The organism is Cytophaga aurantiaca DSM 3654, assembly GCF_000379725.1.
Classification (GTDB): Bacteria; Bacteroidota; Bacteroidia; order Cytophagales; family Cytophagaceae; genus Cytophaga; species Cytophaga aurantiaca.
The window spans coordinates 1-57,671 of record NZ_KB903664.1 but is presented as its reverse complement, the minus strand read 5'-3'; the positions used below and the strand labels follow the sequence as shown (position 1 = coordinate 57,671).

Genomic DNA, 57,671 nt, shown 5'->3' with positions numbered 1-57,671 from the left:
AAGTGCTTGATCCAAATTCTCTGTTAAATTTTTTAAAGCGTAATTGAACACGCTTTAAAGATTGGTACATTTCAATGTGTGAAAAAATATTATTTGATTCACAACAACTAATTAAAGAATGATTTTTTTTTTGTAAAGCCCCCATACATGTTAATCATAAAAGTTAAAATATGCTGATTGAAAGTTTAATAATTAGTCCTATTCTGACTATCGACGTTTTGGTTAATAAATCATTTTAGATTTTGATTCGCACTAAAAATATTTCTGAATCTTTGGACTAAAATTATCTTAACCACATGCATTACTCTTGAATTATTAAATCAAAATTACAGCAAACATACATGGCAATAAATAGCAGGTGCTGTGTAATACATGTAGCTAAATAAAATTATCATGTAGTATAAACTATTACATATTTTATAAAGTAATAAAGGGGTTTCTTAAGGAATAACAATTATTGAAATACACATGTTTGAATAAAAATATGTGCATCTAAATTCTATTTGCCATTAACTGCTTAATGATCTCTTGAAGATTTTCTAATTCAGTAAATTTATTTAAAAAATAATCTGCACCAAGATCCATGCATGCATTATGCTTTTCAATCGAATGGTCTCCAGTCATCATTATTATTTTGACTGTTGGGTCTATAAATTTCTGATAACGTAACAAATCAAGACCGTTTCTATCCCGGAGATTGATGTCAAAAATAGCAATTGAAAATTTGGCAGAAAGAATCAATTGTTTTGCTTCATCAAATGTAAATCCTACGATTACTTTTTCAACAAATTCCATCTCTTCAATTTCAGGCACTAATCGTTCAATAATGATTGGAGAATCATCTATGATCAATACCGAAATTTTTTGATTTTTCATTTGGATTGGTTAATAAATAAAAAATTATTGATGTATCTATGCTCCAAAAGTGATTAATCAAACTTATCTAAAAAAAAATACAAATAATATAACAGAATCAATTAGATGCATGTCATTAAAAAATACCTACATGTCACAAAATCTGTTACAAATATCAGATCAAATTATTATGAATAGCATATGCGACAATCTCAGAATTACTTGACATGTGCAACTTCTCTAAAATTCTTCTTCTAAAGGTGCCTATTGTATTTACACTTAACGATAGTTGATTTGCAATTATACTCGTTGATTTTCCTTGAGCAATTAATTTAAATACTTCAAACTCTCTATCTGATAATGCTTCATGAAGTTTTTTTCCGTAATCATGAGAAACTTCATTTGCAAGCATTTCTGCAATGGAAGGCGTTATGTATTTCCTTCCCTGAATGATCAGATTTATAGCCTTTATGAGCTCTTCATCAATCGCATCATCTTTACTTAAATACCCTGCTCCACCTGATTTAATAACCCTTAATGCATATTCATTTTCTGAATGCATCGTTAGAATTAACACTGGAATTTCGGGATATTCTTTTTTTAGTATTGAAATAATTTCCAGGCCGCTTCTTCCAGGCATGTTTATGTCTGAGATTACAACATCCCACTTTCCAATCGAAACTTCCTTCATCAATGCTTCAGCTGAAGAAACAGTAATTATTTCCGAAGTCGGATATGACTCTAAAAGGATTTCCTTAATACCTCTTCTTGTAACCGCATGATCATCCGCAACTAAAAATCGCAACATATTATTTAAATTTAATTGGTACAGTTAATGATATAACAGTTCCGTTTCCGGGAGAGCTTTGAATCTGATATTTACCATCCATCATGAGCATTCGCTCACGGATGCTAACCAAGCCTAATGATTTTTTTTGTACTACTTCATTCAGATTAAACCCTTGTCCATTATCCAAAATTCTAAATTCTAAATTTTGCTCATTCAATTGCAAGCAAACATTCACTTCATTCGCTTCTGCATGTTTAGCAACATTATTTAGAGATTCCTGAAAAATCCGATATAACCCAATGCATATATTGGAAGATATTTGCAAATCGTCGATGTCTTGTAGTTCAACGTCAAATGTGGTTTTAATACCAGATCTACTTTCGAAATCTTTGCCATACACTTTAAGCGCAGTTATTAAGCCCAGATCATTTAACACTGCCGGATGCAAATCCATTGCAATTCTTCGTATTGCTTGTTTAATATCATTCAACAATTCAAGCGACCTTTCAAAACGTAATAATACGACCTCGTCGGTTGTATGAATTTTCTTTTTCAGCCATATCATATCCATTCTAAGACCAGTAATCATTTGCCCTAGTTCATCATGCATTTCCCTCGCAATATACTTTCGTTCTTCTTCCCTTGCTGTTTGTAAATGCGCTGACAACTGCCTTAACTGTTCTGTTGTTTGTTCGATTTCTTTTGTTTTCTCATGAACCTGTTCACTCAATGCTTCATTAAAATTAGCTAAAGCATCCTGCATTTTTTTCTTATCCGTATAGTCTCTCGTTACTTTTGCATAACCAGTAATGTTACCATTTTGATCATGCAATGCAGTCAAAATAACATCTGCCCAAAAAATAGAACCGTCCTTTCTAACACGCCATCCTTCTTGTTCACATTTACCTTTCTCTTTAGCTTCTGCAAGCATTTGTTGAGGAACGTTTTTATCTTCTTCAACATAAAAGAGTGAGATATGCTTACCTTCGACTTCTTCTTTCTTATATCCTTTTATTATTTCAGCCCCTTTATTCCAGGTAACAATATTGCCATCAATGTCCAACATGAATATTGCATAATCAACTACATTGGTAACCAAGGTTCTAAATATTTCCTGATTGTTCCAACTGATTTCTTCCAGTTTTTTACGCTGCGTTATATCTCTGATTGAAATTGAGGTAAGAATTTCATCTTCAGTTTCTAAAGGACTAATGCGTATTTCAATGGGGAATTGTATCCCTGCATTTTTAACTCCAGTTAATTCCTTTGTAAATGGGAAGTCCTCACCAATTTCATTGAAAAACTCTAATTGAGTGATTTGGGGAATCAACAAATCTATCGATGTACCCAAAACAGCGTTTCTATTCAATTCAAACATTGTTTCTGTTTGAATATTTATTAATTGAATAATTTTCCTGCCATCAATGATAACTATTGCATCCGGAGCAGATTCAATCAATGATTGAAATTTAGCTTCAGTTTTTTGTCTGAATAAATCTTTTTTATTGAGAAGAATTACAGAAGATAAAACAATGCCGCAAAATATAATAATAACTGCCAGCACAAGTAAAGCTATACTTAGTTCAGTTGAGAACATATTAGATTTACTCAAATAGATCCGAACAAATCCTAAAAGGAATGGTATTACCAAAGCACTAAAAAGCAATTCCGTCCCAATGCTGCTTCCGGCTAATGATCCTGAAAATTCTTTTACAATCCCTATATCAAGCCTTGATAATAGAATGGATAAAGAAATTAATATAAAACAAATTGCAGAAAGAAGAGACATTGGAAAATATTTGAGCAAATCATAGAACTCTGGTACATTATATGAATAACACAGCAAAGAAAAAATGCCAAAATAAAAAACAAGTATTGTTAAAATCTGATATAGAACCCAACGTCTTTCAGTCTTATAATGAAAGAACTGTAGTATTAGAACTAAAAAAATTAATCCTACTGCAGTGTTAACGGACATGCTATTGCTTAATCTTGTATGTGAATCAGCATCAATTTTTTCGTTAAATAATATGGCATCAATTTTAAAATCTAAGTTATAATATAAACATATAAGCTTAGTACAACAGATCATAAAAACAACTGAACTTAATGCCTTACTAATAAAATATTTTTGTTCTAATTTGCTTTCTGTTATAATGAGTTGAAAAGATATTACGATCAATAAAAAGCACCAAGCAGTTAATGGATTCATTGAAACCAAAATAGGAAATACACTCTTCAATGAATTTATATCAAATTGCCATCCGAGTAAAACAAGCAAACAAATCAATACAATGATTATAAGAAAAATCTTTGGGACAGTTCTTATATTGAAACTATTACGTGTAAAAAATTTATTCATTTGCAGCGAAATATAATTTTGAATGCAAGAATAACAAACAATGAAAATTCTTATCTCTCTCTACTAATATATCTGAAATTTTACGACGACCCAAAACTATCCAGTTCAGCTAACCCTTTAAAAATATAGTCCCGATGAATTCTAAATTAAAACGCAAAAAAAATATTTTTAAAAGTCCTTTTTTGAGTCTAAAAGCAACATATTTAAAAAAAATATCAAATCCATCATTTGTCTATTAACATATGTTAACAGACAAAACCTTTCAACAATTTTATAAATAAGTAGAAAACATTCAATCTGCTCTTTATTTATTGACTACTTTATTTGAAATAGGATATTCGTTCTATCTTCATAATCATTTCAACAACAAACAATGTGACAATTTTTACAATCAATTTTACTGTTAAATATTATTGATCAAGCAGTATGAGATTTTCGGACAATGTATTTCTCATAGCTCTTCTTCTGTTGATACATCAGCATCATCCTGATCCAGCGCAAGCACATACAAACAAACCATGCTTATGTAAGGAAGAATGGTGAAAAACAAATAAGAGTAACTATACATGTTCTCAATGATTGAAGATTCTAACGTAGTACCGTGCAGCATTCCAATTAAATAAACCGCCACAAACGGGCCAATAATCTGAAGAAGAAAACCTACTCCCAACAACTGTATTGCTATTCTAATTTTCTTTTTGAAATACTTATTTAAAAGCAATTGAATAGCAATGCCTATGATTGAAATGGGCCTTAAGATTGATATTGCCACCAAAATTGGATAGGTCTGTTCGTAACTGCCAAAACCAGTATCGACGGGCTCAGTCCCTTGAATTGATTTATAAACTATTAATGCTAAATAATATATATTAATAAGAACCTCAACACTTATAAATGCAAAAAACAATTTCAGTTTGGAATCATATCGAATGTACTTATATAAGTGAAGAAATATCAATGCATTTGATATATTGAAAAATATCTTCTGCAGATCCGATGATTCAGAATATGGAGTATCTACTATATTTATCAGTATAGTAGATAAAACCTTTAAACAAAGCAAACCAATAATAATTCGCAATTGGCTTTTCTTACTGATCTCACTATCTAAAACCGATACGTTCATATGATTAAATTTAATTAAACAAAAATAGAGAATTGAGTAGGGCTTAACAAATGTAGTCAAAGACTACGTAATGATGCGCTCTTCGCTAAAGGGTACCACTCAATCTAAAAAGCTTTTTTTCATATAACGCATCATCCATTTGCATTATGGCCTGCATATAAGGTTGAAACATAATTAACAGACGGTATTCAAATATTGCCAGTTTATTAATCCAAGTCATGCAAGGCAAGTCATTACAATTACATTCGGGATACATCTGAAGATAATATTCAGTTGGTGTAGCATATTCATATATAAAAAATGTATGATTGTAATTCTTATCGGCAACAGGAAGTCCCCATTTACTATTAGGATCTATTTTATCACCTGTATAACCTTGTTGCACAAAAAAAATTGAATCCAAACCTAAGGAATCTATTAAGTAAAATACCTTCTTCACCATTTTTTTATCAAGAATCAAAGCTTTACCCACCATCCTATCCTTAAAGGGTGTGCCAGCTAGTGAAGAATCCATATTCATATACGCTAAAGGAATTTTTCCTTTCTTTTTGCCTAAGGATGTGACTTTAAAATCCAATACAAAGCCTAGCGACTTTGACCAGACTCTATAAGACTTAGCCGCATTAGAGCATTCCAAATTATCATAATGATTATCTTCTGTCCTTCTCCGTTGATGTTTCAATATGAACCAGTCTAAATCAGGAGCAAAATAGGATTTTTTATTACAATGTGAATTAAAACTTGGATCTCTTGGAACTGTAATTGTATCACATTTTTTTATAGTCACACTTTGAGCATTACCATAAAAAATAAAACCTGTGCTATTTAATACAATCAAAAAAAAACATCTAATTCTTATACAATGATTCATAATCTTAAATACTTTAAAAATATAGCCCACAGTTAAACCATGGGCTATCATTCATAACTTATAATTTATAATTCTAAAAACTATTCCTCTCTCTTGAACTCATGGATCAAGGTAGCCACAAGGCCCGTCCAGCCTGTCTGATGCGATGCACCGCAACCACGTCCATTATCGCCATGGAAGAATTCATAGAACGAGATCAGATCTTTAAAGTGTGGATCGGTGCTGAATTTATCAACGTCGCCATTCACCGGACGTTTACCTTTTTTATCCAATCTGAAAATGTTGATCAAACGGTTTGACAATTCGCCGGCGATATCTTTTAAGGTTAACATCTTACCGCTGCCTGTCGGATATTCAATCACAAATTCATCCCCATAATACGAATGGAATTTCATTAAGCTCTCAACAATCATGTAGTTGATCGGGAACCAGATCGGGCCTCTCCAGTTTGAGTTACCACCGAACATTGCTGAATCGGATTCAGCAGGTTTATATACTACCGAGAATACTTTACCGTGGTAATTGAATTCGTATGGTTTTGCTTCATGCTCTTTTGATAAGGCACGAATACCAAAATCTGATAAGAACTCTGTTTCATTCAACATACGTTTTAACACCATGGTCATACGGTGACCGCGTAACAACGATAGCAATTTCGTATTGTGATCACCAACGTCTGTCCAGCGTGATACCTGACTTGCAAGATCCGGACGATTCAATAAAATCCATTCCAGTCTGCGTTTAAAATCTGGTAATTGATCTACACTTGATTTGGTTAATACCTCAACCGCAAACAACGGAATAATACCTACAATGGATTTTACTTTTAAGTGCTGGCTCTTACCATTTGGTAAGTGAATGATATCAAAATAGAATTGATCCTCTTCATCCCACAAACCAACACCCGAATCACCAATGTTATTCATCGCACCGGCAATGTATAAGAAGTGTTCAAAATATTTTGAAGCCAGATCCTGATAGACTGGATTTTTAAGTGCAAGCTCTGTAGAGATACGCAGCATGTTCAATGAATACATTGCCATCCAGCTTGTACCATCCGACTGCTCTGTTCTACCACCGATTGGTAATGGCTGACTGCGATCGAATACCCCGATGTTATCAAGGCCTAAGAAACCACCTTCAAATATATTTTTTCCGTCTTTATCTTTTTGATTTACCCACCACGTAAAGTTCATGGTAAGTTTGTGCAGGATACGTTCTAAGAATGCCGTGTCGCCTACTCCGTTGTTACGTTCTTTATCCAGCTCATATACACGCCATGTAGCCCATGCATGCACAGGTGGATTCACATCTCCGAAGTTCCATTCGTATGCAGGAATCTGACCATTCGGGTGCATATAATATTCGCGAAGCAAAATCGTCAATTGTCTTTTTGCAAAATCCGGATCGATCTGCGCAATCGGAATACAGTGGAATGCTAAGTCCCATGCAGCATACCAAGGATACTCCCATTTATCAGGCATCGAAATCACATTCGAGTTATTCAAATGTTCCCAATGACTGTTACGTCCTTTCTTTCTTGATTCAGGCAAGGTGTCTTTACGGATCGGATCGCCATCCAGCCACTGCTGTACGTTGAAATAAAAGAACTGCTTGCACCACATCATACCGGCATAGCCCTGACGTTGGATCAAACGCAACTCTTCGTCTTTTACTCCATGCTGTACTTCGTCGTAAAATTCATTTGCTTCACGCAAACGATCTGAAAAAATCTGATCAAAATCTTCGAACGGTTTTTTAAGTGTTTTATCTGTAAGTCTGGTACGAACAACTTTTGTTTCGCCCGGCTTTACTTTTACCTTATACATGGAGGAAGCCTTGGTGCCTTCGCGCTGCAACATGTTTACCGCACTGGTATTATCGTTTACAACATAATCGTTGATACCATCTTTGCAGTAGCTGTATTTATTTGCTTTGTTGTATAAGCGTTTGTTATTCGATTCGTTTTCACAAAACAACAAACGGTCTGCCTGATCTGAATAAAAATGACGCTTACCGATAAAATCATGTTCAATTAAAATAGACCCATCTTTCTGTGCAGCCATTTTAGGTTTTGCAAAATCATAGCCCCATGTCCATATATTTCTGAACCACAATGTAGGAAGCACTGTAATTTCAGCCTCTTCAGGACCACGGTTCACAACACTTATTTTAATTAAGATGTCTTCCATGTCGCCCTTTGCATATTCAACAAAGACATCAAAATATTTATCTTCATCAAACACACCGGTATCAATCAATTCATATTCCGGTTCATGTCTTGAGCGCTGATTGCCATCGATCAATTTTTGATACGGGAACTCCGCCTGTGGATACTTGTACAACATTTTCATGTACGAGTGTGTAGGCGTGCTATCCAGATAATAATAGAGTTCTTTAACATCTTCTCCATGATTGCCTTGATTCCCTGTCATACCAAACAGACGTTCCTTTAAGACAGGATCCTTACCATTCCATAACGCAACTGAAAAACACAACAACGATTTGTTATCTGAAATACCGGCAATACCTTCTTCACCCCAGCGATATGTGTAGCTACGTGCCATATCGTGCGTCGTATGCTCCCATGCAGAACCATCTGCACTATAATCTTCGCGTACAGTTCCCCATTGACGTTCAGTTAAAAAAGGCCCCCAGTTTTTCCAGGGATTATTTTCTTTACTTGTCTTTAATCGATTGTGTTCTGCTGTGTTATACTTAGACATGGTAACAATGCGCTTTGCGCTCTATATGTACTATTTGTTTTATTCTACTACAATTGAAAATTGTTCGTAACCGATCATGTACGTTCGGGGTATATAGGTCTGAATGATTTTTTTCATAACCCGTTTGCCGTGCATTTCTAATTCTACATGATAATAATTTTCCATCAATCGTACATCTACTATCAACTCACAAACACCTTCACCGATTGGTGTAACGTAATAGATGTTTCGTTCTTCTTTAGACTTTTCAATTACTGCTTCTTTACTGGAAAGAATTTGATTGTACAGAACATGTTCCATTCCACCGGATACTTTTACAAAAACAACAGTTGTTTCAGCATGTTTCAGATGTGTTAGCGGAAGAAGCGAATCTCCTTTCACCATAAAGAATGTAACTTTCGGAACGCCGCCTTCATTAAAATTTAATGTTTTATTGTCTTGCGCAAAGCAGACAATCTGTAAACAAAAACAATAAATCAAGAATGAAAATTTAATTGAACGAAGCATGCGCAGTGTTTGATGTAGCTAAGATAAAAAAATATTTGTTCAGACTCATATTAATCAACTATCTTGCTTTATGTAATTGCTATAAAATTTGCACAATGAAAATGATGTGAAGTACCAATTACTGGAATAATTATCCGGATTATTGAAAACATATCATTATCCAGCATACAATACGAAAAAAAATGATTGGGGTTATACAACGTGTACAAAATGCTTCAGTAGAAATTGACGGTGTTCTGGAATCCTCCATACAAAAAGGTCTGCTTATTTTACTAGGCATTACGCACAGCGACGAGCAGGCCGATGTGGACTGGTTAGCAGCAAAAATATGTGGCTTGCGCATTTTTTCAGATGAAGAAGGAAAAATGAACAAATCCCTACTGGATATCGATGGCGAAATACTGATTGTCAGCCAGTTTACCTTATTGGCCAGTACTCAAAAAGGCAATCGTCCCTCATTTATTGAAGCAGCTCGCCCCGAACAGGCAATCCCGCTTTACGAGCAGTTTATTAAAAGCTGTAAAACGATTCTGAAAAAAGACGTTTCTACCGGAGTATTTGGGGCCGACATGCAGGTGAAATTGCTGAACGACGGCCCGGTTACCATTTTGATCGATACAAAAAACAAACACTGATATGGGGATTAAAGAATTACAATCCAATGTAGACCAATGGATTAAAGAACACGGTGTACGCTATTTCAATGAGCTGACCAACACCGCATTGCTTGTCGAAGAGGTTGGAGAAGTAGCACGCATCATGGCCCGCACCTACGGCGAACAGTCGTTTAAAGAGTCTGACAAGGACAAAAATCTGGCGGATGAATTGGCCGATGTGCTGTTTGTACTGACGTGTATTGCCAATCAAACAGGAATTGATCTGGAAAAAGCGATGCAAGAAAACATGGAAAAAAAGACCAAACGGGATAAAGACCGACATAAGAATAATGATAAGCTTATTTAGATTCAAAATTAAAAACGAGCAAAATACTCCTTGTGTTGGAATAAAACCGTTAAATGGTTAATTTTATAGACTTAACTAAAAATTAAAACCGATGAGTGCTTCTAAAGCCGTAAACTTTCCGATCGAACGTACGCAACATTCTAGATTATCTGAAACAGATTTTTCGAACTTGGAATTTGGAACGGTCAACTCGGATCACATGTTTGTGGTTGATTATAAAAAAGGCGAATGGGTAAATCCTAAAATTCTTCCTTTTCAAAATATCTCTGTAAGTCCGGCTTGTAGTTCTTTACACTACGGACAAACTGTATTTGAAGGCATGAAAGCATTCCGTGCAGCGAATGGAGATCTGCTTGTTTTTAGAATTGAAAAACATTTGGAACGGATGAACAACTCAAACCGTCGTTTGTGTATTCCTGAAATTCCTGCTGAATATTTCTACAATGCAATTGAAGAACTTGTACGTTTAGATCAGGATTGGATCCCGAACAAAGAAGGTTGCTCATTGTATTTAAGACCATTTATTTTTGCGAACGATCCGTTCATTGGTGTGAAGCCATCATCTGAATATAAATTCATGATCTTCACATGTCCGGTTGCAGGCTATTACAAAGGTACAGTGAAAGTAATCATTGAATCCGAATTCGTGCGTGCTTCTCCGGGTGGCATTGGTGCTGCTAAAACTGGCGGTAACTATGCGGCATCTTTATTACCTGCTAAACTAGCGGCAGATAAAGGCTATCAGCAGATCTTATGGACAGACAGCAAAGAGCATAAATACTTTGAAGAATCCGGCACGATGAATTTAATGTTTGTGATCAACGATGTATTGATCACACCTTCCTTAGATGGTTCTATCCTACCTGGTATAACACGCGATACAATCTTAACGATTGCAAAAGACTGGGGTGTAAAAGTTGAAGAAAGAAGAGTGAGTGTTGAAGAAGTAATTACGGCATACAACAACGGAACATTACAAGATGCATTTGGCACAGGTACTGCAGCTACGATCACACAGATTGCAGAGATTCACCACAACGGTAAAGATATGATCTTACCGCCGGTTGCAACCAGAACACTTTCAAATAAATTAAATCAAACAATTGTTGATCTGAAAAACGGTATCGGTGAAGACAAATACAATTGGGTGCATAGAATTAAAAAATAAATTTGATTTAAATACATAAAATAAAAACGTCATCCCGATCCGGGATGACGTTTTTATTTTATTGCAATCCATACTTTTAGTCGATAGTAATCAGTGTTAGTCATTCATTGAAAAAAATTACAGAAGGATATTTAATTAATTACTCTTTATGAATCCAAAGATTTATAAAGAGTAATCTTATATAGAAAAAATATTTATGGCAAAGATGAATAGTCCCGTTAGGGAAATAATATCTGTAGAAAACATCGATCATAAATATATTGTGCGCAAATCCCGTAGGGATGTTCTCTCCCGTCGCTCCTCTGCGGAGCTCCGTGCGTGTTAGATTGCGGGGTAATTTCCTACAGATATTTCATCCCTAACGGGATTAATATATTCAGATGGCTAAACGCCAATATTCACGCTTCCTTCATCACAGTCCTGTTATACGAATCTTTATAATACTGAACATTATTATTCAGATCACATACCTTCATATACCAGTTCCCGTCGGCGTAGCGAAAGGTATAAACAAAGCCTATTACTTCGTCGATTTGATTTCTGATCTGCTCAGATTTTAATGTGCATTCGCTAAAAGGCAGATCCTTATTAACAGGATCCAGGTTTGGAAAAAACATCATAGGCATTCGATTATATATAAATAAGAATATACAAGGCCTGAAAATGTAAAAGAAAAAATCTCTCGCTGTCGACTAATGGCTCCTGCCCTGATTAACGCAGACATATAAAACGGAGTTGCCTATTTCATTGAGTTTCAAAAAAGATAATATACAGTCCTCTGTATTATCAATTCTATATAATGCAACTGCCTGTAAATTATTATCTCTTCAATTTCACACTCACAAAAAAATCATATTAAAAATAGCTGCGAATGCGTCTATTGTTTTGAATATAAATAATCCGTTCGGTTGTATTTCTTTTTTACTATTCATTTATCTTTCGCAGCAACATCATCTTCGAAGAAAGAAAAAGGATTTCGTATTGATTCGTTTTTTCATCATAAATAATTGTCAAGGTATTTTTTGATTTATTCAATTGATATTTACCATGTCCCAATATAGTTTTAGCTTCCCCCCTAAAATTTGAATGGGCAGGCTCTATCTTTTCGTATGTGGAGTCCCTGCCTATCGTATCTCCAATAGCATAATATTTAAAAGTTATTTTCCATTTCCTTTCTGGAACCTCATCGCCACGTAAACCATTTCCCGAACCTTCAACTACTCCTACCCCGTTGTTCTTTTCAAATGTATATTCCAGTTCTTCTATGTATGCACGTTTTTCGATATATCTTTCCGTTTTACACGTTTCCGATTCAATTCTGAACGTTAACGTATCCGTAGCAACTGTATCGTTATCCGGCAGGCATTTACACCATGTCTGTTTAAAGTATGAATAATCGATCTGTGCATTTGCAAAGCTGCTAATTAAGAAAAAACAAAGTATGCTATATATATATTTCATATCACTGTATCTTCCGCATTACCAACATTTTTGAAGAAAGAAAAAGAATTTCATATTCATCTTTGCCTTTGACTTTAAATACGATCAATCTATTTTTTGATTTATCTAATTCATACATAGAATATGAAAGTGTGCATCCTGAAAGTGCAGGACCACGTTGAATCTTGTAATACATTGAATCTACTCCTACTGTATCTCCGACTGAGTTTATTTTGTAAAATACTTTAATTGTTTTTTCTCCAACATAATCCTCTCGTGGCGCACTCCCACTGGATGTATATACATCTACACTATTTTTCTTTTCAAACGTATATATCAGTTCTTCTGTATATACATGTGTTTCAGTGTATTTTTTCGTTTTACACGCTTCAGATTTGATTCTGAATATCAACGTATCTGTAGCAATAGCACCGCTATCCGGCATGCATTTGCTCCAGGTTTGTTTAAAGTACGAATAATCGATCTGTGCATGTGCAATACTACTGATCAGGAGAAAACAAAAAATGCTGTAAATTATTTTCATGTTAAAATATTTTAAAAAGAATTATTCAAGCTACTGTATTTTATTAAATTCACAATTTGTAATTTATTGGTATCAAGGAATCTGTATATGAACGATACTTTTATTTTATATTACGAACTCTGAAAACCATTAAAAGAACACAAGCAAGTTAATAACATCCATTCAAAAGTATTATTTTTTACGTACTTTTGTAGTCCACAAAACTCCAACCCCATGCTTACCCCTTCAGAATACTCGGCTCTATATGCCTTATTAGATACTTATCTGGCATCAGAAGCATGCAAATCGGCTTTCGCAAAAAGTGATGGCTCAGGTATTGACTATAGCTTAATTACCTTGTGTGTAGACGAAGCAATTTGTGAAGGATTTGATTATTCAAACCCAAACAAAATAAAAGACAAAGTGAATGCATTAAACGGCAAAAACGATTTTAACAAAGCGCTGGTTGCTCTAAAAAATAAATCAAATGCAATCGTGCATTCCATAAAATATTTTGATCTTCCCAAATAACGAATCAAGGCCGGTTACATCTAACTGGCCTTTCTTTTTATTTTTTTCTTTTTTCAATTTTTTGAATCTCCTTAAAGTTGTAATCCATCCCAATACATTGTAAATTATATTAAGGCAAAAGTTTCATTATTTTACACAATCGTATCAAAATACCCATCTTTTGAATCTGTTGAACCTGCTTTAACCGTATATACTTTTTGAATTAACCAGGGAACCATGTTTAGAAAAGCATTCATACCACTTTATGTAATTGTATTTGCTGTATTGATCTATGTGATCTTTATCAGGGATGCAAGCAAACACCCGGATTGGGAGTCCTTCAATGAAAATGTTTTCAAAAAAGCGAAGAGAGAAAATAAACTGGTTGTATTGCATCTGGGCGCAAACTGGTGCCACTGGTGTCACGTGATGGAAGAAAATACCTATGCGAATCCATTGATTATCGAATATCTGGATAAAAATTACATTACTTGTAAAGAAGACCACGATGCACGTCAGGATCTAACAAGTTTATATGCAGAATATGGCTGGCCTGCTACGATTATCTTTGATGCCGATGGTCATGTACTTGCAAAAGAAGCAGGCTTCATCGATACCGATCGTTTTATGACCATGCTTACGCAATTACACAACAATCCTACACCTCTGCCTGATAATAGCTTTCAGGTAGACATCCGTACAACTACAGATACATCCAAGCAACAATCACTGGACCTGCTTAAGAAAAAATTCCTCAACTCCATTGATGTTGAAGAAGGCGGCTTCAACTTTGGACAAAAATACATTGATTTTGAATCTTTTGAATATGCACTGAATCACAGCAGTTCAGATACAACCCTGCGTGAATGGGTTGAGAACAGCGTTGTAAATTCAACCGGCATCTATGATAATACCTGGGGTGGTATATTTCAATACTCCACAAACAACGACTGGAAACACGTGCATTACGAAAAGTTGTTATCTGTACAGGCACGGTACATCAAAACGTATTGCTGGTATTATAAACGTTACAATAATGTTGATGCGCTTAAAAGAGCTGAAGGTACTGCTGCTTATGTAGATCGTTTTTTAGCTGCAGACAATGGCGGTTATTATAATGCCCAGGATGCCGATCTTATTCCAGGGAAAAGTGCTGCAGATTATTTTGCATTAACGGATGCAGACCGTATAAAACAAGGAATACCGGCAGTAGACGAAAATATTTACACAAGTGACAATGCTGAACTTGCAGAAGCTTACATTATTTTATGGGCAACTGATGGAAATAAAATGTATTTAGACAAGGCTATTAAATGTGTGTCGCAGCTCATGCATACGCATAAATATAACAATGCCTATATTCATGGTGAAGATCACACCATCACTTCTTTAAAAGATAATCTTGCCATGTTAAAGACCTTGATGCTATTGTATCGTGCAACAGAAAATACTGTGTACAAATCTGAAGCTGCAAAACTCGCACGGGAAATATCAACCACCTTCAATTCCGGTAAGGGATACTTATATAGTTATATTGGCAGTAGTCCGATCAAAGCGACGTACAACGTATCTGAAAATATTGAAGCATGCAGATTATTAAATTACGCATCGTACTTTTTTAAAGAACCCAAGTATAAAAATTTGTCTGCGGAACTATTGAATTTTTTAACCAATCCAATTCTCGTAAAATCCTTATCAACGGAAGCTGGTATACTAAGTGCCGCTGAAGAATTAAGCAAGGAGCCAACAGCAGCTGCTTTGATGCTAAAAAACAGCAATGCATTAAAATCATACTTTACGGCAGCAAGCATTTCATTTCCGCAATTTTATTTTAATAACATGGTATATACCAGTAAAACAATCAGCTCCGACAAAATAGAGTTGTTTGATGCGTACGACAAAAATTTCATTCTACTCTGTACGTCCTCCTATTGTAGTCCACCGCAGTTTTCCATAGATGCATATAAGCAGTTGTTGTATGAACGTCTATTGAGTGATACATTAAAAAAATAACTGAACGGAAAGCTGTTGTTGGTGTTTCCGCCAGCTTTAATTTGTCTTAATCCCTGGATGACAACGCGGACCACCAACAATAGTTAAAATATTTACAATTCATCTGACCACAAAATTGGTCGGATGAATGATCACTATTGAACAGTACCAAAACAGCTGTAATCCGCTATTAACAACCGATGCCTTCGCATAAAGCAAAGGCATCGGTCGTTAATAATATACAAACTTCAATCAAACTTATTTTTCGAAATTAACTATTTCAGCTAAAGTCTTTAAAATCGTATTGTGTTTCCGGACAAACGGATTACTCTGATCCCACACATAACCGGCCAACACCGAACAGATCATACGTTTGTGATCCGGATCGGGATTTGGTGCAAAGAAGATCGCATGCAATGTACCATCATACCAGCCTGTAACAAATGAGCGGAACGTATCGATGCCTTGCATCATGTGTTCAACAAAATCTTTTTGCCAATTTACTTCTTCGCCTTTTAAAAACTTCACAGCCAATTTACCTCCCTTAGAACCGGACTCCATGGCAAACGTTGCACCTGAAGAAAAAATCGGATCAAGAAATTCTGTAGCATTTCCTGTTAATACAAAACCATCGCCATAGAGTTTAGATGCAGAGATGGCATAGCCTTCAATGGTTCGCGGTTCGAATAAAAATTCTGCTCCGTCAAAGCGGTCTGCAATATGACCTTCATTTACAATCATAGCACGCAGCTTCTCTTCAGGTGTTCCCTCATATTGATCAAAATATTCCGGTTCTCCAACAAAGCCCACCGAAGTATTACCGTTAGAAAAAGGAATCACCCAGATCCATACTTTTGGTCTATGTACGATAGCCGTAATCCGATTGCCTTCCATTACAGCACCGGGACGTTTCAAATCTTTAATATGTGTAAACAACGTTTTTCTGGATTCAAAACCAGATGGTTTATCCAAACCAAACATACGTGGAATCACTCTGCCATACCCGCTGGCATCAACAATAAAGCGGGCTTCTATCTCTTTTTTATTTCCGTGAACATCTTCAACTGTTGTTACAGAATCTGTTCCGGAAAATTTAATATCGGTTACACCACATTCAAACTCAACATCCACGCCTTGACGTGCAACTTCATCTGCAAGTGTTTTATCAAAATTACCTCGGGGTACCTGCCATGTCCATTTCCAGCCTTCAGAAAACTGATCTGAAAAATTAAAATCTGCGATCTCTTTGCCACGAACAAACTTAGCACCAAATTTTTCCTGAAAACCTTGCGCCTTGACAGCATCTAAAAAACCTGCTTCCTCCAGATGTTCCATACATCTAGGCAATAAACTTTCACCTATTACAAATCTCGGGAATTTTTGTTTCTCTACAATTTTTACGTTGAATCCTTCCTTGTTAATCATTGCAGCTGCAACTGTACCCGCCGGACCAGCACCAATTACCAAGACATCTACTTTTTCCCGCGTCATTATTTATAAAAAAATCAATTTTAAGCTACGGTTTTTTCTGCTTGAGAATTTACCAGTTTACCATCACGCATGATTGGTAAAACATTGTATACATCTTTTGTTAAGCAAAACTCGATATCCTTAATAATGCCTAAGCCTTGTAATCTGCGCACGTGCGACGAGTTCAATAAAAAACCCATCATATCATTTTTAGCAGAGTAATATAAATTCAATGCAGTCAATACAGAATCTTCATCGTGAGAAAAATCGCCTTTTAATGCATCTACTACCGCACCTGCAAAAAGCGTATCCTCCAGATTCATTTTTCCTTTCCAGCCCGCACAGTGCATCAATACATCGTTTGGCTGATTACGCAAATACTCAACAACTGCAGAGAAATTTAAAAATGATCCAATCACTATTTCTTTTGCACCGTTCGACTTAACAATTGCTTGCGTGCCATTCGTTGTTGTTACTACAATTTTTTTTCCTTTTAACGTAGGATCCTGATAGCTAAAAGGTGAATTACCCAGATCAAAACCATCTACTTTTTTACCATCGCGTTCGGCAGCTGTTAAATAACCTTGTTCTCCCAGTGCTTTACATTCATCCAGACTTGCCACTGCAGTAATGCTTTCCATACCATTTGCAATCGCAGTAGTCATGCAGGATGTAGCACGTAATATATCAATAACAACAACAACTTTTCCTTCTGTCTTATGCAAATGCACCATTTCCGGTGATAAACAAACGTCAATTCTCTTCATTATTAGTTACTAGTTTCAAGTTGCTAGTTTCCAGACAAATTCTTAGAAACTTTTATTCTGTATCTTATTTATTTAACTATTCTTATATCAGTTCTAAGAACCAAGCCACTTCACAAAGTCTAGTAACTGGAACCTAGTCACTAGTGTCTATTTTTTCACAAACGGAAACTTAACAACTTTCGCTTTGATCAATTTTCCTCTGATATGTACAAATATTTCTGAACCGGCCGCGCTGTATGCTTTTTCAACATAACCCATACCGATCCCTATTCCTAAGCAAGGAGATTGCGTACCTGACGTTACTTCACCAATCTTTTCACCGGCTGCATTCATTAGTTCATAATGACCACGCGGAATACCACGCTCCACCATTTCGAATCCAACCAGTTGTCGCGTTACACCCGTAGCTTTTTGTACCTGCAGAATATCTGAAGCAGTAAATTTTTTGGTAAATTTTGTAACCCAACCCAAACCGGCTTCCAACGGACTTGTTGTATCTGTAATGTCATTGCCATACAAACAATAGCCCATCTCCAAACGAAGTGTATCTCTTGCACCAAGCCCCACAGGCTTCATACCAACTAGTTCGCCGGCTTTCATTAATTTATTCCAGACATCTTTCGCAATGGCATTCGGAATATATATTTCAAATCCACCTGCACCTGTATAACCCGTTGCAGAGACAAATACATTTTTATATCCGGCAAAATCCATGTGTGCACAGGTATAATATTCCATATCCTTAACGGGATAGGATGTTAATTGTGCAAGCACTTCATGTGCTCTTGGACCTTGTACGGCAAACAAACAGGTATCTTCTGAAATATCCTGAAAATCGACACCTTCAGCAGGCAGATGTTTTAAAAACCATGCTTTATCTTTTTCAATATTTGAAGCATTTACAACAATGTAATATTCGTTGTCGCCTGTATGATATACCAATAAATCGTCAATGATTCCACCTTCCGGATTTGTTAAAGCTGTGTATTGAACTTTACCGATCGGCAATACAGAAGCATCGTTGGTTGTGATCTGCTGAATAACGTCCAATGCTTTTGGACCTTTCAAAATAAATTCGCCCATGTGCGATACATCAAACATCCCTGCGGCATTACGCACCGTCATATGTTCTTCAATATCGGAAGAATAACGGACAGGCATCATATAGCCTGCAAATGGAACCATCTTCGCGCCTAATGCAGCATGTATTTCTTCTAATGGAACGTGTTTAATTTCTTCGGTAACTTCACTCATGATAATCAATACTATTTTTATAATTTACCTTACTGCTTCTATCTCGCTGTGGTTGTGTCTTTTCAACCAACTACTTGCTGCCATGTGGCTGGTCGAAAAGACACAACCACGGCAAACTATTTTTTAAAACAGATCCAGTTGTTTGGGTTTGAAATGAAATGTTGTTCGATGATACGGTGTTAAACCAATCGTCTCCATGGCATGTCTATGTTTTTCTGTAGCATAGCCGGCATTCACATCCCAGCCATATTCGGGGTGAAGCGTAGACAGCCTTTCCATCAAGGCATCGCGATGCGTCTTCGCTAAAATGGATGCTGCAGCAATAGACAAATATTTACCATCACCCTGTACAAAGCATTGGTGCTCTATTCCGGGATACGGTTTAAATCTATTACCATCTATCAACAATAAATCAGGTTGGAGTTTTTTCAAGCCTTTTACCGCTTTGTGCATCGCCTTCATGGTTGCATTCAAAATATTGATCTGGTCAATAACTGTATGTGATACTTCTGCAACGTAATAATCGAGCGCATCCCGAATGATATCATGACGAAGAAGTTCACGCTGTTTGGACGTTAACTTCTTTGAATCATTCAACAACGAATGTTTGTAATCCGGGGGTAAAATTACAGCAGCGGCCACAACGGGACCAGCCATACAGCCTCTGCCCGCCTCGTCTATTCCGGCTTCAATTTTCCCTAATGAATGATGTGATAAAAGCGACATATTCAACAAAGATAAGAAGGTATTTGGTTAAAGCCTACGTAGATGGAATGAGCAAAGGCACTATGTGCAAAAAAATCAATCTGCCTGCTGCCATTTGGTACGAATAGTAGAATTTTTAATGTTTTATTGTCTTTTTCAACTGCTCTTTTGTTCGTAATTTGCAGTATAAATCCCTAGTATGTCGACCGAATTTGAAAATCCCTGGAAAACACTCCGCTCCCGCGAAATCTATGATAATCCATGGATCTCTGTGCGCGAAGAAGATGTGTTGAAACCCAATGGTACTCCGGGTATTTATGGAGTAGTTTCTTTTAAAAACCGTGCAATCGGCGTTGTTCCTATTGATTCAGACGGATATACCTATTTGGTTGGTCAATTCAGATATACCTTGAATGAGTATACCTGGGAAATTCCGGAAGGCGGCGGTCCTATGAATGAAACGCCTCTGGAAACAGCCAAGCGTGAATTAGAAGAAGAAACCGGCTTAAAAGCAGCTACTTGGCAAGACTTAGGCCGTATTCACACATCCAATTCTGTTACAGATGAAGAAGGCTTTCTTTTTCTAGCAACCGATCTGACTCCAGGCCCAAGCAACCCCGAAGATACTGAACAATTAATTATAAAAAGAGTATCTTTGAAAGATGCTGTGGCAATGGTAATGAGCGGCGAGATAACAGACAGTTTGAGCATGGCCGGTTTATTGAAAGCATCGATTTTAGTTTCTAGTCACTAGGCACTAGCTTCTAGATCAAAAAATCATAACTGGTAATTCACCATAACGATAATTAACAACGGCAGATAGGTGTTGTAGCGATTTTCTAGGAACTAGCAACTCGCACCTGGAAACTAAAATAAAATGAATAAACTAATTGAAAAAATATACATGGTCTGGGTGTGGACCAGTTTTGTTGTTGTATTTGCCTGTTTGTATATTCCTTTTTGCATATCTGTTCAGCGCGAATCATGGAAAAAATACGGACACTTTCTGAATAAGATCTGGGCACATACTGTTTTTCTTTTCTGTTTTCTGCCAACTAAAGTTGAATGGAGATTTAAAGTAAATAAGAAAAAACAGTATATCTACTGTGCCAACCATACATCATACCTTGATATTCCAACGATGTGCTACGCATTGCCGGGCTATAATGTATTCATAGGAAAATCTTCTTTAGGAAGAGTACCACTATTCGGCTACATGTTCCGCAATTTGTATGTATCGGTAGACAGAAAAAGTTCTAAAAGTAAATACGAAACAGTTGTACAATCCATGCAGAAAATTGATCTGGGTTACAACCTTGCAATTTTCCCTGAAGGTACCATTTCTAAAAATCATGCTCCCGTATTAATGGAGTTTAAAGACGGAGCATTCAGAATAGCAATTGAAAAACAAGTTGCCATTGTACCGATGACGATTCTAAATAACTGGCTGATCCTTCCGGACGATGGAAAATACGTTCCTCGCAGAAGACTGATGAAAACAGTTATTCATGAACCAATCGAAACAACCGGCTTAACCATGGATGATGTGGATCTGCTGAAAGAAAAAACCAAGCAAGTAATTGCTGCTGAATTAAAAAAACATTTTCCGGAGATATATAACGAAAAAGTAAAAGTATGAATTTAGATGCTAAAACAATTGGTAAGATTGCGCACCTGGCGCGTCTTGAATTTGATGATAAGTCGTTAGAGAATTTCTCTACAGACTTCAATAAAATTCTTTCCTGGATCGATAAGTTGAATGAAGTGGATACAGACAATGTAAAACCATTGGTTCACATGAGTGCAGAATTAAATGTGCTACGCGAAGACATTGACAAAGTAACCATCAGTCACGAAGAAGCATTGCGCAATGCTCCTAAGAAAGATTCGGATTATTTCAGAGTACCAAAATTCCTTTCGTAGTTGCCAGGTACTAGTAACTAGTTACTAGACTAGAAAACAACATACAATACTATAATTAATATATTAGTTGCTAGTTTTCTTTGTCTGGAAACTGGCAACTAGAAACTAGTAACTATCTATGAATGATTTATTCTTTTGGCTACAGTGGAAAAGCTCTTATAAAGCATTCTACGTAGCCCTTTTAATTTTATTTTTTGCGAGCATCGCTGCGGTTGGTATCGCCTATGCATATGGTGATCTATATACGATTGGATGGGACAGTACTGGCGAATGGAAATCACTTGCCTTAAGTCTGGATACATTTACGATTAATCAATTTGAGATTCCTCAGGAAAGCGAGCAATTTTTATTGCTCAAACGTTACACATCAAACGATGTAAGCATTCATCCATGGATCTCGTATACTTTTTTGGCTGTCGTTCTTATTGCATTTGTATGCTTCTTAATGGTGATAAGCTACCTCGATCTTTGGATGTACATCCTTGGCATGGCGCTGTTCTTATTTTTTATCGTAAGTATGAATACCGAACTGCTGGGAATCTTTGGGCTATATAACCGCCTTCCAACAGTTGCAATCATTCTGATCTATGGTGGCTTAACCTATTACTTCAATGCCTTCGGAAAAAACATTGGTTTATTTACAAGACTGCTTGCACTTACAGCAGCCACGATCCTTATCGTAAGCAGCATGTACTTCTTCAGTACAGTGAATGCTCCTCTATTGTATGTATCACATTATGCCATCACCATTCCGATCATTGTATGTATTCTGTTTATGTTTATCGTAGGATATGACATTTTGCAATTTGTTGTTGTATTGACCTCGTATGGAAAATCTGATTTTAAGCCAAAGGGAAATTCCATCTGGAGCTTTATCGCCATCGGTTCTCTTTACATTGCAAACTTATACTGCGTGTATTACAAACCCGCATTTATAAAAGACATGGGCTTGTTATTGGTACAGCCTTTAGTGGTCTTAATCATATCCGGCATCCTTGGAATCTGGATGTTCGAAATGAAACAGAGTGTTAAAGATTCTATTCCTTTTAAACCCCTTGGTGCGATACTCTATTTGGTGTTAGGCATTATTACCTTCACCACCATCGCCTTCGGATATGCAACTGCCAACGATGCGTTGATCACTACGCTGGAATACTGTGCGCTCTATATACAGATCGGTATGGGCCTGGCTATTTTTGTTTACGTAATTTCAAATTTCTGGACCAAATACAAAAAGCAGGAAGAGGTTTACAAACAGTTTTACGTTACATATCAGGTTCCTTTCTTTGTTGCAAGAAGTTTGGGCTGGGCAATCATCATGTATTTTGTATTCGCTACAAACCGTTTTGTTTTCAGCAGCAGTAAAGCAGCGTATTACAATAACATTGCAGACGTGTATCTGTATACCGAACAGGATGAACTGGCTGAATCGTTTTACAAAGAAGCGTGGTCGCATGAATTTCAGAATCAACGTTCGAGTTATTCATTAAGTAAATTTTACGAACAACGCGACAATAAAATTCAAGCCTTTCAATATTACGAAAGCAGTCTGACGAAAAATCCTACGCCTTATGCTTATGCCAATATCAGTGCATTTTATTTAGACAACAATCAATTGTTCCCTGCTATGTTTATGCTGCAGGATGGATTGAAAGTATATCCAAATGATCCGCATTTGTTAAATAACCTTGGATACCTCTATACGAAATTCGCAACATCCGATTCTGCTGTTTATTTCTTTAACAAAGCTGCTACGCATACCGAAGATGATCTTCCATCATCAAACTTATTGGTATACTTCGGTTCAAGAGGAAAATTTGAGGAATGCGCTACGATTTTAAAAAATGAAAAACCAACTGCTTCAGATACCTATTTAGGAAATAAAATTGCCATCGCAACCCTGCAGGGAAAATCCGCATCTGCAGCATTGCCTGAACACTTTATCTCCGATACCTTACTCACAGCAGACGCCTTCACGTATCTGTACAACTATACATTCAATAAACTTTCTGTAACAGATACCGTTTTGGATGCAATGTTGCAGCGCTTCAGTACATATCCAAGCAACGAGCATTACAGAGGCGACTTGCTGTATGCAAAAGCAACACATCTTTATTTCTCTAAAACCAACGTTGGACAAGCTCTTGAATTGCTGCAACAGATCATTGATGAAGAACATGCACCGCTTTATATCATTACACTTGCCAACTGGCAATTAAAATCAGGTTTGTACGAACAAGCATACACAACATACAGCTTGCTTATATCTCATCCGGATCAGCGTCTGGTTGCATATAAATGTCTGGCTGCTGCCGAATACGGTAATGCGAAAGATGTAACACCGTTTATCGAAGCACTCACAAAAAGTTTACGTCCGGAAATTGCAGAGATGGCTAAAACACTTCAGGCATCAATGCAGCAGCCATCTGTGGCAAACTACACTTCGCTAAGCGATCAGCAAAAAGTTCAATGTCTGCATTATCACACATTAAGTACAGGAGAGTTTTCATCTTTTAAAAACAATATTCAGGATCCGATTCAATCTGTATTATTAGATATCGAACGCATCAAACAATTAAATAATCAGCACCAATACGAAGCAGCGATGGTTGTATGGAATGCGATGAAAAAAAGTAATGATGTTTCGGAAGAAATAATTGCTCAGGCAAATTTAGAAAAACTAAAGATCATCAATGGTTTGAAACAATGGGATGTCTTAGCTACTGAATTAAAATCAACAGTCTTGCTTGCTCAGGATCTGGGCTACATCGATTACTTTACCGCACGCAGTTTAGAGTTTGGGAAAGACAGCGCACAAGCATTAAGTTATTACCAAAAAGCCATCAATAGCGTGGGCTATGATGTGAACGTTCAAATTGATTATTCAAATTACATCGCACGTACTACCGGTGAATTTGAAGCAGCTGAAAAACTTGTTGCAGCCAAGCGTTTCATTTCCTATTCCAAACCTTTAAGCTTAGCGTATATAGATGCTTGTCTTCGTCTGGGTTTATTTAAATCTGCAGAAGTTGAGTTAAATGAAATTCAATCAAAACTTAGTGACTCAGAAATCGCTGCGATCAAAAGCAGATTCTTCGCGACTCCGGTTGAATAGTTACTAGTCGTACTTTTACATTCACAACAACTCAACCACATTTCTATCAATATGAAAATATATACAAAAGGTGGCGATAAAGGTAAAACGTCTTTGCTTGGCGGAACACGCGTTGCGAAATATCACGAGCGTATTGAAGCATACGGCAGTACCGATGAATTAAATAGTTGTATAGGTTTGTTGATTGAAGAGCTTCCAGAAAATTCAGATCAAAAAGAATTATTAAAAACGGTTCAATATAAAATTTTTGAACTGGGTGCTTCCTTAGCAACCGAACAGGATAAGCAGCAACTGTATGCGCCAGACTTGAAAGAGGCTCACATACAACAGCTGGAACAAGCGATCGATGCGATGCAGGCGGTCTTACCTGAACAAAAATACTTTGTATTACCTGGAGGTCATAAATCTGTTGCGATGGCCCATCTCTGCAGAACCGTATGCAGAAGAGCAGAACGTCAGGTTGTTTTATTAAATGAAAACGAAGCTGTTCATCCGATCATCCTTCCCTACTTAAACCGTTTATCCGATTACTTATTTGTGGTATCGCGCAAACTGGCCAAAGACTTTGGTGTAGAGGAAGTGTACTGGATACCGGAGAAGTAAGTGGTCAGTAATAAAAAGGGTTCAAACATAATGACATGTTTGAACCCTTTTTATTTTAAGCTCTTCGCATTAAGCTTTTTTAATTGCTTCCTAACACCTGCAGCCAGCTCTTATAGATCTTTCCGTCGCAGCCACTTTGGAACATAATGTAATACATGCCATCTGAATCTTTTTTCGCATCCCAATCATTTTTATAATCTTCGGATTTGAATACCAGATTTCCCCAACGATTGTATATTTCAACACGTGACCCGGAACAGATATTTTTAATTTCAAATGTATCATTTGATTGATCTCCATTCGGCGTAATCAGATTCGGAATAAACGGTTCCGGTATTTTTACTATAATCAAAACTGAATCTCTTGCTATACAGCCAATAGAATCAACCCCTTGAACGTAATACCACATACTCTCAACCGGTCTTGCGTGCGGATTCTTTGCATTCGGATTATCCAGATAGGTTGAAGGAGTCCAGGTGTAATCTGTGCAGCAGGCTTTCAAGGTAACTTCTTTTCCAAGCAGAATCGTTGTGTCATTCATAGCCTGAATTTTATAACCCGTATGAGAAGATACCTTTACAGCATCTGTTGTTGCACATCCTGTATTATTATCTGTAATTGTACGTGTATACACAATCGACGTGTCTGTTAACGACACTGTAGGATTTGAAATCGTTGGATCAGAAAGTCCAAATGTTGGTATCCAGCTATAATCATAATCTGATATAGGTGTAATATCAAACTTAATCTGATTTATTGGGGAACATACATATACATCCGGATATGCATCTACTACAGGCGGATTGAAAACATTGATGTATGTAATAACGGAATCCTTCCCGCAATTATCTGTCACAACTAATTTGGCAGGCCAGTGGCCGGATTGCGAATATCGAACAGTTATAGGAAAGACATCTCCCGTTGAATATCGTGGTGTTGCAGCCGGTCCAAAATCCCATGAAGGGACAACTACATCTCCAGTATATCCAACAATGAATGTAACCGATTCATTTAAGCAGATAATTGAATCGGATGGCATAACATTCGCAGCCGGACTAGGTATGTTACCAACCAGACAACATCTCGTTTTAATGCGGATCGTATCTTTACTTTGACACCCATATCCATCTGTACCTATTACTACATAGTATCTGTCAGATGGTGGTGTGGCAGTAGGATTGGGACATGTGCTGCATGACAAGTTCGTTGGGTTAAGCCATTGATATGTTAAAGCACCAGATACCCGAAGATTTGCCCACGTAGTTTTACAGATCGTTGTATCACTCGAAACGATAAGTTGCGGATTGGGTTTAACAGAAATAATCAGCGTATCAATATCGCTGCAATTTGCATTCGAAACCTCAAGTATTATTTTATAATCTCCTTCTGTTGAAAATGTATGAGTAAGTGTAGCGTTCTGTCCAATTAATGCATCGTTGAGATACCACTTATAGGACGTTGCACCCGTTGATGTACTGGTGAACGTTATCGCAGTACCTTTACAGATTGTTGTATCACTTGCATAGAAATCTGCATTTATTGTACAAGTTGATTCAACGCAAAAAGGCTTGTTGGTTATGCTAACAGCTGTGCTGGATGAAACAGGTGTTCCACTACCGGGCGCATTTTGGCTTACGGGAGTAACTGTAACCAATGATACGGTTGGTGGATATTTTTGAAACACAATATCTTCACTTGAACAGTTTGTACTTCCATTGCAATCTGTTTTAATCAAATACATATCTGCATTTCCTGCTCCAAATGATGTTGTTGTTGCCACGAATGCATAACCATTATCAGCTGTATTTACTATAGTACCAAAGGATGACAGATACTCATCCCCTGTACCTCCATTTATTTTACTCCATAACAAATTTCCATTAGTATCAAACTTATTAAAGTATACATCTCTCAAACCTGCGCCATAACTGTCAGTAGTTCCAACTACAAGATAATTACCGTCTGCACCTTCAGCCAACAGGTTGACATCGTCACCGCCATTCCCACCAAATACTTGCGTCCAGAGTAAATTGCCTGACGCATCTAACTTTGTAACCATTGCATCCGGAGTTGAGTTTCGATATCGAGATTGACCTCCAATTAAATATCCTCCATCTGAAGTTACAATGAGCTTTCTAGGACCATCATCCTCAAGCGAACCGTAATATTTAGACCAAATAATAGTGCCGGATGCATCAAATTTAGTTATCAAATAATCATAATTCGTATTGTTAACGCGTTGACTTGCAGAACCTGTTATATAGCCACCATCAGCCGTTTGAAAACATGTGAATGAATAATCATTCCCTTGTTTCCCAAACGCTTTACTCCATTGAAGCCCCCCATTTGCATCAATTTTAATTATATAAGAATCAAGAGCAGATATCCCTGAAGCCCAAGATTCTGCTCGGCCAGTAATTATATAACCACCGTCAGAAGTATTCTGTATTGAAAAAGCATATTCATTATTAGCAGCACCATATGTTTTGCTCCAGATTATATTTCCGTCAAAATCAACTTTTGCCACATATGCATCAAGAAACCCATTTGCAGCTACGGTTGTACCACAAAGCATCATATTTCCATCTGTGGATTTTACACTATTATAAATATATTCAGTTGCAGTAGTTCCAATCGATTTTGTCCAAGTAACATCCCAAGAAGCATTCAATTTTGAAATTGAAAAATTAGCAGATGTTGTATTTGCATTGTTCATTCCAATCAAATAATTTTCTCCGGTATTCGATTGTATAAGATTATTTCCAAACTCATTTCCAGAAGTTCCATATGCCCGTTCAAACATTATTGAAGAAACACCGGAACAATTTGTACTTGCAAACCCATCAATGCTCACAACAGCACTGCCGCTAAACGTACCTGTACAATTTGCTGAACTTACAGCTGTCAAGGTATACGTAGAGGTTGTGGTCGGAGTAACTGAAAAATAATATGGATTGATTGTGATGTTATTTTTCGTAATAGAAGTCGTTCCATCTGTATATGTAATGGAATAAGGCCCTGCCAAATTTGAAAAATCAACTTTCAACAATGCATTCCCGCCGGGAGGAATAGATGCTGTACCTGAAAGTATTGCTGTCAATGCATTTACAGTAATATAGTTCGTCTTTGTTTCTACACTATTACCAAAAGTGTTCGTAACAGTTAATGTAGCTGTATATACACCTGCAGTATTGTATACCACCGTTGGATTTTGAGCTGAACTTGTTGCAGGAGTACCACCCGGAAAAGACCAACTCCAGGTTACACCTGAATTAGAACCCAATGCACTCATGTCAGTATACGTAACTGTTTGACCCGGACACACCAGTTGCTTATCCGATTTGAATGCAGCTGTTGGTGTCTTCTGCAAACACAACATTGTTTTGTACGCATTAATTCTTCCTGCACCCAATGTGCCTATGAAACTCGGATTGAGATTATCGATATTGTCTGCATTATTTTTTAAACATTTTTCCAATTCATCCGGAGTAAGCAACGGATTGTATGAAAGCATTAACGCACACAAGCCAGAAACCAAGGGGCACGCCATGGAAGTACCGCTCAACATGCCATAAGAATTATCGCTTCCGGCCAAAGTACTGTAAATGTCAACTCCCGGAGCACTTACATCAACTGTACTGCCATAATTCGAAAAAGAAGCTCTTGCATCGTTTTGATCCGTAGCTGCTACACTGATCACGTGATTGTATGAAGCAGGATACATAGGCACATCTGTATTGCTGTTACCGGCAGCGGCCACACATACGATACCTGCATCATACGCTACATCAAACAACAATTGATACGTAGCCGAATACGAATATCCTCCCCAGGACATACTAATAACATCCGCATGTGTTTGAATCGCATATGCCAGTCCGCTGTAGGCATAAGGTAAGGAACCTCCAAGATCAGAACTCTGCTTACATTTTACAGCCATGATTTTATTGCTGTAGCTGATTGAAGCAATCCCTTTTCCGTTATTACTTACTCCAGCTGCAATACCGCTGCAATGCGTACCATGTGTAAACTCCGAGTTTGTTGCGGAAGCCGGAACCATCGGATCGTTATCGCTATCGGCAACATCATAGCCGTGCACATCATCTATGTATCCGTTGCCATCATCATCTATTCCATTACCCGCAATTTCTAACGGATTATTCCAGATATTTGCCGCTAAGTCTTCATGCGTTAACCGGCATGCATCATCAACAATAGCAATAACTTTTCCGCCACCTGTAGATAAATCCCATGCACCCGAAGCATTAATTTTGGGAAGATTCCATTGTTGCGGATTTAAATCATTCGGCGTGAAAAAAATCTCATAGACCGGAATTATTTCCGTATACTCAACAAAAGACAATCTACGCAATGCACTCATGATTGCCTCGCGTTGAGTAGCTATAGGAAACGATACGGTATATACACGCTTTAACCGTGCATCCGTTTTTTGTGTAGTTTGAAATGCCGGACTTATCAAACTGATTTTATATGTTTGAATGATTTTTTTCAGTTCCGGATTGAGTGCGATTTCCTTAAGTGCAATTTCCTTATTGGTATTCGAATATAAAATACGTTCATTGCTCGCATCTTTTATTTTTACAAAAATGGTATTGGGTTCAAATTTTGTCTCGGAAAAAGATGATTGTCCGAATGAAAGATGTGTTATAAAAAACAACATCACCCACATTGGAATTAGAATTAAACGCATTGATTATCAATTATTAAAATGTAAAATAGCTGAAGAATGTAAAACTACAGGAAAGAGTATTTCTGCAAACAAATTTACCAAGAATTAACTCAAAACCAATGTACCTTATCATCACTACAAATAGGTATTTTAAAAGGTATTCTATCCAATGAACATAACAGCGAACTCCAATCTTTTCCTTATCTTTATCATTATATTCAGATTAACCAATCCATGACCAACGACCAACTAAAGAATTTAAAAGCAGACATTCTCGCTTTAAGAGGATATCTTGGCTATGATTCTAAAATGGAGGAAATAAAAGCAGAGCAGGAATTATCGCTAGCGCCTACATTTTGGGATGATTCAAAAGAAGCTGAAAAAATTCTTAGAAGTATAAAAAATAAAAAAGTATGGACCGATCCATACGATGCACTCGTTACCAAACTTGGCGACCTTGAAGCATTAAATGAATTTTATCAGGCCGGCGACATCGATGACAAAGAGATGGACGCGGAATTTGCAATTGTTGCAAAAGTTCTGGAAGAGCTTGAATTCAAAAAAATGCTGAGTGCAGAAGAAGATCAGTTAAGTGCCGTACTTGAGATCAACCCTGGTGCGGGCGGAACAGAAAGCAATGACTGGGCAGATATGCTGATGCGAATGTACATCATGTGGGGCGAAAAGAACGGATACACCGTACGTGAAATTGTAAATCAGCCGGGTGAAGTTGCAGGTATTAAATTTGCGTCTCTTGGTATTGAAGGACAATTTGCTTACGGAAATTTAAAATCTGAAATCGGTGTTCACCGCTTGGTGCGGGACTCTCCGTTCAATGCCGATGGTAAAAGACAAACATCGTTTGCCTCTGTATATGTGTATCCGGAAGTTGATGAAACGATTAACATCGAGATCAACATGGGCGATATTGAATGGGACACGTATAGAGCTGGTGGTGCTGGTGGACAAAACGTAAACAAGGTTGAAACTGCGGTACGTTTAAAACACAAACCATCCGGATTGATCATCGAATGTCAACAGGAACGTTCTCAAATTATGAATAAGGACAAAGCGTTGAAATTATTAAAGTCGCGTTTGTATCAAATAGAAATAGATAAACGCAACGAAGCAAAAGCTGCCGTTGAAGGAACAAAAAAGAAAATCGATTTCGGTTCTCAGATCCGTAACTATGTTTTGTTCCCATATAAATTAATCAAAGACGTGCGCACGGGTGTTGAACGTACCGATGTAGATAACGTACTTGCAGGGGATTTGAATGAGTATATCAAAGCATATTTGTTGATGAAATAAAATATTGATCATTGAGATAAAATAAAAAATCCCATCCCGCAAATTCGCGTGATGGGATTTTTTATTTTATCTGAAGCATTATTCCTGAAGTTTTTTTCTTTCATCTGGAGTCAGCATGGACCATAAATAAAAACGCTTAGAGATCTTTTTATTTGCATCATACTCCACTCTTTTATAAATGCCTTTTGCTGCATACGTCTCTTCCGTATATTTTTTGGCAAATTCCAGCGATCTATAATTGATTTTATGAAGAAAAAAATATTGATCATTTATACAAACAACCTTCATTAATAAGAGTTGATTTTTTTTGTACTGCTTATAAAATACCTTAATCGATTCTTTTTTAACGCCTCCGTTGTATTTTATTTTCTGTTTAAAATACTTTGTTCCATTATCAAATGTGCCTTTAATTTTAATCTTGCGCCCTCCCAGTTGCTTTTTAATTTTCAGATTCGAAGGATTGCTTCGAAAGGATACAAGCAAGCTATCTATGCTCTTTTTAAATACTTCGATTGTATCGTTTTCATTTGCATACGTATTCATTATTGAACTAAAAAAAAGCACTACAAGAATTAAAAAACTGTTCTTATTCATAATTAAAATATATTTAAGTGATTGGAATAACTAAATATAAATCAAACTTTAAAATTATTCTATGACGAATTAAAGATTAAGTATCGTTAATTTAGGATTTAAACTACCTATAAGTAAAATTTTATTTCTGATCTGAATAATTCAAAACAAATTCAACTGACCATCATCTTTCGGTGGTTTTGCTTTTCCAAAAACTGTCCGTCCACCGTGCTTATAGGATTCGGCACGCTCTTTAGCAATCACCCGATTAAACGCATTAGCATCGGGCTCAAAACCTTTTTCCATCTGTTGTGCAGCAATCGTAAGATTTTTAATTGCCTGCTGTTTATCGCTATCTCCAAGCTTGGCTTTTTCTACAGAAGTGCGGAGAATGTTAATGGTTTCATCGTATACTTTTGTGGGCACTGGAAACGGATGTCCGTCCTTTCCCCCATATGCAAAAGAGAAACGAGCAGGATCGCTAAAACGCGATGGTGTTCCATGAATGACTTCACTTACCAACGCCAGCGATTGTATCGTACGCGGACCGACACCTTCCAGTAAAAGCAAGGATTCAAAATTATTCAGATCACTTTCATGTGCAAGAGCAAGCACTGCACCAAGACGTTTTAAATTTACATTCGAAGCACGAACCTCATGATGGCGTGGCATCACAATCTTTTGTATCTCCGGTAAGATCAGTGAAGGGCGTTCTTTTATAATATCCAGTATGCCCGTCTTTGCAGACACAGCTTCTGTATCTACAAGATTTAAAATCGGCCCCTGATTTTGTCCGTAAATAAATGTATGCGGTGCTTCTACAAAAGAATTTACCTTTTCAGAATGCCAATGATAACGCCGCGCCATACCTGTAGCATCATTCATTCCTTGTTGTACAACAGCCCACTCCCCTTCATCCGTTACAATAAAACTGTGTAAGTATAATTGAAAGCCATCCTGTATGGCAGTATTGTCAACCTTTGCAGACAGCTTACTGGAACGCACCAATTCTGTTCCATTCAATCCGGTGCGTTCGGCCAGCAACAATAATTCATCGGGAGTCTTTCTGGAGTGTTTTCCTTTTCCACCGCAAATATAAATTCCCAGCTCTTTGAATTTCGGATTCACTGCTACTTTCAACGATCCCATCACCGACGTAGTAATTCCGGAAGAATGCCAATCCATACCCAACGCACAGCCAAATGCCTGAAACCAAAATGGATCACTGAGTCGACTTAACACTGCCGATTTTCCGTACTCCAATACGATGGATTCAATAATTGCACCGCCCAACAACGTCATGCGCTGTGCAAGCCACGGCGGCACCTTGCCATAATGCAATGGCAGGTCAGCGTATCGTGTGTTGGAATTGAAATACAACTTAGGCATGGACTATAATAACAAAATTCAATCTCTATTTGTTACATAAGTTATGTTTTTTTTTACATGCGTATTCAGAAATATTTTTAATAAAATCCAATTCCCAAAGCAATTATGTAAATTCTATACTGAACATACTTTTTACGACAAACAGCTATTATGAAAAAATCCACTTCAAAAACCGGAGAGGCTTTAGATCCCAAGCTACAGGATCTACAAAGAAACACATCAGACGCGACCGATCAGTTCATGACAACCGATCATGGAGTTCGAATCAATGATGATAACAATACATTAAAAGCCGGCGAACGTGGGCCTTCCTTACTCGAAGATTTTATCATGCGAGAAAAGATTACGCATTTCGATCATGAACGTATTCCGGAGCGTATTGTTCATGCCCGTGGTTCAGCAGCGCATGGTTATTTTCAGGTGTACGAATCGATGGAAAAATATACCAAAGCCGGTTTCCTTCAAGATCCATCCATTAAGACGCCTGTTTTTACACGCTTCTCAACCGTTGCAGGTTCAAGAGGTTCTACAGATCTTGCCCGTGATGTACGCGGATTCTCTGTTAAGTTTTATACACAGGAAGGAAATTATGATCTGGTAGGAAATAATATGCCTGTATTTTTTATTCAGGATGCAATGAAGTTTCCGGATCTGATCCATGCTGTAAAGCCGGAGCCGCATCATGAAATGCCACAAGCTGCTTCAGCACATGATACCTTCTGGGATTTTATTTCACTCATGCCCGAATCCATGCACATGATCATGTGGGCCATGTCTGATCGTGCTATTCCGCGTAGCTTAAGAATGATGGAAGGTTTTGGCGTACACACGTTCCGATTTATAAATAGTAAAAATGAATCGCACTTTGTAAAGTTCCACTGGAAACCGCTGCAAGGAACGCATTCTGTAACGTGGGACGAAGCACAGAAAATTTCCGGTAAAAATTCCGATTTTCACCGTCAGGATTTGTGGGAAGCAATTGACACAGGAAATTTTCCTGAGTGGGAATTGGGTGTGCAATTAATCGCCGACTCGGATGAATTTAATTTTACATACGATCTCTTAGATCCAACCAAACTTGTACCTGAAGAAGAAGTACCTGTTACCATAATCGGTAAGATGGTACTGAACCGCAACCCGGATAATTTCTTCGCAGAAACAGAACAGGTTGCATTCCATCCGGGCCATCTTGTTCCGGGCATAGATTTCACAAACGACCCCTTATTGCAGGGAAGATTATTTTCATATACGGATACACAACTATCACGTCTTGGAAGTCCGAACTTTCATGAGATCCCGATCAACCGTACTGTTGCGCCGATGCACAACAACCAGCGTGACGGACACATGCGCCAGGAAATAAATACCGGCCGTGTAAGTTACCAGCCAAACTCATTGGGCGGCGGCTGTCCGTATCAGGCAAAAATGAAAGAAGGTGGATTTGTAAGTTTCAATGAACGTGTGGATGCACAAAAAGTGAGAGACCGTAGCGAAAGTTTTTCAGATCATTTTAGTCAGGCAACCTTATTTTTTAACAGTCAGACGGACGTTGAAAAAAATCACATCATTAAAGCACTTCGTTTTGAATTAGGAAAAGTAGAGACCGAAGTGATCCGTGTGCGCATGGTGGCATTGTTAAATCAAGTAGATTCAACACTTGCAGAAAAAGTTGCGCAAGGGTTGGGCATAACGGTGCATAATCCGGAAATACCTATGAATAAAGGCGTAGGTGCAGATGCCAATCCGACAAAATACGAACCGAAGACAATACCACAGACAACTCTTTCTTCAGATGCATTGAGCGTCATTAAAAACCCGACGGTAACAAGTTCTATTAAAACAAAACAGATTGCATTTATTTGTGCAGATGGTGTGTGTAACGCTTCGCTGGTAAATTATAAAAATGCATTAGAGAAAAAGGGTGCTGTAGTGAAAATCATCGCACCACATTTGGGCTTCATTAAATCTGAAGAAGGTAAGAAAATAAAAGTAGATCAAAGTTTACTGATCGCAGCTTCAGTGTTATTTGACGCTGTATTTATTCCTTCCGGAAAAGGCATTGTAGATTTAAAAGAAAGTAAAGAAGTTGCTGAATTTATCACAGATGCGTTTAAACATTGTAAAGTAATTGGCGGCGAAGAAGAGGGTGCTGCACTTATTCAATCTATACAGATCGTTAAAGAAGCTGGCAAAAAATTAGATGAAGGTGTAGTGTTGAACAAAGATACAACAGCCTACATCAAAGCCCTTGGCAAGCACCGTTTCTGGGAACGCGAGGAACTGGTATAAAAATCAATAAAGGCTGCAATATAATTGCAGCCTTTATTTTTACCATTCATAAAAAATTTTAAGCTGTGGATATACAAAGTTCATTTATATCTTTTACTGTTTGAAATTTGTTTTTTGGAATTTGGAATTTCAATTTAAGCTCCCAACTTTTTCAAACACTTCTCCATGTCAATTCCTTTGCCCAATATACCTTTGAACAAATCGCCTTTTTGTTTCAGGCGTTTAAAAATAGTCTTTATAGTGAATTTAGATGGGTGTAAGCCTTTCTTCACTTCACTCCATTCAAGTGGTGTAGAAACCGTAGCGCCTGGTTTTGGGCGTACACTGTATGCTGCTGCAAGTGTTTGTCCACTTCGGTTCTGCAGATAATCCACATAGATCTGCTTTGTCCGTTCCTTTGGATTACGGACCAGACTCGTAAGTTCAGGTAGCTCGTCATGTACAAATTGCGCAATAATATGTGCGAAGTTTTTCCCTTGTTCATACGTATACTTTGCCCCCAACGGAATGTATATATGCAATCCTGTTGCGCCGGATGTTTTACAATATGCATCCGCTCCCGCTTTATCCAATATTCTTTTAACAACCAATGCCGTTTTTATCACTTCTTCAAACGTATTGTTATCGCTCGGGTCCAGATCGATCACAATGTAATCCGGATTTTTTATTTTCTGGATACGTGAGTTCCATGGATTGATCTCAATGCAGCCAAGATTGGCCATGTAAATCAAGGTCTCTTTATTCTGACAAACCATATACCTAATGTCTTTATCATTTGACTCAGAATAAACTTCCTTATATTCGATCCAATCCGGAAAACTATCTGCCATGTCTTTTTGATAAAAGCTGGAACCATTGATACCATTCGGATGGCGGTTCAATGACTCCGGACGGTCTTTCAGATAAGGTAAAATATAATCAGAAATCTGCATGTAGTAATCGATCAGATCACCTTTAGTATAATCATCTTCCGGCCAATAGACTTTTGATCGGTTTGTAATTTTTAAAACCTGCTTGTTAATTTTAACCTCAGTACTGGTAGCCTTTTTCGAATGATCTACGTCTTCTGATTTTTCAACCACTTTTTTAGCTGCCGATGTTTTTTTAGAAATAGCTTTTGCAACAACTGATTTTTTCTTTGTTGCTTTTTTCGTTTTTGATTGTGCTTCCATAGTGTCTTTCGGAATTTTTGCAACTGCTGGCAATTCACGTGTTACTTCTTTAGCTTTTTTATCAATGCGCATGCCTTTAAAAATAGGCTGCCGCATATGTCCTTCACTCGTCCATTCTGAAAAAGCAATCTCACAAACCAACTGTGGTTTTACCCAGGTCACTTTTTCGTTGGTTTTAATTTTTACATCAAATGGAGATTCTGGTTGAATCAAAGGCTTCATCAATTTTAACGTGGACGACAACAAGGATTCTGTAAAGCCGCCACCGGTATGTCCGATGTAAACAAGTCTTCCTTTTTCATAAACACCAAGGATCAATGCGCCAAAACTTTTTCGCGAATTCCTGGGCGCTGTAAAGCCACAGATAATTGCTTCTTGCGCTGAAATGATTTTAATCTTAAGCCATTCACCTGAACGTGATCCCATGCGATATGCGCTATCAGCCTTCTTCGCCATGATCCCTTCCAGCTTATTTTTTTTCGCCAATTCAAAAAAACGGACACCTTCAGACTCTACATGATCGCTGTATGTAATATTAGAAACATCAAGTAAAACTTCTTTTAGTATTTTTTTACGTTCTGTTAAAGGCAAATCCCGCAGATCATTTCCATCCAGGTACAAAATATCAAACACACAATAACACAAATTCGGACTAGGGTTTTCGTCGTATTGCTGTAGCATTTGAAAGCTTGAAGTGCCGTCTGCATTTAATACAACAATCTCTCCATCCAGCACCACATTGTGTCCGAAAGATTCAAGTGTTTTTACTATCGATTTATATTTATGATTGAAGGAGATCAGATTTCTTGAATAGAGATTTACTTTCCCCTTTTCTATCTCTGCAATGGCGCGATATCCGTCCCACTTAATTTCAAAGATCCATTCTTCAGAATCAAACGGACCATCTGTTAATTTTGCCAGCATGGGTTTTACTTCATGCGGTATCAGATCTTTACCTTGTTTTATTTTTACTTTGGGCTGGGCTTTTTTTTTAGAAGAAGACGCAGCTTCTTTTGTTGCTTTCGTTACTGTTTTCTTTACAGCTTTAACAGTCTTTTTAGCAACAGCATCTTTTTTTATGATCTTTGAATTTTCCGGCACATGCTCTTCGCTGCTATACTGTTCTTCGGTAGCGAATTCATCTTTGTGTTTGATCAACAGCCAGGCATTGTCTTTAGATAAATTGTTATTTTTTATTTTCACCAAGGCAAATTCGCCTTTTAATTTTTTACCATGCAAGACAAACTTTAAGCTTCCTTTCTTTAATTCTGCTAAAAGCATTTTTTCACTTTCCTTTCGGTCTTCACTCCCGATCGCATGATAGGTGCCTTCGTCCCATATCTCAACGATACCTGCGCCGTAATTGCCTTCAGGAATAACTCCGGCAAAAGTGCGGTACGCAAACGGATGATCTTCAACCATCATTGCAAGTCTTTTATCTTGCGGGTTAAGCGACGGACCTTTCGGCACTGCCCAACTCTTTAACACACCTTCCATCTCCAGTCTGAAATCGTAATGCAAATGAGACGCTGCATGGCGCTGGATTACAAACTTCAATTCACTACCGGCTGCATTTTTCTTACCTGCAGGTTCGGGTGTTTTCTTAAAGTTGCGTTTTTCTTTATAGATTTCTAAAGCCATAAGATCCCAGGATTAAGTAAAATTATCTTGCTGCTGCAGCTCTCTTTGTTGGAGCCGAATGTAAGCTTGCTTTCAGCTGTGCCATCAGATCTTTTGTTGCCGTTGGTTTTGCTGCAACAGATTTGGTTTTGATAACTGTGCCTTTCGCTTTTGCTTTAATTACCTTCAACAATTCAGCGGTATAGGTATCTTTGTATTTCGAAATATCAAATTCTTCTGTTAGCTGATCAATAAGTGACAAGGCCATTTTCATTTCCCCTTCTTTGATAGCACTTTTAGCCGGAAGATCTAAATCATCCGCATCTAAAATTTCTTCCTGAAAACGGATCTTATTCAATACAATTACGTTTCCTATTGGTTTGAGAATAGCTAAGGCTTCTTTGTTGCGCAATACATAATTGGCGACCGCTACTTTTTTAGACTTGCGCAATGCCTCACGTAGTAAGGCATAGGCACGTGCACCGGATTTGTCCGGCTGAATATAATAAGGCGTTTCAAAATACGTTGAATCTATTTCATCTTCCTGAACAAACTGAAGAATTTCTATGGTTTTCGTTTTTTTCGCATTCGCTTTTTCGAAATCTTTTTCTTCCAGGATCACATATGCATCATCGATCTTATATCCTTTTACAATATTTCCCCAGGTTACTTCTTTACCCGTCTTTTCATTCACCCGATGAAATTTAATATTGGAATGATCTTTCTTATCAAGCATGTCCAGATCCAGTCTACTTTCATGTGTTGCACTGAATAATTTTACAGGTATGTTTACGAGGCCAAATCCAATGGCCCCTGTCCAGATTGTTTTCATAATTTGTAGTCTTTTAGGTACATCATTTCTTTCATGGTGATGGCATTCGCAATGGCATTACCACCCCATGTATTATCAAAATATATAAATGCATTTTTAACATTTGAATTTGTAATGAATTCGCTTAAATCATGTAGTTCGCTGTTCGAATAATTCGATTTATATAATTCTGTTTTGCCATGTAAACGAATGTAAGCTGTGTCCGCGGTGGTTATAAAGTCATCCGGTAAGTCGGGATAGCTCGATGTACAAAAAATAACCTTATGTGATTTCAACGCATTATACACAACCGGATTCCACCAGTCTGCACTGCGAAACTCCAATACATTTTTAAAGGCTGGATTAAGCTGATCCAGAATCCGTTCAAGCGTTTCGTATGAATATTTTACGCTAGGTGGTAATTGAAAAAGTATGCAATCGAGTTTGTCTTTTAAACCCGATGCTGCAACATCATAAAATTCTTTAATCAATGTCTGCGTGTCCTTAAATTTTTTATAATGTGTGATCTGATTGTTTGCCTTAAGAGAAAAACGAAAATTCTCGGGTGTTTTATCGTACCAGCCTTTCAACGACTTATCTGTCGGAAAACGATAAAAACTGGCATTGATCTCTACGGTATTATAGTACTGCGCATAGTATTGCAGCCACTTGCTTTGCGGCAAATTTTCCGGATAAAACAATCCTTTCCATTCTTTGTAATTGTAACCCGAACAGCCTACATGAACTTTCATAATATTCCTTCATTAACAATAGAATATTACGATAGAACTGCTTTTGATCTGTTACATGATTTGGTTAGAATGTTATATAACTATTAGACAAAAAAATATTAAAACAAAAAAACCTTTGTTTTCAGCAACAAAGGTTTTTAATTAAGAAAATAGATGCCTCATTAAACAAATGTAAATCTCGACACTTTCTCTTCAAGATCTATATCCCAATATGTTTTTCCTAATACAACTTCCAACTGCTTCCATAAAATCTCAGAGGTATCCTCAGCTTCTTTTTCTACAGCAAGAGGTGTTCCTTCATTAGAGAGCGTATTACCCTCAACTTCCAGTATATTACGAACAACTTTATTATTCTCGGTATAAATAATATTAAAAGCCATTGACATCTCAGATATGACAAAGGTTAACACATTGCTACCTTCAATAATATATGGATCTGTACACATTTCCATGGGCAAAAATATGAGTGTAGCATTTGGTAAAAAATAAATATCACAGATGCCGTCTTCCTTCCAGTTTCCTGAAGCGGTTTCAAATGAAACAGTACCTTCCTGTTTAAGCTTCCAATTAAATTTTTGTTTAAGAACGTCGAGTTGTCCTTCATAATTTTTGTTAATGGCAATGCCAGCAATGTTAAAACCCATAGTTATATTTCTTTATTTTTTAATTATATTTTTCTCCGTTTGGAATTTGTTATTTGAATTTTGGAATTTGCTTCAGATCATTCCTTCTATAACACCCATCCCAAACAACGCGAAATCATATTTCACCGGATCTTTTGGATCCAGTTTTTTTAGATTGTTGGTCAATTCAACTGCCGTTTTCCAATCTGTTTGTGTACGGGTTATAAGCCCCAATTGACGTGCAATACGATCGACATGTACATCACACGGACAAATCAATTGTGCAGGTTGTATCTTCGTCCAGATTCCAAAATCCACTCCTTTTTTATCTTGGCGTACCATCCAGCGTAGAAACATATTCAAGCGTTTGCAGGCAGATTTTTTTTCGGGAGAAGAGATGTGTTTGAGTGTACGAGTTGGATGTTCAAACGAGAAAAAATAATTACGAAACGCAATCAATCCACCCTCCACGTTTTCAGATTTTTTGTTCATGCCTTGCATAAACACATCTTCCATGGAAGAAAATTCTGTGTACATTTCTTTCAATATAAAAATGAAATACAACAAGTCGGTATCGTTAAACGTGCGATGTACAAAACCTTCCAGCTGTTTCAAGTCTGTATCTTGATGGTGTAAAATGAATTGATGCGGTGCACCATCCATACGTTCGATCAGCTCGGAGCATTTATTGATAATCGTTTTACGCTGCCCCCACGCCAATATAGAAGCGATGAACCCCATGATTTCAATGTCTTCTTTTTTTGAGAACCGATGGGGAATACAAACCGGATCAAATGCTATAAAGTCTTTTGTATTGTACGCCTTATATTTTGATTCAAGCAGGCTATACAGAACGTCACGAGAATATTTATTCATTGATAGAAATGCGTTTACCACCGATTGGTCGGACCACAAAAAAGTGGTCTGACCAATGTGCACTAATTAATATTGAGTTATAAAAAAATCCAAATTCCATTCGGACCACCGATTGAAATTTGGATTTCGATTATTATGTTGATTGCCTGGATGAATTACGGAATGTACATCAGCGTTGCAGAGAAACGAGTTCCTGTGCCTCCTAAACGATCGTATGCTTTTTTAGAAACACGGATAATTGTTTTTCCATCGATACCTGTATCAACAAGTTTACCAACAACTCTTACATATATTTTAACTCCATTTGACTCATTCAGCAATTGAATAATTGTACCAACCGGAGCTGTCTTATGGTAAGCCAGATATTTAGGTGTATCCTGATTATCTAACATAACATCTGCATATCCGCTCTCTGTGATCTTTTTAAAATCAGACGCAGGCACGCTCTTCGTTGGAGGTGTTTGCGTCATTGTTTCCAAACGTACTTTATCCTGCTGCAACTGAACCGTATCTGCTTCCGGATTCGTAGTTGTTGCTACAGGTTTTGTAGTCGTTGCTGTTGTAGGTGTTGTTGCAGGCGTCGTTGGTTTTGTAGTAGTAGTTGTCGTAGTCGTTGCAGGTACTGCAACTGCTACACCGGCAACTTTAACAACTTGTCCAACTTTCAAAGAACCAATTCCCGGGTTTGCTTTTTTAATATCTTCAACACTTACATTGTATTTTTTAGCAATCGAATATAAGGTCTCGCCTGATGCTACTTTATGCTCTATGATTTCTGTACCGGCAGCCGGAGTTGTTGTTGTTGCTGGCTTCGTTGCAGGTGCTGCAGTTTGACTTCCCGCTTTTCCAGGTAAGTTCAATTGTTGCCCCACACTGATCGAAGAACTCAAGCCTGGATTTGCTTTTTTCAATGCATCTACTGAAATACCGTATTTTGTTGCAATGCTGTATAAGGTCTCCCCTGCCGCAACCGTATGCGTCTTTCCATCAGCCGCACTTGCTGTTGCAGCAGCCGGTGAAGCAGGTAATGGTGCAGGTACTTTTAAAATTTGTCCAAGCTTTAAACCTTGTGCTGCTTCGGGATTCGTTTTCTTAAGTTCGTCTACCGATACATTGTATTTTTTTGAAATCGAATATAAGGTCTCACCTGCTGTAATGCGATGCAGGATAAATAGTTTACCATCTTTCCGTTCAACACCAATCGAATCACAAATTCCTGCTTCAGAAAATGTGCTTACAGAAAGCGAAATACATACAACTAAAAAAATTCGGTTTAATACATTTCTATTTAATAACATACGCCTGCAATTCATTATTATTTTTAACTATAATTAATTGTTCTTTCACAACAAAGAAGGTATCCATTCCAATACCTGTTAACCCTCCACGCAATTTTTCATGCAATAACAAGGCCCCTTTTTCATCTGCAACCAACATGTAATTAGTCAGCTTCTCCTCTTCGTAAATATAATAAGAAATCAGCACCTTATCGCCTTTCTCCAAATATTCTATCATGCGAACAGCCTTCTGCTTAGCTATTATTTCAATATATTCCTGAATTTTAACAAAAAAGGAATTTTCTTCTTCAAAATGAAACGGATAATCTACTAACGCTGTCTGTTTGGCTTTCTTATTGAAATTTGAAAAAAGTTCTTTCATGGAAACCTCTTTCAACAAGGCGCCAGTATTCCAATCCAACTTACTGTATGTACTATCTTCACCCGAAACCTCTGAAACAATTACTCCATCTGCTTCGGTATGCATGACCTGTGCATCTTCCTTTCCCCATTTGATCGTACCCGAAATCCCATCTACTACAGCAAAGCCACGTTGCTCGGGCATTTCAGGATCGTTGAATTTTACGATCAGTACATTTCCGCCTTCGGCTACTTTTAAGCTGCTCCACCAGGGATCCAGAATAGCCTGATCCAACCACAATACTTTTTTCGATTTTATATCGATTGCAGTAAAAACAGCTTTTCGTTTATCCCCATCGCGGCTCTCTACAAATAGGATCCCTTTGTCGTCGTCAGCAAGTATTTTCCAGATTGTGCCGGTAAATAATTTAGAAAAAGAAGGGGTATATACAGACATAGGTATTATTTGTTAATTTTAGGTCAAAGGTAGGGAAAAGTTTTAAGTGTGAAGTATTAAATACGATTCGTCTGACCACAAAAAGTGGTCGGACGAATGTTCTAAGAACAAGTGGTCCGACGGCTTTTTTGTCCGTCAGACCACTTGCCAACTAAACAATCACACCTCTAATTTTCAAACCCATACATCCATATTATGAAAAAAAATAGCATCATTATTTTTACATTCTTTTTGTTTACGGTTATCCAGGCTGCGGCACAAAAAGTATACGTCATAAAAGTTCGTGAAGAGATCGCTCCGCAGATGTCGCATTTTGTTGAACTCGGATTGGAAGCCGCCACTATAGACAGTGCCGATTACATCATTCTCGATATGGATACCTACGGCGGTGCCTTAACAGACGCCGACCTCATTCGCACTGCTATACTGGAATACCCGAAACCTGTCTATGTTTTCATCAATAAAAATGCGGCTTCGGCAGGTGCCTTGATCTCCATTGCCTGCGATTCCATTTACATGGACCGCGGTTCGAACATTGGTTCAGCAACGGTAGTAGATGGCGAAGGCAAACCTGCCCCCGACAAATATCAATCGTATATGCGTGCCATGATGCGTACCACAGCAGAGACCAATCACCGTAACCCTGCTATTGCTGAAAGCATGGTTGGCACCGTTATTGGCACCGACAGCATAACCGTCGGTAAGGTTACTGCTTTTACAACTTCTGAAGCCATCGCCAATAAGTACTGTGAAGCGGAAGTCCATTCGCTGGATGAATTGTATAAACGCCTGCATTTAGATAAAGCTTCTATTGTTACATTTGAATTGGATACAACAGACGAGATTATCAATTTCTTTATGAATCCGGCATTACGCGGACTGTTGTTATTGCTAATTATCGGTGGTGTTTATTTTGAACTGCAGACTCCCGGTGTAGGATTTCCATTGGCCGCTGCCATTGTTGGTATTGTGTTGTACTTTGTACCATCTTATTTAAACGGCCTGGCAGAGAACTGGGAGATCCTGATCTTTTTTATCGGTGCAGTTTTACTAATACTGGAGATAACCGTTATACCAGGCTTTGGTATTGCAGGATTAACGGGCTTGACATTGATCGTCGCTTCCTTAATACTGGCAGCACTCAATAACATTGTTTTTGATTTTACCTTTGTGCCCGAAGGCGATGTCTACATCACTTCAGCTACTGTACTACTCTCCTTCACTGGCGGTATCGTACTGGTGTTTGTAGCAGGCAATCAGTTTATGAAAAGTGCTTTTTTCAATAAGATCAGCGTGCAGGAAACCTTTGCAGCAAGTGATGGGTATACGTCAAATTTCAACACCGAATCATTGATCGGGAAACAAGGCACCAGCTATTCTGTGTTGCGTCCTAGCGGTAAAGTGATGATCGATGGAACAATATACGATGCCTATTCACGCGGTGAATTTATTGAAGAAAAGAAAAACATTGAAGTCATTGAACAGGTTGGCAGTTCATTAAAAGTAAAAGAAATTCATGGCGAATAAAATATCTATTGCAGCGATCATTCCTGCACGTTACGCGTCTACCCGTTTCCCGGGAAAACCTTTGGTACAGATCAACGGCAAAACCATGATCCAATGTGTATACGATCAGGTTAAAAGCACGCCCGAAATTGATGAGGTAATTGTTGCGACAGACGACGATCGTATTGAAACGGAAGTAATTCGTTTTGGCGGCAAGGTTGTGCGTACAAAACCCGAACACCCAAGCGGTACCGACCGTTGTTACGAGGCCTATCAGAAATTAAATAAGAAATTTGATTTCGTCATCAACGTACAGGGCGACGAACCCTTCATTCAGCCGGAACAGATTCGTACGCTGGCTGCTATTTTAACACCCGATGTTGAACTTGCCACATTGATCAAAAAGATCGAAGACGAAGAAACCTTATTCAATCCGAATACCCCGAAAGTACTGGTGAATGCTGCGGGCGAAGCAATTTATTTCAGCAGACAAACGATTCCGTATCTGCGTCAATATCCCGATAAAAAAGACTGGTTAGTAAATCATACATTTTTCAAACACATTGGTATGTATGCATATCGTCCGGATATTTTAGCACAGATCACCCAATTAAAACCGTCTGCACTGGAGCTTGCCGAATCGCTTGAGCAGTTGAGATGGTTAGAGAGCGGGTATAAAATCAAAACAGCTGTAACTACGATAGAGACCGTGGGGATTGATACGCCTGAGGATTTGGAACGGGTAACGAGCCGCTAGGTACTAGTTGCTAGACTATCCGTAGAGTTAGCAATAGAGAGCGCAAGAAATAAATATTGAAAATAAATTCTTTTATGAAAGTATTTTTTGCTACTGTATTATTTTTATGTTCTAGCCTATCCTACGCTCAGAATGACAGCACCGTGTTTTTTATTGAACGGGATGGAGTGTTTGAATGGACATTTGTGCTTTCAACAGATTTTAAAATATACGCTTTATCTAAATGCGATATGGTAAAAAATAATTCTTACCAGGAAATAAAAATCAAGTGGATCAAAGTCCCTAAAACAGAATTTACCCGTGCCGGATATAGAATAGATACGTCGGATATCAAGGGAGCTTTTTTAATTGGAGCAAACTTTCCATTGCCGAACCATTTTTACGTATATGAAAACAGAGATTATCTTTTTGAATGCAACAACAATTATTTATATCCCGGTAAAGTATTTGTTTTAGAATCCTACATACATAAATGGAAAGGCGCGGATTACATTGATCTATCCAGCACAGGCACCGTATCGGATGGTTTAACAAGGATTGATCTCAAAACCAGAAATCAACCCATTATAACAATAACAGGTTCTATACCCAGAGTTGTTTTAGAAGGTGATTTCAATGGAGATTTTCATTCTGATTTTGTATTGATTCAAGGGGATGTATATAAAATGTATGTATCAAACAACGGAAGTTTTACCCGAATAAGATGTAAGATGATGTTCGGTGATATTGTACCTGAGTTTTAATAAGAGCGCACAAAACTAGCCTATCCGTAGAGTTAGCGCAGCGCTCTACGGATGAGTAAATGGTTTAGAGTCTCTGACTCGATATAACTATTTGCTCGCAATCTTAAAACGAGTCGGAGACTCTCTTTCATTTGAAGATCCTTAGAGCGCTGCGCAAACTCTAAGGATAGAGGTGGCGATATTGTACCTGAATTTTAATAAAGAATGTATATATAGAAAAAAATACACAATGAATAAATCCATCATTTTTATAGCCCTTTCTACACTCCTTGCTTGTTCTGAAAATAAAGAAAACAAACAGGTTTTAGGAATTGATCATCTGCATCAGGTAATTTCAGATAAATTAAATTCTAAATACTCGTTGATAAAAGATAACTTGTATCGCGATGCGGAAGGCAATCTGTATTTGAAGTCTGTAAATAATGAAGACATTGATAATCATACAAAGCATGATGTTTGGCTAAAAGAGGTCTATTGCGATACGTGCTGGACTCCATCGGAAGACGGACCAACAGATATAACCGAATTAAAAGACTTCGTAGACATAACAACGTTTCATTACGATACAACCTACGAAAATGAAGGCGTAGTTATCTATGCCGACAAAAAATATTTGTACCGTCATAAAATCATGGCCGATGGCGGAACGATTACTGTAGAAAAGAAATAACGATGAGCACAAAAAAATGGATCATAGTTCTAGCATTCCTCATTATTTCAATCGTTTGCTGGGCATTTTATTATAATTATAGAAGCACTTGCGAAGGATGCGGCGGTTGTGGATATGAAAGATTCACGGATCGCGTTTTCGTTGATAAAATTGTCTGCGAAAATGATTCTACATGTATGATTTTTCTTCAATCACTAACCAGCGGACATGGATATCAGATATACCCAGATGAATTTGATAGAGTCCAAACAGACTTTGATAAAAAAGAAATTACAGATACATCAAAAACATTTATCATTTCCGGCAATATGATTTCATATGGCACTTGCGAACCTTATGGTATAGACTCTATGCTTATTGAAAAAAAATAACCTGTATATCAAAAAACAATTTCAAATGACCTTTTGTATTTTTATTAAACCTTGTTGATTGATGAAAAAAATTTATTTATTATTAGTCCTGTTTATGTCTTTCCAAACATCGTTTGCATGTTCGTGCGGTTTCTTTTGGCCCAATGAAGCAATTCTTAAAGACTTAACTGAAAATTCGGATCTGGTTGTGTTTGGGCATCCAATTAAAAACATAAATGATACATTTATTTCAGATAATCCCAAATACATGGGTACAATGATTCTTTTTAAAGTAGACTCTCTAATAAAAGGGGAACTAAAATCCGACACCATTTTTATCAATCAGCAAACAGTTGGAAACTGCTCTCAGAATTTTATGCCAAACGAACAATATGTAATCTTTGGCAATCAAATAGTACAATATGAAACAATCGCCAAAAATGATTACTATGCGCATGCAGATTATATCAAAAAAAATAAAACATTAAAATTTCATAATTCCAATAATACGCTTCCCATCTTTGAAAATTTAACAAAGAAATACGTTACTATTACTACCAGTCAATGTGTTTCATTTACAAACGAGGAGCCTATCGTGTGGCATTATTTTAACCTTAAGTAAGATTCGGCTCTACAAGAGCATGTTAATCTTTCTCTTCAGTTTCATTTACCTATGAACAATTTGGACTCTTATTACCCTCAACTTTAATCGTGAGAATCTGGCATGAACGTTGTATTATTTAAACTTCACTTTTAAAACAAAAAACAATTATTACCCTCTATGAAAAAAATCTACTTATTAACAGCAATTATCTGTTTTTTTTATTCTTGTAACATAAAAGAACAATCTGAAATTCAAAAAGAAGTGATGGCCAGCACCGAAGTGATCGAGGTCGATGTAGATGATCTGGTTAAGAGTTTTGTAAAAGACAGTACTGCTGCGGCAGAAAAATACGTTGGAAAAGTACTTTCCGTAAAAGGTAAAGTGGCCGTTTTTGAACAGATCGACACCTTGACTGGTCATGTAAATGATTCCCTCCCCGGACCTATTAAATGGTTGGCACATCGCATAATTAACGACATTCAGTCAAGTAACATATTCTTTGAAGAACTGGGCAAAACAAATCCTACCTATAATGTACAAGCTACATTTGCGAAAGAATATAGAAAAGAACTTGTTGGTATAAAGGAAAAATCAAAAGTTACAGTGAAAGGAAAACTGGAACACATTTCGACCCTTTCTCAGGTACTTCCCGACAGTTCGAAAAAAACGTTGCTATACACCCTTTCTTTACAAGGATGTGTGATTGAAAAGAAATAGCGATAGCCTGAAATTCCAAGTCAAGCAATCATGAAAATTACAAGAATAGATCTAAGATTCGTTGTTCTGTTTTTATTATGCAGTTTCGTTCCTGATTCTTCTTTCGGACAATCTTCCGAACTGATAGAAAAAGTATGCGCGAATCTCAATCTAAAAATTGAAGATTGTTATTTAGAGCTTGCATCAGAAAAAAGATTGCCAACGGATTCTTCAAAATCTATTGTTGTAATTCCTAAGATTGTTGAACATTATGAAGATTACTTTTCATTTGACAGCTATATCTTAGTTGTTGAAACGAGTTCAGGAAAAATAATATCCATGTATTTTGAAAGTGCGTCAACTAATAATTGGATTTCAGATGCGAATAAACTTCGATCCATTACTATTGATACAGCACCTTATATGTTAAATACTTCAACCAGAGCTTTTGGAATACGAGTACGTTATGAAGGTTCCTCGCGAGCAAATCCATATTATGAAGAAGTGATCTCTTTATTCATACAACAGGGAGAAAAAATCATACAAGTACTTAATAAGTATACCTTATTGCTTGAAAACGGCGAAATGGATGGCATCTGTGCCTCCAGCTTTTGGACGCACAAAAAAGTTCTGATCATTTCAAAAGACAAAACAAAAAGCTTTGCCAATATAGTAGTGAAAGATAAAATCACGAATAGCGTAGCTGTACCTCAAAATAATGATTGTATTCAGAAAGAAACACATTCGTCTGAAACCGAAATTTTAAAATACGACGGAGTAAAATATAAAGGAACATTGTAAGTGAATATTCAAATGCTCTTAAAACACAAATTCCAAACAGCGAATAATATTCAGGCTGTTTGGAATTTGTGTTTTAATCGTTGCTTTATTTGAAGCGGCTTATGCTTGCTTCAACAAACTTCCGTAATGTTTTTCCGTAAACTTATCGATCGTTTCGTAGAATACATCCAATTCCATTTCATCCAGATCAATTACTACTGAATTGCCGTCTTTAAAATCCAACTGCATTTTTTTGCTTACAATTCTTTCTTCTGTAATAATGATGATCTGCTGCACCTCTGCTACGCTAAAACGTCCTTCCTTTTCATTGTTTTTATATTCAATAAAATCATCTGTCAGCAATAAGAAGTCATTGAAATTTGTGATTCCTGAGATCAGTTTTTCCAATACCGGAGCTCCCATACATACCGCAGCCCATAATATAAAACGCAGCAATTTCACTTCGAAGCTAAAATATACATAAGCAAAGATCAATGGAATACATAGATACATCAATACCTGCACCTTCAACTTCTTTTTACGGTTACTGAAGAGGATTCCTCCTTTTACTTCCTTCACCCGGATCGGGAACAAGATCTCTTCCCAAATGATCAGTACCATAATAATAACCGCCAGACTTACCAGCATCACTCCCAGTAAATCGGTGTGATTGTCCTTAATATCATGAATAGACACTACAAAAATTTGCTGCGCCATAAAACACGACGTAACAAAAATTAATAGCAAGAGGCCAACACTAAATTCCAGGGGGTATGTCTTACGTACAATTTTTTTCATGATAAATAAGTATAATGAACTTCTAATAACTAATTACTGAAAATTACTTCTGAAAGTTGTATTAATTCTGTAATGGTATGATAAAAAGATTGTTTTGGGGATAACTTGTTATTTTACCTTATACCCCAATTCATTTAGCAAAGATACAAGACGAACTCTAAAATCCCCTTGTATCAGCACTTCTCCTTCTTTTACGGATCCGCCTACACCAAGTTTATTTTTAAGTTTTTTACCCAAATCTTCCAGATCAGCCGTTGTACCAACAAAACCCGTCACGGCAGTTACCGTTTTTCCGGCCCGGCCCTTACTATCCAGCAGAACCTTTAATTTCTGTTTATCAGCAGGTAAGGTCTCCGATTCGGCCTCCCCATCATACGAGTAATTGAATTCCTCGCTCGTCGAATAAACCACCCCTGTCCGGCCTTTATGTTCTTTTTTTGCCATTTAATCGCTGTTGTAATTTGTTGTAACTTATTTTTTTAATATTTTAGCACAATACTTACTAAACTACTTTGAACACATGAAATATACTATAGTTTTTTTAGCGGCGGTTGCTATTAGTCTTATTGCTTCCTGCGCACCGCAGCATACATGTCCTACGTATTCTAACTCTGCAATTAAGTACCACCATCACCCAACACATACATCACACCATTGATTTGTGATTTTGGCTTAATTTAGCATTAAAAATATACATAAAAAAAACATCCCGCTTATTAGGCTGGATGTTTTTTTTATGTCTGATTCCGAACAAGGGTATCAACCTGTGTTGCGCAACGCACCTGCAATTGCGTTCACTGTAAGCAGCAATTCGGTTAGTATTTTATTTGCTTTTTCAGATTGAGGCTGTGTATTTACCTTTCTCCATTTTCTTAATAATTCGATCTGATCAAAATGTAAGTCGTTCAATGCTTCTGCACGCAACACGTTTGAATAGTGGTGGAACGATCTTCTTACTTCAAATGGATTGTCAAACAACAAGGCCAGCATTTTCTTTGTCTTATTGTATTCCTTCACAATCATATCCAGAATTTCTGTACGGATCTCTTCGTCTTCAACCAGTGTTGCATAACTTCTGAAGATCTTTTCATCCGTTGCTGCCAACGATGTATCTACGTTTGTAAAGATGTAGCGAATGATGGTATCACTCGAAGCCATTTTCTTCAGATACTCAAACTCTTCCGGTTGTTCCTTATAGAACGTTTCTAACGCATTTCCAACACCATACCAGCTTGTGATATTAAAGCGGGACTGTGCCCAGCTAAATACCCAAGGGATGGCACGCAAATCAGCTAGTGTACGCTTACCCGAACGGCGCGCTGGTCTTGAGCCGATTTTACTCTGTTCAATCACATCGATTGGTGTAGCCTGACCAAAGAATGTAATAAAGTTTTTATCGTTGATCAAATTTGTATAGAACTCCTGACTTTTTGCAGCCAGATAATCCAAATGTTTATCAAAACGATTTTTCTTATGTTGTGTATGCTTATGTAGAATGGTATATCCTGCAGTACCTGCTGTAAGCAATTCTAAGTTGAACGCTGCATTGATCTTATTGGCATACTTCTGAGAAATGGTTTCACCTTGTTCGGTCAAACGCATATCCCCTTGTATAGAATTATGAGGCAATGTTTTGATGAACCACTGTGTAGGACCCGCACCACGGCTGATAGAACCACCTTTACCGTGGAAGAAACGAATACGCGCACCGTATTTTTTACCTACATCAACCAATTTCAATTGTGTATTCGATAGATTCGATTGGCTGGCAAGAATACCGCCATCTTTGTTACTATCGCTGTAGCCAATCATTACCTGCTGTACTTTATCTTTTTCGACTCTATCCAGACGGTGATACTCTAAGCTGTTTTTAGTGATCGGATGTTCTAAGAATTTACTTAAGATCTGCGGACTGCCTTGTAAATCTTCAATTGTTTCGAACAATGGAACAACCGGAAGTTTACATACAATACCTTTATCTGTTTTAATCAACAGACCAGCTTCTCTAGCCAATAAATAAACAAGCAACAGATCCGAAGTAGAACGTGTCATACTTACGATCAGCGAACCCAATGCATTTGTTCCGTACTTCTCTACGTGATCTGCAACTACACGTAAACATGAGGTTACAGCTTCTGCTTCAGGTCCGAGTTTTGTATTCGGATAAGAGAACGGACGAAGTGAAAGCAATTCTTTATTAATGAATTTTAATCGTTCTTCTTCATTCAATGTCAAGAAACGATCGCCATCCATCGACGCAGCATTCATCAACTGTGCAATTGCATTGTCGTGAAACTTGCTGTTCTGACGAATATCTAAATGAGCTAAATGGAAACCGAATGTCTGCACCAAACGCACCATATCACGTACGTCATTATATGCAATCGTTCTTGCTCCAAATGCAAGCAAGGCATCGCGTAAAATAACAAGGTCTTCAATTAATTTCTGAGATTCGTTGTAGCTGTATGGTTTTTCATTTAAGCGCAAACCATCGCCTTTATTCTCTTCCAGCGGAAGCTTCATAATCAGAAGCTCAATGTAGAAACGGAAAATCTCTCTGTTGTTCGATTCGTTTTCTAATAAGTGCTGATTATTTGTTTCTTCTAATAATTCATTGATCCTTTTTTGAAGCGGCTTGATTGTTTCTTTAAACAAACAGGTAAAGCTTAAATTCTTCTCCAGTTTTTCAAGATGTCTGTGCATTAAAATAAATGCATTCAAACGAAACAGTTCAAGTGTTTCTTTGGTCACCTCACTTGTTACAAGCGGGTGACCATCGCGGTCGCCGCCTACCCAGTTACCAAAGGAAATTTTTGGAAGTTTCGTATACGTAATAATCAATTCAGGATCAAAACCCATTTGCTCCCAAGCCATACCCAATCTGCGATCCAGAATAGATACTACTTCAGGGAATACAGTAGTAAGATAATGAAGTACGTTTGAACGTTCAGAACTCAGATCCGGTTTTTCAAGATAGATCTCTCCTGTTCTCCATAAACGATCCAGTACCAATTTGATCTCACGTGTAATTTCTGATTTTTCTAAATCCGTATATGTTGAATCTTCCCAACGAAGGAATAATAAATACAATTGTCTGTGGTGTTCCAATACGATCGTACGCTTTGCTTCTGTAGGGTGCGCGGTAAGTACAGGCTCAATACGTATGTCGCATAATTCTTCTGCAATCTGCTCCTGCGAAATTTTCTTTTGCTTCAACATTAACAGATTCTTGCCCCAAAGCCCGTTAACACTGGCTAATGAGCGATCGCTTTCATGCTGGCGACGTAATTTTACGGCACCATTTTCTTCAGCCATATTTAATAGCTGAAATGCGATGGAATACACTTGAATGTGTTTTTCTGTAATTGAGTCGGGGTTGACTTTACCTTTTTTATTGATCCATGGTATGTAACGGGCCAATTCTTCTTCGCCGTTCTGGATCAATACATCCTTAAAACAATTTAAAAGGAACTCTAGATTGTGATATGTCTTACCTAATTTGTCCTGCGTTACCGTCAATGCGCTCATTTGGTAGTGATTAAATAGTCAACCTTCAATTTTTAACAAAAAAAGTAATACTCGGGGTATTAAATTCCCTTACAAGATAAAATATTTAAATTGAAAATATTGAAATTGTTCAAAATAAAATCGTTTAGATGGGTATTTTTAACTTGATTCTTGGAATTAGCCTAATTCTTCCTCTTTTGTATCTGAAATCTTCACTGTTTCCGGAATTAAATGTAATTTTGATTTATAACAGCAACGAACCTGTTCCGAATTTCAGTAAACCCATTTATGAAACATTCCCTTTTGCTTCTACTCAGCTTGATCGCATTTAGCAGTATTGCTGCTAAACCCACTACACCTCCATTAGATAGTACGGGAAAAGATTATTGTTATTATTTCGATGTTCCTTTCACTACGCCTCAATCCTGGGAAAGCACATTAAAACTAACAAAAAAATTCATGGACAGTTTGTATGCGGGTAGATATGAAATCATTGGGATTGATACCGCCAGCAAATCCATGAAAATACGCATTCGAAATAAATTGAAAAGCCATGGCATGCTCAAAAATACACACAAGCCTGTATATGCAGATTGTTATATGACCTTTGATTACATTATTTATTATACGCCAACTGGCATGCGTTGCAAGGTGAAACGCCTTGTACATTATTATACCTTCACAGAGGAATCGGATTACATGGGCAAAACAACAGGCAGCACCCGGACCATGCGGACCAAAACAACAAACATGGAAATACCCATGATACAAACGGATATTCAGCAGTATACCAAAAAAGTATTGATTGAAGCAAATTCCGATATTACAGAAAGTATTAATTCTTTTAAATCCTTTAAATGGATTGATACAACTCCGCTGAAAAAAGGTAAAAAAAGTATTGAAGATGACGACTATTAAATCGTTCACCCTTATTATAGCAATTCTTTTATTCTGTAGTTCTCTGGTATCTTTCAACTGCTATTACACAGAATCGGATGGTGAACCTGTTATGGGGAAATGGGTATTGATACAATTCCATCCGGCAAAAAAAGACACATTCAAATTTAAAGATCTGGTCGCTTTTCAGATTGAAAGTGAAGGCATGACTGCGGGTTTCATGGGCTGCAACAAATTCAGGACAGAATGCGAAACGCATGGTGACAGCATTCATTTTGAAACTATTTTATCTTCCAGAAAGTTTTGTAATAAAGTTCATATGGATCTGGAAGATCAGTTCCGTGCAACGCTATCAAATGCCAATATCTATAGCCTGAAAGAGCAGATATTGACATTGTATGATGGCAAGAGAAAGCTGGCCTCCTTTAAAAAGCAATAACATGTTTGTCAATCCGCGCGACCCCGACAACAAGATCATCAATAGTAAAATTTTAGAATGGGTCCTGACCTTCGACGAAATTCCAAGGGATGCGCATGTTCATACCCGTGAAGTTACCTGCAACGATCCGGGCTGTAATCATACAGATACCTACATTACGATTGAAGGAACAAATGCATTTAAAAAAGAAATCTTGGTGCGTAAACCCCTGGTTTATATTCGAAAGTGGGACATTGTACTTTAATTACATTTTTTATAATAAACACCCTCTCCGATTCTTTTGTCGAAAAAAAATCATTATACTGCAATTATTAAATACGTTGCACAACTTTAGATTTTGCACAGTTTTCAGGTATATATTGTCGGATTGAAATGAATTCATGAGATTTCGATCCAAAAAATTAAAATTCTTTAATCTAAAAAGACCATTTTAATTTTTACGTTTATAACGTAAAAATCTCATAATGAGCGATATTATTTCTTATTCTGGTTTCTTATATTGAAAATCAGAATACATGATACAGTATCAATCTGAAGAAATAGAACCCTATAATACAATATTATAATAATAAACATCTGAATAAAATAACCCAATTATGAAAAGGATTTTAATACTCATAAGCTTGGCAGCAGCAGTGTTGTGTGAAACAAGTTGTGATTCTCACGAGCATGTACACGAGAAAACAAAACTGTTAGTTACCAGCCCGCTGAGAATGGATACCATTACGACAAAAGAATATGTATGTCAAATACGTGCTATCCGTCACATTGAATTACGAGCTCTGGAAAAAGGGTATTTACAGGATTATTTTATTGATGAAGGTAAGTTTGTAAAACAAGGAACATTAATGTTCCAGATCCTGCCTTTACTTTATCAGGCAGATTATCAAAAAGCACAAGCTGAATTAAGCTTTGCTGAAGTAGAATATTTGAATACAAAGGCCCTTGCTGACAGCAATGTGGTATCAAAAAATGAACTTCTATTGGCTAAAGCAAAGCTTGAAAAAGCGAAAGCTCAGCTATCTTTGGCTCAGGCTCACTTGGGCTTTACTCAGATCAGAGCACCTTTTGATGGTATAATGAATCGCCTGGAAGTACGAAAAGGAAGTTTGTTAAATGAAGGTGACCTGCTTTCAAGCATTTCGGATATCAGCCAGATGTGGGTTTACTTCAACGTTCCGGAAGCCGAATATCTGGATTACAAAAAACACCTTATTAAATCCAGTCAGCCAATGAAGGTTGCCTTGAAAATGGCTAACAATGAAATGTTCAATCAAATTGGTATTGTTGAAACAATCGAAGCAGACTTCAATAATCAGACAGGTACGATTGCATTCAGAGCAACGTTCCAGAACCCGGATAGACTTATCAGACATGGAGAAACAGGGAACGTAGTTGTTACAGTACCGCATAAAAATGCATTACTCATTCCTCAGAAAGCAACATTTGAAATTCTAAATTCTCGCTATGTGTATGTGGTGGACAAAAACAATGTTATAAAAGCAAGAGAAATCACGATCAGTGCTGAGATGCCTAACATATATGTTGTAACAGGCGGACTGGAGGAAACAGATAAAATACTTTTAGAAGGTTTGCGTCTTGTTAGTGAAAACGATAAGATCACCTACGATTTCAAACAGCCTAAAGATGTGATGAAAGGCTTAAATATTTATGCTGAATAACTCATTCTAAAGGTATTTAAAAAGATCTAATATGTTCCAACAGTTTATACGTAGACCAGCCCTTGCGATTGTAATTTCGCTTGTAATTATGTTCATGGGTTTGCTGGCAATCAAAACGCTCCCTAAATCTCAGTTCCCGGATATTGCACCACCTATGATTGTGGTATATGCATCCTATCCCGGAGCCAGTTCAACCGTACTAACAAACTCGGTACTTATNCCGCTTGAACAAGCTATCAATGGTGTACCAGGCATGAAATACATGTTTACAACCGGTGCAAGTTCGGGTGAAGCAAACTTACAGATCGTCTTCCACCTGGGTACTGACCCCAATCAGGCACTTGTAAACGTACAAAACCGTATTGAGCAGAT

General features: G+C 37.3%; 52 protein-coding genes. 25 read left to right on the top strand and 27 right to left on the bottom strand.

All coding sequences use genetic code 11. The features are described 5' to 3' along the window. Positions 1-492 precede the first annotated feature (492 nt). The 7 genes from A3EE_RS0117225 to A3EE_RS0117195 all read right to left on the bottom strand — a co-directional run bounded on the left by A3EE_RS0117225 (position 493) and on the right by A3EE_RS0117195 (position 9,237). A complete protein-coding gene (locus tag A3EE_RS0117225) occupies positions 493-876 on the bottom strand; it encodes a response regulator (protein WP_018344686.1) in 384 nt (127 codons plus the stop codon). Between the two features lie 154 nt (positions 877-1,030). Next, complete coding sequence (locus tag A3EE_RS0117220; RefSeq protein WP_018344685.1) at positions 1,031-1,663, bottom strand: response regulator; 633 nt, start codon at positions 1,661-1,663, stop codon at positions 1,031-1,033. Position 1,664: 1 nt separating this feature from the next. After that, positions 1,665-4,007, bottom strand: a complete 2,343-nt coding sequence (locus A3EE_RS0117215; RefSeq protein WP_018344684.1) for a PAS domain-containing sensor histidine kinase — start codon at positions 4,005-4,007, stop codon at positions 1,665-1,667. A gap of 451 nt (positions 4,008-4,458) precedes the next feature. Next, a complete protein-coding gene (locus A3EE_RS0117210; protein WP_018344683.1) occupies positions 4,459-5,133 on the bottom strand; it encodes a hypothetical protein in 675 nt (224 codons plus the stop codon). Between the two features lie 85 nt (positions 5,134-5,218). Further along, positions 5,219-6,034 carry a hypothetical protein gene (locus tag A3EE_RS0117205; RefSeq protein WP_157447085.1) on the bottom strand — a complete coding sequence of 272 codons (816 nt, stop codon included), beginning with the start codon at positions 6,032-6,034 and terminating at the stop codon, positions 5,219-5,221. 50 nt (positions 6,035-6,084) lie between these two features. Continuing rightward, positions 6,085-8,730 carry an MGH1-like glycoside hydrolase domain-containing protein gene (locus A3EE_RS0117200; protein WP_018344681.1) on the bottom strand — a complete coding sequence of 882 codons (2,646 nt, stop codon included), beginning with the start codon at positions 8,728-8,730 and terminating at the stop codon, positions 6,085-6,087. Positions 8,731-8,769: 39 nt separating this feature from the next. Continuing rightward, complete coding sequence (locus A3EE_RS0117195) at positions 8,770-9,237, bottom strand: hypothetical protein (protein ID WP_018344680.1); 468 nt, start codon at positions 9,235-9,237, stop codon at positions 8,770-8,772. 182 nt (positions 9,238-9,419) lie between these two features. Between A3EE_RS0117195 and dtd the strand changes: the two genes are divergently transcribed. From dtd to A3EE_RS0117180, 3 genes are all read left to right on the top strand, one after another. Next, positions 9,420-9,872, top strand: coding sequence for a D-aminoacyl-tRNA deacylase (gene dtd, locus A3EE_RS0117190; RefSeq protein ID WP_018344679.1), 453 nt, complete (start codon positions 9,420-9,422; stop codon positions 9,870-9,872). Between the two features lies 1 nt (position 9,873). Further along, positions 9,874-10,200: a nucleotide pyrophosphohydrolase gene (locus A3EE_RS0117185; protein WP_018344678.1), complete on the top strand. Its 327-nt coding sequence runs from the start codon at positions 9,874-9,876 to the stop codon at positions 10,198-10,200. Positions 10,201-10,291: 91 nt separating this feature from the next. Then, on the top strand, positions 10,292-11,368 hold the full coding sequence (locus tag A3EE_RS0117180) for a branched-chain amino acid aminotransferase (protein WP_018344677.1): 1,077 nt from the start codon (positions 10,292-10,294) through the stop codon (positions 11,366-11,368). 398 nt (positions 11,369-11,766) lie between these two features. Here the strand turns inward: A3EE_RS0117180 and A3EE_RS0117175 are convergent, their stop codons facing one another. The 3 genes from A3EE_RS0117175 to A3EE_RS0117165 all read right to left on the bottom strand — a co-directional run bounded on the left by A3EE_RS0117175 (position 11,767) and on the right by A3EE_RS0117165 (position 13,352). Continuing rightward, a complete protein-coding gene (locus A3EE_RS0117175) occupies positions 11,767-11,988 on the bottom strand; it encodes a hypothetical protein (protein ID WP_157447084.1) in 222 nt (73 codons plus the stop codon). 304 nt (positions 11,989-12,292) lie between these two features. Further along, positions 12,293-12,829: a hypothetical protein gene (locus A3EE_RS0117170; RefSeq protein WP_018344675.1), complete on the bottom strand. Its 537-nt coding sequence runs from the start codon at positions 12,827-12,829 to the stop codon at positions 12,293-12,295. A 1-nt stretch (position 12,830) separates the two neighbouring features. Beyond that, positions 12,831-13,352 (bottom strand): hypothetical protein, encoded by a 522-nt coding sequence (locus A3EE_RS0117165; protein WP_018344674.1) that lies wholly within the window; start codon positions 13,350-13,352, stop codon positions 12,831-12,833. A 213-nt stretch (positions 13,353-13,565) separates the two neighbouring features. Here A3EE_RS0117165 and A3EE_RS0117160 point away from each other — a divergent pair, with 213 nt between their 5' ends. After that, positions 13,566-13,862, top strand: a complete 297-nt coding sequence (locus A3EE_RS0117160; RefSeq protein ID WP_018344673.1) for a hypothetical protein — start codon at positions 13,566-13,568, stop codon at positions 13,860-13,862. A 216-nt stretch (positions 13,863-14,078) separates the two neighbouring features. Further along, complete coding sequence (locus A3EE_RS0117150) at positions 14,079-15,854, top strand: DUF255 domain-containing protein (RefSeq protein ID WP_018344672.1); 1,776 nt, start codon at positions 14,079-14,081, stop codon at positions 15,852-15,854. A gap of 237 nt (positions 15,855-16,091) precedes the next feature. Here the strand turns inward: A3EE_RS0117150 and A3EE_RS0117145 are convergent, their stop codons facing one another. From A3EE_RS0117145 to A3EE_RS0117130, 4 genes are all read right to left on the bottom strand, one after another. After that, on the bottom strand, positions 16,092-17,324 hold the full coding sequence (locus A3EE_RS0117145; protein WP_018344671.1) for an NAD(P)/FAD-dependent oxidoreductase: 1,233 nt from the start codon (positions 17,322-17,324) through the stop codon (positions 16,092-16,094). A gap of 20 nt (positions 17,325-17,344) precedes the next feature. Beyond that, positions 17,345-18,070: a 2-phosphosulfolactate phosphatase gene (locus tag A3EE_RS0117140; RefSeq protein ID WP_018344670.1), complete on the bottom strand. Its 726-nt coding sequence runs from the start codon at positions 18,068-18,070 to the stop codon at positions 17,345-17,347. A gap of 147 nt (positions 18,071-18,217) precedes the next feature. Continuing rightward, on the bottom strand, positions 18,218-19,324 hold the full coding sequence (gene gcvT / locus A3EE_RS0117135) for a glycine cleavage system aminomethyltransferase GcvT (RefSeq protein WP_018344669.1): 1,107 nt from the start codon (positions 19,322-19,324) through the stop codon (positions 18,218-18,220). A gap of 123 nt (positions 19,325-19,447) precedes the next feature. Beyond that, on the bottom strand, positions 19,448-20,050 hold the full coding sequence (locus A3EE_RS0117130; protein ID WP_018344668.1) for a ribonuclease HII: 603 nt from the start codon (positions 20,048-20,050) through the stop codon (positions 19,448-19,450). Positions 20,051-20,228: 178 nt separating this feature from the next. On the opposite strand from A3EE_RS0117130, the gene A3EE_RS0117125 reads away from it, so the two are divergent. The 5 genes from A3EE_RS0117125 to A3EE_RS0117105 all read left to right on the top strand — a co-directional run bounded on the left by A3EE_RS0117125 (position 20,229) and on the right by A3EE_RS0117105 (position 25,670). Next, complete coding sequence (locus tag A3EE_RS0117125) at positions 20,229-20,783, top strand: NUDIX domain-containing protein (RefSeq protein WP_018344667.1); 555 nt, start codon at positions 20,229-20,231, stop codon at positions 20,781-20,783. A gap of 123 nt (positions 20,784-20,906) precedes the next feature. Further along, positions 20,907-21,668, top strand: coding sequence for a lysophospholipid acyltransferase family protein (locus tag A3EE_RS0117120; RefSeq protein WP_245553858.1), 762 nt, complete (start codon positions 20,907-20,909; stop codon positions 21,666-21,668). Continuing rightward, a complete protein-coding gene (gatC, locus tag A3EE_RS0117115) occupies positions 21,665-21,952 on the top strand; it encodes an Asp-tRNA(Asn)/Glu-tRNA(Gln) amidotransferase subunit GatC (protein WP_018344665.1) in 288 nt (95 codons plus the stop codon). Before A3EE_RS0117120 ends, gatC begins: the two co-directional genes overlap by 4 nt. 118 nt (positions 21,953-22,070) lie before the next feature. After that, positions 22,071-25,067 (top strand): tetratricopeptide repeat protein, encoded by a 2,997-nt coding sequence (locus A3EE_RS0117110; protein WP_018344664.1) that lies wholly within the window; start codon positions 22,071-22,073, stop codon positions 25,065-25,067. 51 nt (positions 25,068-25,118) lie between these two features. Continuing rightward, on the top strand, positions 25,119-25,670 hold the full coding sequence (locus tag A3EE_RS0117105) for a cob(I)yrinic acid a,c-diamide adenosyltransferase (protein WP_018344663.1): 552 nt from the start codon (positions 25,119-25,121) through the stop codon (positions 25,668-25,670). A gap of 79 nt (positions 25,671-25,749) precedes the next feature. Here A3EE_RS0117105 and A3EE_RS21525 read toward each other — a convergent pair whose 3' ends face one another. After that, positions 25,750-30,381, bottom strand: a complete 4,632-nt coding sequence (locus A3EE_RS21525; protein WP_018344662.1) for a S8 family serine peptidase — start codon at positions 30,379-30,381, stop codon at positions 25,750-25,752. A 213-nt stretch (positions 30,382-30,594) separates the two neighbouring features. Here A3EE_RS21525 and prfB point away from each other — a divergent pair, with 213 nt between their 5' ends. After that, positions 30,595-31,671, top strand: coding sequence for a peptide chain release factor 2 (gene prfB / locus A3EE_RS0117095; RefSeq protein ID WP_018344661.1), 1,077 nt, complete (start codon positions 30,595-30,597; stop codon positions 31,669-31,671). A 78-nt stretch (positions 31,672-31,749) separates the two neighbouring features. Here prfB and A3EE_RS0117090 read toward each other — a convergent pair whose 3' ends face one another. Both A3EE_RS0117090 and A3EE_RS0117085 read right to left on the bottom strand, forming a co-directional pair. Next, complete coding sequence (locus tag A3EE_RS0117090; RefSeq protein ID WP_157447083.1) at positions 31,750-32,265, bottom strand: hypothetical protein; 516 nt, start codon at positions 32,263-32,265, stop codon at positions 31,750-31,752. Between the two features lie 141 nt (positions 32,266-32,406). Beyond that, positions 32,407-33,633: a DUF763 domain-containing protein gene (locus A3EE_RS0117085; protein WP_018344659.1), complete on the bottom strand. Its 1,227-nt coding sequence runs from the start codon at positions 33,631-33,633 to the stop codon at positions 32,407-32,409. Positions 33,634-33,783: 150 nt separating this feature from the next. On the opposite strand from A3EE_RS0117085, the gene A3EE_RS0117080 reads away from it, so the two are divergent. Next, positions 33,784-35,922, top strand: coding sequence for a catalase (locus A3EE_RS0117080; protein WP_018344658.1), 2,139 nt, complete (start codon positions 33,784-33,786; stop codon positions 35,920-35,922). A gap of 134 nt (positions 35,923-36,056) precedes the next feature. Here A3EE_RS0117080 and ligD read toward each other — a convergent pair whose 3' ends face one another. The 7 genes from ligD to A3EE_RS0117045 all read right to left on the bottom strand — a co-directional run bounded on the left by ligD (position 36,057) and on the right by A3EE_RS0117045 (position 43,870). After that, complete coding sequence (gene ligD, locus A3EE_RS0117075; protein WP_018344657.1) at positions 36,057-38,735, bottom strand: DNA ligase D; 2,679 nt, start codon at positions 38,733-38,735, stop codon at positions 36,057-36,059. Between the two features lie 22 nt (positions 38,736-38,757). Further along, a complete protein-coding gene (ku, locus tag A3EE_RS0117070; RefSeq protein WP_018344656.1) occupies positions 38,758-39,546 on the bottom strand; it encodes a non-homologous end joining protein Ku in 789 nt (262 codons plus the stop codon). Further along, positions 39,543-40,277: a DUF72 domain-containing protein gene (locus A3EE_RS0117065; RefSeq protein ID WP_018344655.1), complete on the bottom strand. Its 735-nt coding sequence runs from the start codon at positions 40,275-40,277 to the stop codon at positions 39,543-39,545. The genes ku and A3EE_RS0117065 overlap by 4 nt, the downstream gene beginning before the upstream one ends. A gap of 161 nt (positions 40,278-40,438) precedes the next feature. Then, a complete protein-coding gene (locus A3EE_RS0117060) occupies positions 40,439-40,921 on the bottom strand; it encodes a hypothetical protein (RefSeq protein WP_018344654.1) in 483 nt (160 codons plus the stop codon). A gap of 72 nt (positions 40,922-40,993) precedes the next feature. Beyond that, positions 40,994-41,776: a TIGR02757 family protein gene (locus A3EE_RS0117055; protein ID WP_018344653.1), complete on the bottom strand. Its 783-nt coding sequence runs from the start codon at positions 41,774-41,776 to the stop codon at positions 40,994-40,996. Positions 41,777-41,931: 155 nt separating this feature from the next. After that, complete coding sequence (locus A3EE_RS0117050) at positions 41,932-43,074, bottom strand: LysM peptidoglycan-binding domain-containing protein (protein WP_018344652.1); 1,143 nt, start codon at positions 43,072-43,074, stop codon at positions 41,932-41,934. Next, positions 43,061-43,870, bottom strand: coding sequence for a DUF4905 domain-containing protein (locus A3EE_RS0117045; protein ID WP_018344651.1), 810 nt, complete (start codon positions 43,868-43,870; stop codon positions 43,061-43,063). Before A3EE_RS0117045 ends, A3EE_RS0117050 begins: the two co-directional genes overlap by 14 nt. A 195-nt stretch (positions 43,871-44,065) precedes the next feature. On the opposite strand from A3EE_RS0117045, the gene A3EE_RS0117040 reads away from it, so the two are divergent. From A3EE_RS0117040 to A3EE_RS20890, 8 genes are all read left to right on the top strand, one after another. Beyond that, positions 44,066-45,397: an NfeD family protein gene (locus A3EE_RS0117040; protein ID WP_018344650.1), complete on the top strand. Its 1,332-nt coding sequence runs from the start codon at positions 44,066-44,068 to the stop codon at positions 45,395-45,397. Beyond that, positions 45,387-46,133, top strand: coding sequence for a 3-deoxy-manno-octulosonate cytidylyltransferase (gene kdsB, locus A3EE_RS0117035; RefSeq protein WP_018344649.1), 747 nt, complete (start codon positions 45,387-45,389; stop codon positions 46,131-46,133). The genes A3EE_RS0117040 and kdsB overlap by 11 nt, the downstream gene beginning before the upstream one ends. 74 nt (positions 46,134-46,207) lie before the next feature. Next, the gene (locus tag A3EE_RS0117030; protein WP_018344648.1) at positions 46,208-46,876 is read left to right on the top strand and encodes a hypothetical protein; all 669 of its coding nucleotides are present in this window, start codon (positions 46,208-46,210) and stop codon (positions 46,874-46,876) included. A 229-nt stretch (positions 46,877-47,105) separates the two neighbouring features. Then, positions 47,106-47,546: a hypothetical protein gene (locus A3EE_RS0117025; protein ID WP_018344647.1), complete on the top strand. Its 441-nt coding sequence runs from the start codon at positions 47,106-47,108 to the stop codon at positions 47,544-47,546. Positions 47,547-47,548: 2 nt separating this feature from the next. Further along, entirely contained in the window at positions 47,549-47,917 is a 369-nt protein-coding gene (locus tag A3EE_RS0117020) for a hypothetical protein (protein WP_018344646.1), read from the top strand. A gap of 61 nt (positions 47,918-47,978) precedes the next feature. After that, positions 47,979-48,518, top strand: coding sequence for a hypothetical protein (locus A3EE_RS0117015; RefSeq protein ID WP_018344645.1), 540 nt, complete (start codon positions 47,979-47,981; stop codon positions 48,516-48,518). A gap of 159 nt (positions 48,519-48,677) precedes the next feature. Further along, positions 48,678-49,217, top strand: a complete 540-nt coding sequence (locus tag A3EE_RS0117010; RefSeq protein WP_018344644.1) for an OB-fold protein — start codon at positions 48,678-48,680, stop codon at positions 49,215-49,217. Positions 49,218-49,247: 30 nt separating this feature from the next. Next, positions 49,248-49,997 (top strand): PA3715 family protein, encoded by a 750-nt coding sequence (locus tag A3EE_RS20890; protein ID WP_018344643.1) that lies wholly within the window; start codon positions 49,248-49,250, stop codon positions 49,995-49,997. 99 nt (positions 49,998-50,096) lie between these two features. On the opposite strand, the gene A3EE_RS0117000 is transcribed toward A3EE_RS20890, so the two are convergent. The 3 genes from A3EE_RS0117000 to A3EE_RS0116990 form a co-directional block, all read right to left on the bottom strand. After that, the gene (locus A3EE_RS0117000) at positions 50,097-50,774 is read right to left on the bottom strand and encodes a hypothetical protein (protein WP_033418242.1); all 678 of its coding nucleotides are present in this window, start codon (positions 50,772-50,774) and stop codon (positions 50,097-50,099) included. 108 nt (positions 50,775-50,882) lie between these two features. Continuing rightward, a complete protein-coding gene (locus tag A3EE_RS0116995; protein WP_018344641.1) occupies positions 50,883-51,218 on the bottom strand; it encodes a translation initiation factor in 336 nt (111 codons plus the stop codon). A 315-nt stretch (positions 51,219-51,533) separates the two neighbouring features. Next, entirely contained in the window at positions 51,534-54,302 is a 2,769-nt protein-coding gene (locus tag A3EE_RS0116990) for a phosphoenolpyruvate carboxylase (RefSeq protein WP_018344640.1), read from the bottom strand. A gap of 267 nt (positions 54,303-54,569) precedes the next feature. Here A3EE_RS0116990 and A3EE_RS0116980 point away from each other — a divergent pair, with 267 nt between their 5' ends. The 5 genes from A3EE_RS0116980 to A3EE_RS20885 all read left to right on the top strand — a co-directional run. Beyond that, positions 54,570-55,199 carry a hypothetical protein gene (locus A3EE_RS0116980; protein WP_033418240.1) on the top strand — a complete coding sequence of 210 codons (630 nt, stop codon included), beginning with the start codon at positions 54,570-54,572 and terminating at the stop codon, positions 55,197-55,199. Then, positions 55,186-55,617 (top strand): META domain-containing protein, encoded by a 432-nt coding sequence (locus tag A3EE_RS0116975; protein WP_018344637.1) that lies wholly within the window; start codon positions 55,186-55,188, stop codon positions 55,615-55,617. The genes A3EE_RS0116980 and A3EE_RS0116975 overlap by 14 nt, the downstream gene beginning before the upstream one ends. A gap of 1 nt (position 55,618) precedes the next feature. Then, a complete protein-coding gene (locus tag A3EE_RS0116970; protein ID WP_245553857.1) occupies positions 55,619-55,861 on the top strand; it encodes a hypothetical protein in 243 nt (80 codons plus the stop codon). Between the two features lie 352 nt (positions 55,862-56,213). Further along, on the top strand, positions 56,214-57,299 hold the full coding sequence (locus A3EE_RS0116965) for an efflux RND transporter periplasmic adaptor subunit (RefSeq protein WP_026209842.1): 1,086 nt from the start codon (positions 56,214-56,216) through the stop codon (positions 57,297-57,299). 31 nt (positions 57,300-57,330) lie between these two features. After that, on the top strand, positions 57,331-57,671 hold a 341-nt coding region (locus tag A3EE_RS20885), incomplete at its 3' end, for an efflux RND transporter permease subunit (protein ID WP_169334035.1).

What these genes read in the sequence shown, in the direction of transcription:
- A3EE_RS0117040 (WP_018344650.1), top strand. Translation starts at nt 44,066, where the DNA reads ATGAAAAAAAATAGCATCATTATTTTTACATTCTTTTTGTTTACGGTT.
- A3EE_RS0117145 (WP_018344671.1), bottom strand. Translation starts at nt 17,324, where the DNA reads ATGACGCGGGAAAAAGTAGATGTCTTGGTAATTGGTGCTGGTCCGGCG.
- A3EE_RS0117025 (WP_018344647.1), top strand. Translation starts at nt 47,106, where the DNA reads ATGAATAAATCCATCATTTTTATAGCCCTTTCTACACTCCTTGCTTGT.
- A3EE_RS0117030 (WP_018344648.1), top strand. Translation starts at nt 46,208, where the DNA reads ATGAAAGTATTTTTTGCTACTGTATTATTTTTATGTTCTAGCCTATCC.
- A3EE_RS0117045 (WP_018344651.1), bottom strand. Translation starts at nt 43,870, where the DNA reads ATGTCTGTATATACCCCTTCTTTTTCTAAATTATTTACCGGCACAATC.
- gcvT (WP_018344669.1), bottom strand. Translation starts at nt 19,324, where the DNA reads ATGAGTGAAGTTACCGAAGAAATTAAACACGTTCCATTAGAAGAAATA.
- A3EE_RS0117060 (WP_018344654.1), bottom strand. Translation starts at nt 40,921, where the DNA reads ATGGGTTTTAACATTGCTGGCATTGCCATTAACAAAAATTATGAAGGA.
- A3EE_RS0117140 (WP_018344670.1), bottom strand. Translation starts at nt 18,070, where the DNA reads ATGAAGAGAATTGACGTTTGTTTATCACCGGAAATGGTGCATTTGCAT.
- A3EE_RS0117180 (WP_018344677.1), top strand. Translation starts at nt 10,292, where the DNA reads ATGAGTGCTTCTAAAGCCGTAAACTTTCCGATCGAACGTACGCAACAT.
- A3EE_RS0117080 (WP_018344658.1), top strand. Translation starts at nt 33,784, where the DNA reads ATGAAAAAATCCACTTCAAAAACCGGAGAGGCTTTAGATCCCAAGCTA.
- A3EE_RS0117120 (WP_245553858.1), top strand. Translation starts at nt 20,907, where the DNA reads ATGAATAAACTAATTGAAAAAATATACATGGTCTGGGTGTGGACCAGT.
- A3EE_RS0117220 (WP_018344685.1), bottom strand. Translation starts at nt 1,663, where the DNA reads ATGTTGCGATTTTTAGTTGCGGATGATCATGCGGTTACAAGAAGAGGT.
- A3EE_RS0117055 (WP_018344653.1), bottom strand. Translation starts at nt 41,776, where the DNA reads ATGAATAAATATTCTCGTGACGTTCTGTATAGCCTGCTTGAATCAAAA.
- A3EE_RS0117085 (WP_018344659.1), bottom strand. Translation starts at nt 33,633, where the DNA reads ATGCCTAAGTTGTATTTCAATTCCAACACACGATACGCTGACCTGCCA.
- A3EE_RS0117130 (WP_018344668.1), bottom strand. Translation starts at nt 20,050, where the DNA reads ATGTCGCTTTTATCACATCATTCATTAGGGAAAATTGAAGCCGGAATA.
- A3EE_RS0117175 (WP_157447084.1), bottom strand. Translation starts at nt 11,988, where the DNA reads ATGATGTTTTTTCCAAACCTGGATCCTGTTAATAAGGATCTGCCTTTT.
- A3EE_RS0116980 (WP_033418240.1), top strand. Translation starts at nt 54,570, where the DNA reads ATGAAACATTCCCTTTTGCTTCTACTCAGCTTGATCGCATTTAGCAGT.
- ligD (WP_018344657.1), bottom strand. Translation starts at nt 38,735, where the DNA reads ATGGCTTTAGAAATCTATAAAGAAAAACGCAACTTTAAGAAAACACCC.
- A3EE_RS0117105 (WP_018344663.1), top strand. Translation starts at nt 25,119, where the DNA reads ATGAAAATATATACAAAAGGTGGCGATAAAGGTAAAACGTCTTTGCTT.
- A3EE_RS0117165 (WP_018344674.1), bottom strand. Translation starts at nt 13,352, where the DNA reads ATGAAAATAATTTACAGCATTTTTTGTTTTCTCCTGATCAGTAGTATT.
- A3EE_RS0116975 (WP_018344637.1), top strand. Translation starts at nt 55,186, where the DNA reads ATGACGACTATTAAATCGTTCACCCTTATTATAGCAATTCTTTTATTC.
- kdsB (WP_018344649.1), top strand. Translation starts at nt 45,387, where the DNA reads ATGGCGAATAAAATATCTATTGCAGCGATCATTCCTGCACGTTACGCG.
- A3EE_RS0117015 (WP_018344645.1), top strand. Translation starts at nt 47,979, where the DNA reads ATGAAAAAAATTTATTTATTATTAGTCCTGTTTATGTCTTTCCAAACA.
- A3EE_RS0116965 (WP_026209842.1), top strand. Translation starts at nt 56,214, where the DNA reads ATGAAAAGGATTTTAATACTCATAAGCTTGGCAGCAGCAGTGTTGTGT.
- A3EE_RS21525 (WP_018344662.1), bottom strand. Translation starts at nt 30,381, where the DNA reads ATGCGTTTAATTCTAATTCCAATGTGGGTGATGTTGTTTTTTATAACA.
- A3EE_RS0117150 (WP_018344672.1), top strand. Translation starts at nt 14,079, where the DNA reads ATGTTTAGAAAAGCATTCATACCACTTTATGTAATTGTATTTGCTGTA.
- A3EE_RS0117210 (WP_018344683.1), bottom strand. Translation starts at nt 5,133, where the DNA reads ATGAACGTATCGGTTTTAGATAGTGAGATCAGTAAGAAAAGCCAATTG.
- ku (WP_018344656.1), bottom strand. Translation starts at nt 39,546, where the DNA reads ATGAAAACAATCTGGACAGGGGCCATTGGATTTGGCCTCGTAAACATA.
- A3EE_RS0117185 (WP_018344678.1), top strand. Translation starts at nt 9,874, where the DNA reads ATGGGGATTAAAGAATTACAATCCAATGTAGACCAATGGATTAAAGAA.
- A3EE_RS0116990 (WP_018344640.1), bottom strand. Translation starts at nt 54,302, where the DNA reads ATGAGCGCATTGACGGTAACGCAGGACAAATTAGGTAAGACATATCAC.
- A3EE_RS0117090 (WP_157447083.1), bottom strand. Translation starts at nt 32,265, where the DNA reads ATGAATAAGAACAGTTTTTTAATTCTTGTAGTGCTTTTTTTTAGTTCA.
- A3EE_RS0117000 (WP_033418242.1), bottom strand. Translation starts at nt 50,774, where the DNA reads ATGAAAAAAATTGTACGTAAGACATACCCCCTGGAATTTAGTGTTGGC.
- gatC (WP_018344665.1), top strand. Translation starts at nt 21,665, where the DNA reads ATGAATTTAGATGCTAAAACAATTGGTAAGATTGCGCACCTGGCGCGT.
- A3EE_RS0117160 (WP_018344673.1), top strand. Translation starts at nt 13,566, where the DNA reads ATGCTTACCCCTTCAGAATACTCGGCTCTATATGCCTTATTAGATACT.
- A3EE_RS0117200 (WP_018344681.1), bottom strand. Translation starts at nt 8,730, where the DNA reads ATGTCTAAGTATAACACAGCAGAACACAATCGATTAAAGACAAGTAAA.
- A3EE_RS0117195 (WP_018344680.1), bottom strand. Translation starts at nt 9,237, where the DNA reads ATGCTTCGTTCAATTAAATTTTCATTCTTGATTTATTGTTTTTGTTTA.
- A3EE_RS0117020 (WP_018344646.1), top strand. Translation starts at nt 47,549, where the DNA reads ATGAGCACAAAAAAATGGATCATAGTTCTAGCATTCCTCATTATTTCA.
- A3EE_RS0116995 (WP_018344641.1), bottom strand. Translation starts at nt 51,218, where the DNA reads ATGGCAAAAAAAGAACATAAAGGCCGGACAGGGGTGGTTTATTCGACG.
- A3EE_RS0117215 (WP_018344684.1), bottom strand. Translation starts at nt 4,007, where the DNA reads ATGAATAAATTTTTTACACGTAATAGTTTCAATATAAGAACTGTCCCA.
- A3EE_RS0117110 (WP_018344664.1), top strand. Translation starts at nt 22,071, where the DNA reads ATGAATGATTTATTCTTTTGGCTACAGTGGAAAAGCTCTTATAAAGCA.
- A3EE_RS0117010 (WP_018344644.1), top strand. Translation starts at nt 48,678, where the DNA reads ATGAAAAAAATCTACTTATTAACAGCAATTATCTGTTTTTTTTATTCT.
- prfB (WP_018344661.1), top strand. Translation starts at nt 30,595, where the DNA reads ATGACCAACGACCAACTAAAGAATTTAAAAGCAGACATTCTCGCTTTA.
- A3EE_RS0116970 (WP_245553857.1), top strand. Translation starts at nt 55,619, where the DNA reads ATGTTTGTCAATCCGCGCGACCCCGACAACAAGATCATCAATAGTAAA.
- A3EE_RS0117050 (WP_018344652.1), bottom strand. Translation starts at nt 43,074, where the DNA reads ATGTTATTAAATAGAAATGTATTAAACCGAATTTTTTTAGTTGTATGT.
- A3EE_RS0117225 (WP_018344686.1), bottom strand. Translation starts at nt 876, where the DNA reads ATGAAAAATCAAAAAATTTCGGTATTGATCATAGATGATTCTCCAATC.
- A3EE_RS0117125 (WP_018344667.1), top strand. Translation starts at nt 20,229, where the DNA reads ATGTCGACCGAATTTGAAAATCCCTGGAAAACACTCCGCTCCCGCGAA.
- A3EE_RS20890 (WP_018344643.1), top strand. Translation starts at nt 49,248, where the DNA reads ATGAAAATTACAAGAATAGATCTAAGATTCGTTGTTCTGTTTTTATTA.
- dtd (WP_018344679.1), top strand. Translation starts at nt 9,420, where the DNA reads ATGATTGGGGTTATACAACGTGTACAAAATGCTTCAGTAGAAATTGAC.
- A3EE_RS0117065 (WP_018344655.1), bottom strand. Translation starts at nt 40,277, where the DNA reads ATGAAAGTTCATGTAGGCTGTTCGGGTTACAATTACAAAGAATGGAAA.
- A3EE_RS0117170 (WP_018344675.1), bottom strand. Translation starts at nt 12,829, where the DNA reads ATGAAATATATATATAGCATACTTTGTTTTTTCTTAATTAGCAGCTTT.